Consider the following 44,037-nt stretch of genomic DNA (forward strand, 5'->3'; position numbering starts at 1 on the left):
CAGACGCTTGCCCAGCCACTGCTGTGCGAAGGCTTTAGCGTCTTCTTTGCTGCGAACCAGCTTAACGCCGCCCGCTTTACCGCGACCACCAGCGTGGACCTGGGCTTTGACAACCCACTCGGTCCCACCGATCTTGTCGCAAGCTTCTGCTGCTGCTTCCGGGGTATCTACCGCAAAACCCTGGGATACTGGCAGGCCGTACTCAGCGAACAGCTGCTTACCCTGATACTCGTGAAGATTCATGCTTTTTACCGTCTTCGTTAGGTACTGCGCATTCGGTGCTGCACTGATTGCAGTGCCGCACCACCTGTGACTGCTGCTTGCGTCGTTTTCCGGTTGCCCGGCCCGACGACGCAAGACTGCGTCCAGCGGACGTTCCGCGGTGAGTCTTGCGCACAAGGCTCACGACGGGCAGACCGCCGTGGTTTCTTATTATCTACTCAGCGTTTTTTCTTGTTGGCAATGTGGATGGCGCCGCCATTCACTGCCAACGCCGCTTCGTGCAACGCTTCGGACAGGGTCGGATGGGAGAAAACCATCATGCCGATGTCTTCGGCGCTGGTGCCGAATTCCATACCGATCGCGCCTTGCTGTACCAGCTCGGCAGCGCTTGGGCCAATCACGTGGACGCCCAGGATGCGGTCGGTCTTGGCATCAGCGATGACCTTGACGAAACCGCCGGTATCGTTGGCTGCCATGGCACGGCCACTGGCGGCGAACGGGAAGGTGCCGATGTTAACTTCAACGCCTTCGGCTTTCAAAGCCTGTTCGGTTTTACCGACCCATGCAATTTCCGGGTGGGTGTAGATAACCGACGGGATCAGGTCGTAGTTCATCTGGGCTTTGTGGCCCTTGATGCGCTCGACAACCATGATGCCCTCTTCCGAGGCCTTGTGTGCCAGCATCATGCCGCGAACCACGTCACCGATGGCGTAGACGCCTGGCACGGTGGTGGCGCAGTGATCGTCAACGTGGACGAAACCGCGCTCGTCGAGGGTCACGCCGCAATCAGCGGACAGCAGGTCGGTGGTCACTGGGCGACGGCCAACGGCCACGATCAGTTTGTCGAAAGTAATGGTCTGTTCGCCTTCGGAGTTGGTGTAGGTCACCACCACTTCCTTGCCCTTGTTGACCTTGGAACCGGTCACGCGAGCGCCCAGCTTGATGTCCAGACCCTGTTTGGTCAGGGTTTTCAGCGCTTCCTTGGAGACGGCGGTGTCGGCAGCCATCAGGAAAGTATCCAGGGCTTCCAGCACGGTCACTTCAGAACCCAGACGGGACCAGACGGAACCCAGTTCCAGACCGATCACGCCCGCGCCGATCACGCCGAGGCGCTTCGGTACGGATTGGAATTCCAGGGCGCCGGTCGAATCGACGATCACGTTCTGGTCAACCGGGGCAGGTGGAATGTCGATCGGACGCGAACCTGGAGCCAGGATCACGTTCTCGGCTTCGATCACTTCAACCGTGCCATCAGGCTTGGTCACTTCGACTTTCTTGCCGGCCAGCAGCTTGCCGTGGCCTTCGATCGAAGTCACGCCATTGGCCTTGAACAGCATGGCCACGCCGCCGGTCAGGTTCTTCACGATACCGGCCTTGCGGCCAACCATCGCGGCGACGTCCATTTTCACGGCGCCGGTGGAGATACCGTGGATGGCGAACCCATCCTTGGCTTCATGGTACTTCCAGGAGCTGTCCAGCAGCGCCTTGGATGGAATGCAGCCAACGTTCAGGCAAGTACCGCCGAGGGCCAGCTTGCCCTCTTTATCCTGGTACTTCTCGATGCAGGCAGTCTTGAGACCAAGTTGCGCTGCCTTGATGGCGGCTACATAGCCGCCAGGGCCCGCGCCAATCACTACCACGTCGAATTTCTGAGTCATGTGTCATTCCTTATCGAATCAAACCGGACGGCCCCGCGTGGGGACCGTCGTGGGACGAAGCTGATCGTTCAAGCGGGCAAGGCGCCAGCGCCCTGCCCCCCCTGGGCGCAATCAGATATCCAGCAGCAGACGAGCCGGGTCTTCCAGCAGGTTCTTGATAGTCACCAGGAAAGACACCGCTTCCTTACCGTCGATCAGGCGGTGATCGTAGGACAGCGCCAGGTACATCATCGGCAGGATCACCACTTCACCTTTGACCGCCATCGGGCGCTCGTTGATGTTGTGCATGCCCAGGATGGCGGCTTGTGGCGGGTTGACGATCGGCGTCGACAGCAGGGAACCGAATGTACCACCGTTGGTGATGGTGAACGTACCACCGGTCATCTCGTCGATGGACAGCTTGCCGTCACGGGCTTTCTTGCCGTAGGTGGCGATGCCGTTTTCGATCTCGGCCAGGCTCATCAGCTCGGCGTTGCGCAGGACCGGGACCACCAGGCCACGATCGCTGGACACCGCGACACCGACGTCGGAGTAGCCGTGGTAGACGATATCGGCGCCGTCGATGGAAGCGTTGACTGCCGGGAAGCGTTTCAGCGCTTCGGTGGCCGCTTTCACGAAGAACGACATGAAGCCCAGGCGCACGCCGTTGTGGGTCTTCTCGAACAGGTCCTTGTACTTCGAACGCAGGTCCATGATCGGCTTCATGTTCACTTCGTTGAACGTGGTCAGCATCGCCATGTTCGACTGTGCTTCAACCAGGCGCTTGGCCACGGTGGCGCGAACGCGGGTCATCGGCACACGCTTCTCGACGCGATCGCCGGCAGCGAACACCGGGGCGGCGGCCGCTGGAGCGGCAGCCTTGGCTGGAGCGGCAGCAGGCGCGGCTTTCTTGGCGGCAACCGCAGCCACCACGTCTTCCTTGGTCACACGACCGCCTTTGCCGGTGCCGGCAACGGAAGCGATGTTGATGCCATTTTCCTCAGCCAGCTTGCGAGCCGCCGGTGCGGCCACGGGATCGTCTTCGCCAGCAGCGGCCGGAGCAGCAGCCTGGGCAGCCGCAGGAGCAGCGGCGGCGGCAGGAGCGGCAGCAGCAGCGCCGCCTTCAACGATGGAGCCCAGGACTTCGTCGGACAGAACGGTGTCGCCTTCGTTCTTGACGATAGCGCCCAGCACGCCGTCGGCGGTTGCGAGTACTTCCAAGACCACTTTGTCGGTTTCGATGTCGACGATCAGGTCGTCACGCTTGACAGCTTCGCCCGGTTTTTTGTGCCAGGTGGCAACGGTGCCATCGGCAACCGATTCCGGGAAAGTGGGGGCTTTGATCTCGATAGCCATTATCTGTGGTTCCTTAAATTCGGTTTCAGGTGCGCGAAGGCGTTAAACAGTAAAGGCATCTTGCAGCAGTTTTTCCTGCTGCTCAGCGTGCATCGATGCATAACCACAAGCCGGTGCGGCAGAGGCGTCACGGCCGGCGTACTCAAGTACCAGCGACTTGTTGTGTCCGCCAACGATGCGACGCATGTGATGCTGACTGCTGTACCAGGCGCCCTGGTTCATCGGCTCTTCCTGACACCAGACGATGTGCTTGAGGTGTTTGTACGGCGCCAGGATTTCGATCAGGTCGTCTTCCGGGAACGGATACAGTTGCTCGATACGCACGACAGCGATGTCGTCACGGCCTTCGGCACGGCGTTTTTCCAGCAGGTCGTAGTAGACCTTGCCGCTGCACAGAATCAGACGGCTGACCTTTTTCGGGTCGAGGGCGTCGATTTCCGGGATAACGGTCTGGAACGAACCTTCGGCCAGATCTTCCAGCGTGGAGATTGCCAGCTTGTGACGCAGCAGCGACTTCGGAGTCAGCACGATCAGCGGCTTGCGCAGCGGACGGATGACCTGACGACGCAGCAGGTGGTAAATCTGTGCCGGGGTAGTCGGCACGCAGACCTGGACGTTGTGCTCGGCGCACAGCTGCAGGTAGCGTTCCAGACGGGCCGAGGAGTGCTCCGGACCCTGGCCTTCATAACCGTGCGGCAGCAGCATGGTCAGACCGCACAGACGGCCCCACTTGTGCTCGCCACTGGTGATGAACTGGTCGACAACCACCTGGGCACCGTTGGCGAAGTCGCCGAACTGGGCTTCCCAGATCACCAGCGCCTCAGGCGTGGTGGTCGAGTAACCGTATTCGAACGCCAGCACGGCTTCTTCCGACAGGAACGAGTCGTACAGGTCGAAGCGTGGCTGACCTTCGTACAGGTTCTGCAGCGGAATGTAGGTGCCCGCGTCTTTCTGGTTGTGCAGCACGGCATGACGGTGCGAGAACGTACCGCGGCCGATGTCCTGGCCGGTCATGCGGATCGGGTGACCTTCGAACGCCAGGGTCGCGTACGCCATGGTTTCGGCGTAACCCCAGTTGATCGGCAGGCCGCCGGCTTGCATCTTCTGACGGTCTTCGTAGATCTTCGCGACCTGGCGCTGGACCACGAAGCCTTCCGGAATTTCCAGCAGCTTGGCGGACAGTTCCTGCAAGGTCTTCAGATCGAAGCGGGTGTCGTGACGTGCGGTCCATGCGTGACCCAGGTATGGGCGCCAGTCGACGAACAACTCCTTGTTCGGTTCCTTGACCAGGCTTTTTACCACGTGCAGACCGTTGTCCAGGGCGTTGCGGTACTCGTCGATCTTCGCCTGGACACGCTCTTCGTCCAGCACCTTGGCCTGAACCAGGCGCTCGGCGTACAGCTCACGGGTGGTGCGCTGCTTGGTGATCTGCTGATACATCAACGGCTGGGTGCCGCTAGGCTCATCCGCTTCGTTGTGACCACGACGACGGTAGCAGACCAGGTCGATCACCACGTCGCGCTTGTACTGCATGCGGTAGTCGATGGCCAACTGGGTCACGAACAGGACGGCTTCCGGATCATCGCCATTCACATGGAGGATCGGCGCCTGGATCATCTTCGCAACGTCGGTGGCGTACTCGGTGGAACGCGAGTCCAGCGGGTTGCTGATGGTGAAACCGACCTGGTTGTTGATCACGATGTGCACGGTGCCGCCGGTCTTGAAACCGCGGGTCTGCGACATCTGGAAGGTTTCCATGACCACGCCTTGACCGGCGAACGCCGCGTCACCGTGGAGGGAAATCGGCAGAACCTTGTCACCGGCCGCATCGTTGCGACGGTCCTGACGGGCGCGAACCGAACCTTCGACCACCGGGGAAACGATTTCCAGGTGGGACGGGTTGAACGCCATCGCCAGGTGAACTTCACCGCCGGTGGTCATCACGTTGGACGAGAAGCCCTGGTGGTATTTCACGTCACCGGAACCCAGCTCGACCTTCTTCTTGCCTTCGAACTCGTCGAACAGCTCGCGCGGGTTCTTGCCGAAGGTGTTGACCAGCACGTTCAAACGGCCACGGTGGGCCATGCCGATGACGATTTCCTTGGTGCCGTAGGAACCGGAACGCTGGATCAGCTCGTCGAGCATCGGAATCAGGCTCTCGCCGCCTTCCAGACCGAAACGCTTGGTGCCCGGGTACTTGGTGCCCAGGTACTTTTCCAGGCCTTCGGCAGCGGTGACGCGCTCAAGCAGGTGGCTCTTGATTTCCGCGGAGAAGATCGGACGGCCGCGCACGCTTTCCAGACGCTGCTGGAACCAGTGGCGTTGCTCGGTATCGACGATGTGCGTGAATTCAGCGCCGATGGTGCGGCAATATGTCTGCTGCAACGCTTCGTGAATTTCGCGTAGGCTCGCTTCCTCTTTGCCGATGAACAGGTCGCCGGCACGGAAGGTCGTATCAAGATCGGCATTGGTCAAGCCGTAATGATTGATCGACAGGTCTGCGGGTGCAGGACGCTGCCACAGTCCCAGCGGGTCGAGCTGGGCTGCCTGGTGGCCACGCATCCTGTAGGCCTGGATCAATCGCAGCACTTCAACCTGCTTCTTCTCGTGCTCACTGCTCACGCTGCCGGCGGAAACCGGTTGGGCGCGGCGCTGGTTCTTTGCCAGCAAGACGAAATGGTCGCGGATTGTAGAGTGCGAAACATCGGTGGCAGCGTTGCCGTCAGCGGGCAACGTCTGAAATTTGGTGCGCCACTCTTCTGGCACAGCGTTAGGGTCGTGCAGGTAGAGCTCGTAGAGCTCTTCCACATAGGCAGCGTTACCACCTGAAAGATAGCCGCTGTTCCACATGCGCTGCATCACGCTTTCTTGCATGCTTGGTCACCCTCGGTTAGGGGACACCACCGGCGAAAACACCATGCACGCTTGCAACAGTCCGAATGCCGAGACCAGAACAAGCCACTTGGGATCACGCTGATAGTCCGGGTACCAGCCCGGATGCCCCTGCTGGTCTCATTTCTTCAAAAATAAGAGCCACAGCTTTATGAGCCGTTGCTCTGGTTATAGCCGGGGCGCGGGTTGAAGCCCGCGCCCTGGCCTTTCTACGGTTACAGCGGTGCCACTATTTACAACTGCCGTTTTACAACAGCCAGGTTACAGCCGCTGAATCACACGCCGCTTTGCAGCAACATGTTACGGATGTGACCGATGGCCTTGGTCGGATTCAGGCCTTTCGGACAGACGTTGACGCAGTTCATGATCCCGCGGCAGCGGAATACGCTGAACGGGTCATCCAGCGAAGCCAGACGCTCGGTGGTCTTGGTGTCGCGGCTGTCTGCCAGGAAGCGGTACGCTTGCAGCAGGGCGGCCGGGCCCAGGAACTTGTCGGGGTTCCACCAGAAGGACGGGCAGGAAGTCGAGCAGCAAGCGCACAGGATGCACTCGTACAGACCGTCCAGCTTCTCGCGCTCTTCCGGCGTCTGCAGACGTTCGATGGCCGGAGCCGGCGTGTCGTTCTGCAGGAATGGCTTCACCTTCTCGTATTGCTTGTAGAAGATGCTCATATCGACGACCAAGTCACGGATCACCGGCAAACCAGGCAGCGGACGCACCACCAGCTTGTTGCCCTTGACCACGGCGGACAGCGGTGTGATGCACGCCAGGCCGTTCTTGCCGTTGATATTCATGCCGTCGGAACCGCACACGCCTTCACGGCACGAGCGACGATAGGAGAAACCTTCGTCCTGTTCCTTGATCAGGGCCAGTACGTCCAGCACCATCAAGTCCTTGCCACCGGTGTCGACCTGGAAAACCTGGGTTTTCGGCGCGGCGTCGGTGTCAGGGTTGTAACGATAAACTTCGACTTGCAACATATCGATCACCCTTTAGTAAGTCCGGACTTTTGGTTCGAAAGTCGGAACGGTCTTCGGCGAGAAGTTAACGGCACGCTTGGTCACACGCTTCTCACCCGGGAAGAACAGGGTATGGCACAGCCAGTTTTCGTCGTCGCGCTCTTCAAAGTCTTCACGGGCGTGGGCGCCGCGGGACTCTTTGCGATGCTCAGCGGCAATCGCCGTGGCTTCGGCCACTTCCAGCAGGTTTTGCAGCTCGAGGGCTTCGATACGCGCGGTGTTGAAGGCCTGGGACTTGTCGTTGATCTTGACGTTGGCAATACGAGTGCGCAGGTCAGCCAACTGGGCGATGCCCTTCTGCATGTATTCGCCGGTACGGAATACACCGAAGTAGTTCTGCATGCAGCTTTGCAGCTCGCGACGCAGAGTCGCCACGTCTTCACCGTCGGTACGCTCGTTCAGAGCGGACAGACGTGCCAGTGCCGCCGTGATGTTGGCGTCGGTGGCGTCGTCGTAGTCGATACCGTCGGTCAGGGCTTTTTCCAGGTGCAGGCCGGCCGCACGGCCGAAGACCACCAGGTCGAGCAGCGAGTTGCCGCCCAGGCGGTTGGCACCGTGAACCGATACGCACGCCACTTCACCGACCGCGAACAGGCCCGGGATGATGGTGTCGACGCCTTCGGCGTCCTGGGTGATCGCCTGGCCATGGATGTTGGTGGCAACGCCGCCCATCATGTAGTGGCAGGTTGGAACGACCGGAACCGGGGCAACGACCGGGTCGACGTGGGCGAAGGTCTTGGACAGTTCGCAGATACCTGGCAGGCGGCTGTGCAGCACTTCCTCGCCGAGGTGGTCGAGCTTGAGCAGCACGTGGTCGCCATTCGGGCCACAGCCGTTGCCGGCGATGATTTCCTTGACCATCGAACGTGCTACCACGTCACGACCGGCCAGGTCTTTCGCGTTCGGAGCATAACGCTCCATGAAACGCTCGCCGTGCTTGTTGATCAGGTAACCGCCTTCACCGCGGCAACCTTCGGTGACCAGTACACCGGCGCCGGCGATGCCGGTCGGGTGGAACTGCCACATTTCGATATCTTGTACCGGCACGCCAGCACGCAGGGCCATGCCGACGCCGTCACCGGTGTTGATCAGGGCATTGGTGGTGGACGAGTAGATACGACCGGCACCGCCGGTGGCCAGGACGGTGGCCTTGGCGCGGATGTAGCTGGTTTCGCCGGTTTCGATGCAGATCGCGATCACACCGACAAACGCGCCGTCCTGGTTCTTCACCAGATCGACAGCGTAGTACTCGTTCAGGAACACGGTCCCGGCTTTCAGGTTGCCCTGATAAAGGGTGTGCAGCAGCGCGTGACCGGTACGGTCGGAAGCGGCGCAAGTCCGTGCGGCCTGACCGCCCTTACCGTAATCCTTCGACTGACCGCCGAATGGACGCTGGTAGATACGACCCTGCTCGGTACGCGAGAACGGCATGCCCATGTGGTCCAGCTCGTAAACGGCAGCCGGGCCTTCCTGACACATGTATTCGATAGCGTCCTGGTCACCGATATAGTCGGAACCCTTGACGGTATCGTACATGTGCCAGCGCCAGTCATCGTTCGGGTCGGCGGACGCGATGGCGCAGGTGATGCCACCCTGGGCCGATACGGTGTGCGAACGGGTCGGGAACACCTTGGTGATCACGGCCGTCTTGTGACCACCCTGGGCCAGTTGCAGCGCGGCACGCATGCCCGCACCGCCGCCGCCAATGATGATGGCGTCGAAAGAAATCGTTGGAATGTTAGCCATGAATCAGATACCCCAGAGAATCTGCACACCCCAGACGAAGTAGGCGAACATCGCAACGCCGCATACTGCCTGGAAAAGGAAACGCACTGCTGTCGCGGACTTGCCCAGCGCCATCGGCGTCAGGTAGTCGGTCGAAATGGTCCACATGCCGACCCAGGCGTGAGCGCCCAGGGCCACCAGGGCCAACAGACTGAAGATGCGCATCCCGTTGTGGGCGAACAGCCCGTGCCACTGGGCGTAGCCCAGGCCCGGATTCGCAACGACGTATCCGATCAGGAAGATGAAGTAAGCCGCGAGAACGACAGCAGATACGCGCTGCGCCATCCAGTCGTAGAGGCCCGAACGCGATAGGTTCGTAACGCTGGTTACCATATCCAAACTCCCGCCAGAACGATCAGCACCACGGAAATGGCGATGACGATTTTAGAGCCCAGTTTGCCGCCTTCCAGCGTTTCACCGATGCCCATATCCATGATCAGATGGCGCACACCAGCCACCATGTGATACAGCAAGGCGGACAGAAGCCCCCATCCAATGAACTTGGCCAGCGGGCTGGTCAAGCACGCCTTCACCTCGGCGAAACCTTCCTCCGAACCCAGGGATTTGCCCAATGCATACAGCATGAAGCCAAGGCCCAGGAAGAGAATGATGCCGGATACACGGTGAAGAAACGACGTAACGCCGGTTATGGGGAGTTTGATGGTCCTTAGGTCTAGGTTTACAGGTCGTTGGCTTTTCACGGCTTTTTTTTCACTGATGAGCCCTAACGATCAGGGCAAAGTTGTTGGGCAAGTGCACTGGTCAGGTACCCACCACCCAGGGAGTGACGACCCCCAGTAAAACAGGCCCAAAAGCCCCTGGCGGTCGGGTGCCGAGTATAGACAGTTAGGCTACTAATGACAACGCAAAGGACTACCCCTAATAGCGCATTGCGTTAGCCGGATAAAAGGCGTAAATAGCCGTCAATTTCGAGGAAAAGGTCCGCCCAAAGCCGCCTACGACAAGACTTTTGGCAAATTGACATTCGAATTTATCTCACTATAGTGGTGCGGGCCCTGCGTGGGGGGCCTGTCTGATGATTTCAAGCATAAATAGGAGGCCACATGGCTGACAAAAAAGCGCAGTTGATCATCGAGGGCGCAGCCCCCGTCGAGCTGCCCATTTTAACCGGCACCGTTGGTCCCGATGTAATCGACGTGCGGGGCCTGACGGCCACGGGCCGGTTCACATTCGACCCTGGCTTCATGTCGACCGCTTCCTGCGAGTCGAAGATCACCTATATCGACGGCGATAACGGCATCCTGCTGCACCGCGGCTACCCGATCGAGCAACTCGCCGAGAAATCCGACTACCTGGAAACCTGCTACCTGCTGCTCAACGGCGAACTGCCGACAGTCGAGCAGAAGGCCCAGTTCGTCAGCACCGTGAAGAATCACACCATGGTGCACGAGCAGTTGAAGACCTTCTTCAACGGTTTCCGTCGCGACGCCCACCCGATGGCCGTGATGTGCGGCGTGGTTGGCGCCCTGTCGGCCTTCTACCACGACTCGCTGGACATCAATAACGCCCAGCACCGCGAGATTTCCGCCATTCGCCTGGTCGCCAAGATGCCGACCCTGGCCGCGATGGTGTACAAGTACTCCATGGGTCAACCCATGATGTACCCGCGCAACGACCTGTCGTATGCGGAAAACTTCCTGCACATGATGTTCAACACCCCGTGCGAGATCAAACCGATCAGCCCGGTGCTCGCCAAGGCCATGGACCGGATCTTCATCCTCCATGCCGACCACGAGCAGAATGCTTCGACCTCCACCGTGCGCCTGGCGGGCTCTTCGGGTGCCAACCCGTTCGCCTGTATCGCCGCCGGTATCGCCGCACTCTGGGGCCCTGCCCACGGCGGCGCGAACGAAGCGGTCCTGACCATGCTCGATGAAATCGGCGATGTCTCGAACATCGACAAGTTCATCGCCAAGGCCAAGGACAAGAACGATCCGTTCAAGCTGATGGGCTTCGGTCACCGGGTCTACAAGAACCGCGACCCACGCGCCACCGTGATGAAGCAGACCTGCGACGAAGTCCTGAAAGAGCTGGGCATCAACAACGATCCGCAGCTGGAACTGGCCATGCGTCTCGAAGAGATCGCCCTGACCGACCCGTACTTCATCGAGCGTTCGCTGTACCCGAACGTCGACTTCTACTCGGGGATCATCCTCAAGGCGATCGGCATTCCAACCAGCATGTTCACCGTGATCTTCGCCCTGGCGCGGACCGTGGGCTGGATCTCCCACTGGAAGGAAATGCTCTCCAGCCCGTACAAGATTGGCCGTCCGCGCCAGCTGTACACCGGCTACGAGTCGCGTGACATCACCAAGCTGGAAGACCGCAAGTAAGGTTTGCCTCGCGCTGACACCTTAGCTGCACCGGAAACGGCCTCTTGATAGAGGCCGTTTCTGTTTGTGGACATCCGGTTGCCCAATGCCGGCTGCTCCTACAATGACCGAGACAGCCAACAAAAATGCCCCGATCTCTCGACCAGGGCATTTCGTTGCAACACAGCTTATATAGAGAAGCCTATACAACCCTTAGTGGGAAACCGCCCCACTCGCCCCCAGACCGGTCTGCGAACGCACGAACTGCGGGAAGAACAGCGCCCGTTCCTTCTCCGCCGCCACCGACTTGTCGGTAATGGAGAAGAACCAGATCCCGACGAATGCAATGGCCATCGAGAACAGCGCCGGGTACTCATACGGGAAGATCGCCTTCTCGTGATGCATGATCTGCACCCAGATGGTCGGGCCGAGGATCATCAGCCCTACCGCACTGACCAGGCCCATCCAGCCGCCGATCATCGCGCCACGGGTGGTCAGCTTCTTCCAGTACATGGAAAGCAGCAGCACCGGGAAGTTGCAACTGGCGGCAATCGAGAACGCCAGGCCGACCATGAACGCGATGTTCTGGCTTTCGAACAGGATGCCCAGGCCGATCGCCAGCACGCCAAGGGCGATGGTGGTGATCTTCGAGACGCGGATCTCATCCTTTTCGTTGGCCTTGCCCTTCTTGATCACGCTGGCATACAGGTCATGGGACACCGCCGAGGCACCGGCCAGGGTCAGACCGGCCACCACCGCGAGGATGGTGGCAAAGGCCACGGCCGAGATAAAGCCGAGGAAGATGTTGCCACCCACCGCGTTGGCCAGGTGCACCGCCGCCATGTTGTTGCCACCGAGCAGCGCGCCCGCCGCATCCTTGAACGCCGGATTGGTGCTGACCAGCAGGATCGCGCCAAAACCGATGATAAAGGTCAGGATATAGAAGTAGCCGATGAACCCGGTGGCGTACAACACGCTCTTGCGCGCTTCCTTCGCATCACTCACGGTGAAGAACCGCATCAGGATGTGGGGCAGCCCGGCAGTACCGAACATCAGCGCCAGGCCCAGCGAGAAGGCCGAGACCGGATCCTTCACCAGGCCGCCGGGGCTCATGATCGCCTCACCCTTGGGGTGAACCTTGATCGCTTCGGAAAACAGCATGTTGAAGTCGAAGTTGACGTGCTTCATCACCATCAGCGCCATGAACGAGGCACCGGACAGCAACAGCACCGCCTTGATGATCTGCACCCAGGTGGTGGCCAGCATGCCGCCGAACAGCACATAGAGGCACATCAGGATCCCCACCAGGATCACCGCCACGTAGTAGTCCAGGCCGAACAGCAACTGGATCAGCTTGCCGGCACCGACCATCTGGGCGATCAGGTAGAAGGACACCACCACCAGCGAACCGCAGGCCGACAGCGAACGGATCTGGGTTTGCCCCAGGCGGTAGGACGCCACATCGGCAAAGGTGTACTTGCCCAGGTTGCGCAGGCGCTCGGCGATCAGGAACAGGATGATCGGCCAGCCCACCAGGAAGCCGATGGAGTAGATCAGGCCGTCATAACCCGAGGCATAGACCAGCGCGGAAATCCCCAGGAAGGACGCCGCCGACATATAGTCGCCGGCAATCGCCAGGCCATTCTGCAAACCGGTGATCTTGCCGCCCGCCGCGTAGTAGTCGGCAGCCGACTTGTTGCGCTTGGAGGCCCAGTAGGTGATGCACAGGGTGGCGCCGACGAACACCACGAACATCGCGATGGCCGCCACATTGAGAGGTTGCTTGTGCACTTCGCCGGTCAGGGCGTCAGCCGCCAGGACCAGGGGCGCGAAGGCCGAGCCGGCCAATACTGCCAATAGACGCCGGATCATTGTTGGGCCTCCTTGAGAATCGCGTTGTTCAGGTCGTCGAACTCGCCATTGGCGCGACGCACATAGATGGCCGTCAGGACGAACGCCGAAACGATCAGTCCGACACCCAACGGGATGCCCCAGGTGATGGAAGAGCCGGGACTGAGTTTAGCGCCCAGGATCTGTGGCCCATAGGCGATCAACAGAATGAAACCCGAGTAAAGTCCGAGCATGATCGCCGACAGTGTCCAGGCGAAGCGTTCCCGTTTCCTGACCAGCTCCTTGAAGCGGGGGCTGTTTTGAATCGAGAGGTAAATGCTGTCGTTCATTGTTTTTATCCTCGCAGCACAGATGAGATGAAACCTTTTTCACTTTAGGCGGCTGGGGAAGCGAAACCAGACGACCTTAGTATTAGAACGACATTACGGTTTCGCCAGTTTTCAGGCGAAGACGCTCTGACTCAGTGTAGGCGGTGATGACAGACACCCAGACGCAAAAAGGCCGCATGACGGAATATCATGCGGCCTTTTCGGGGTACTACGCGGGCAGGTGGGTTACTGGGTCCACTCGGCTACGCGGTCCGGGTGCTTGGCGACCCAGTCCTTGGCCGCGGCTTCCGGCTTGGCGCCGTCCTGGATCGCCAGCATGACTTCGCCGATCTCATCCTTGGAGGCCCACTGGAACTTCTTCAGGAACGCCGCCACTTCCGGCGCCTTGGCTTCCAGCTTCAAGCTGCCGATGCTGTTCACGGTTTCAGCGGCGCCATAGACGCCCTTCGGATCGTCCAGGAAGCGCAGTTTCCACTTGGCGAACATCCAGTGCGGCACCCAGCCGGTGACGACAATGGACTCGTTCTTCTTCTCGGCACGGGTCAGTTCGGCGATCATCCCCGCCCCCGAGCTGGCTTGCAGCTTGTAGTCCAGACCGTAGTCCTTGATGGCCTGGTCGGTCTTGAGCATCACACCTGAACCGGCGTCGATGCCGACGATCTTGTTCTTGTAGGTGGTGTCAGTCTTCAGGTCGGCGATGGACTTGGCCGTGACGTACTCCGGCACGATCAGGCCGATCTTGGCGTCCTTGAAGTTGGGGCCGTAGTCGACCACCTTGTCCTTGTTCTTGGCCCAGTACTCGCCGTGGGTCACGGGCAACCAGGCCGAGAGCATGGCATCGAGCTTGCCGGTAGCAACCCCTTCCCACATGATCCCGGTCGCGACGGCTTGCAGCTTGACGTCATAACCCAGTTTCTGCCGGATGACCTCGGCCGCCACGTTGGTAGTGGCCACGCTGTCCGACCAACCATCGACATAACCGATGGATACTTCCTTGGCCGCCGCACCGGCCAGGTTGGAACTGATCGCCAGTACCAGAGCGGCACCTGCGCCTAAGAGTCGTCGCATCTTCATCGTTACTTCCCCGAAATGCTGCACCCGACGACTGCCGGGCGACGTCAACGTATTGTTATAGTGCATGGCGCCCCCATCACGCCTCACCCTTGAACCCGTCCGATCATCAGCGGAGTTCTGACGCCCTGATCATCAACCCGCCTCGCCCATCGACCTGCTCTGACAGCGACCTCAAGGCAACGAGAAACGACATCAGAACGCCAGCAATCGGGGACCCAAGAAATCCCCTCATTTATTGCGCTCGAACTTTGCATGACAAAATACTGCACAGGCCCAAGGCCGGTGGAAATCCGGGTAATATGCGCGGCTTTGTTCCCATACGGCCCGACCATGTCCGCCACTGCCCGTTTCCCGCTCCTCCCGTTGTTGTTCGCCAGCCTGCTCGGACTTCTTGCACTTTGCGGCTTCTGGTATGGCCTCGGCCAGCCGGTGATCCTGCCCGATGCGGCGACCCCGACCCACAAGCTGCAATGCGCCTCCTATACGCCGTTCGCCAAGGACCAATCGCCGTTCGACCAGCCGTTCAAGCCTCGTGTCGAACGCATGGATGCCGACCTGGCGCTGCTGGCCACCCGCTTCGAGTGCATCCGCACCTATTCCATGACCGGCCTCGAAGCCTTGCCGGACCTGGCGCGCAAACATGGCCTGAAAATGATGATCGGCGCCTGGGTCAACAGCAACCCGGTGGACACCGAGAAGGAAGTCGATGCCCTGATCGCCTCGGCCAACGCCAACGCCGATGTGGTCAGCGCGGTGATCGTCGGCAACGAAACCCTGCTGCGCAAGGAAGTCACCGGCGACCAACTGGTCAAGCTGATCCACAAGGTCAAGGCCAACGTGAAGCAGCCGGTGACCTATGCCGACGTCTGGGAATTCTGGCTCAAGCATCCGCAGGTCGCCCCGGCCGTGGACTTCCTGACCATTCACCTGCTGCCGTACTGGGAAGATGACCCTGCCGGGATCGACCGCGCGATCGAACATGTCGCCCAGGTCCGCGAGGTATTCGGCAAGCGGTTCGCCCCCAAGGACATCCTGATCGGTGAAACCGGCTGGCCGAGCGAAGGCCGCCAGCGCGAAACCGCCCTGCCGAGCCGGGTCAACGAAGCCAAGTTCATTCGCGGTTTTGTCACCCTGGCCGAGCAGAACGGCTGGCACTACAACCTGATCGAGGCCTTCGACCAACCGTGGAAACGCGGCAGCGAAGGTGCGGTCGGCGGTTACTGGGGGCTGTTCGATGCCGACCGCCAGGACAAGGGCGTGTTGGCCGGGCCAGTTTCGAACCTGCCGCAATGGCCGCTGTGGTTGGGCTTCGGTGGGGTGATATTCCTCGGTACCTTGCTGCTGGCCGGGCGAGTGCGCAATACCCGGGCGGCGCTGTTGTTGCCGCTGCTGGGGGCGCTGGCAGGTTGCTCCATAGGTGCCTGGGGCGAATTGGCGTGGGTCACCAGCCGGTTTACCAGCGAGTGGGTCTGGGCCGGCCTGCTGGTACTGTTGAACCTGCTGGTGCTGGCCCATGCGGCACTGACCCTGGGTAGCCAGGCCGGCTGGCGCGCCGGCCTGTTCAAATCCCTGGAGCAACGCGCCGGCTGGCTGCTGGCAGGCGCGGGCTTTGCAGCAGCGGTGATGATGCTGGAGTTGGTATTCGATCCACGCTACCGCAGCTTCCCGAGCGCGGCCTTGCTGTTGCCGGCGCTGGTGTTCCTGGTACGTCCGGTGCGCGGCCCGCGTCGGGAGATGGGGCTGCTGGCTTTGATAATCGGCGCCGGTATTGCCCCGCAGCTGTACCGTGAAGGCCTGGCCAACCAGCAGGCCTGGGGCTGGGCGCTGGTCAGCGTGCTAATGGTGGCTGCGCTGTGGCGCAGTGTGCGGGTTCGTCAATAACAACACCGCAGGAGCGCAATATTACGCATAACTTGTGGGAGCGGTGCTTGCCCGCGAAGCTTTTAGCGGTATCAAGGTCCTCTTCGCGGGCAAGCACCGCTCCCACAAAAGCGTCCGTAAGCTCCACCGTTATCTCAAGCCGCCCGCACCAACCGCAACCCCGCGATCACCAGCGCAAACACCGCCAGACTGGTGTTGTACAACGCCAGCGCCGGAAACCCGGCCAGCAGCGCCAATACCGCCAAGGCCCGCCCCAAACGCCCCGGCGCGACAAAAGCCAATAGCGCCGCGACCAACGCCGTCCAGCCCAGCGCCTTGAAGTGGATCAACCAGCCCAGGTTGGAGCGCGCCTGGCACTGCCAGCGCGACGCCTCGTCCAGGCACAGCCCGACCCACTGCCCGTCCTCCATCAATCCATAACGCACGCCATAACTGGCAGCCAGCCACAACGGCAGGACAATAAGCAGCAGAACCAGCGGCAAACGGCGAGACATGGACAACTCCGATAAGCGAAAACGGCGCCCAGCATAATCGCCAGAACCACCTATGCAAGCGCTCACCACATATAACTGTTCGGCAAACTGCGGCAAAGTGTATCGTTGCCAGGCAATTACCCGTCGCCCCCCCATCTAAAATGCTTTTTTAGCGTCGGGACATGGCACTTCGGCAGTACCCCGATGGTCATAGCCTGCGAACCTCATTCAGTGCTTTCCTTCAAAGGGATGTAGTCATGCTCCGTTCTCTGCGCCTCGCTGCCTTTATCGGCGGTCTCATCTTGAGTGCGTCCGCCCTGGCAGTCGATGTCGACGCCGCCAGTTATGGCTACCCGCTGACCAACCCGTTCGAAGCGACCATCGCCACCACGCCACCGGCGCTGCGGCCGAAACTGCCCGACGACGACAGCATCCACCAGGCCGACTACAGCCTCAAGTTGCGCCCCGAGCGCGACTTCATCCTTCCGGACAATTTCTGGGCGGTGAAGAAACTCACCTACCGCCTGGCCCAGCAGGATCACCCGGCACCGCTGATCTTCCTGATCTCCGGCACCGGCGCACGTTATGACAGCAGCATCAACGAGTACCTGAAAAAGCTCTATTACCAGGCCGGCTACCACGTCGTACAGCTGTCATCGCCCACCAGCTTCGACTTCATGAGTGCCGCCTCGCGCTTCGCCACCCCCGGTATCAGCCAGGAAGACGCCGAGGACATGTACCGGGTCATGCAGGCGGTACGCGCCCAACAACCGAAACTGCCGGTGACCGAGTACTACCTCACCGGCTACAGCCTCGGCGCCCTGGATGCCGCCTTTGTCAGCAAGCTGGATGAAACCCGGCGCAGCTTCAACTTCAAGAAAGTCCTGCTGCTCAACCCGCCGGTCAACCTCTACACCTCGGTCACCAACCTCGACAAGCTGGTCCAGACCGAGGTCAAGGGCATCAAGAACACCACCACCTTCTATGAGCTGGTGCTGGGCAAGCTGACCCGCTACTTCCAGCAGAAGGGCTACATCGACCTCAACGACGCCCTGGTCTACGACTTCCAGCATTCCAAGCAACACCTGACCAATGAACAGATGGCCATGTTGATCGGCACCACCTTCCGCTTTTCGGCGGCGGACATCGCCTTTACCTCGGACCTGATCAACCGCCGCGGCCTGATCACGCCGCCCAGGTACCCGATCAGCGAAGGCACCAGCCTCACGCCGATGTTCAAGCGCGCCCTGCAGTGTGATTTCGACTGCTACCTGACCGAACAGGTGATCCCTATGTGGCGCGCCCGCAGCGACGGCGGCAGCCTGCTGCAACTGATCGACCAGGTCAGCCTCTACGCCCTCAAGGACTACCTGCACGACAGCCCGAAAATCGCCGTGATGCACAACGCCGACGACGTCATCCTCGGCCCTGGCGACCTGGGTTTCCTGCGCAGCACCTTTGGCAATCGTCTGACGGTCTACCCCCATGGCGGCCACTGCGGCAACCTCAATTACCGCGTCAACGCCGACGCCATGCTGGAGTTCTTCCGTGGCTAAATCTCTTTTGTTGATCGCAGCCCTGCTCTGCGCAACCCCTGCCCTGGCCGACAACAGCAAGGCCCACGATCCCGTGATACATGACTCGGACGGTTTCACCGAGCCATTGACCAAGCTCAAGTTCAACCCGGGCCTGGACCAGCGTGAGTTCGAACGTTCGACCCTCAACGCCCTGAGCGTCTACGACCCGTTGGAGTCCTGGAACCGCCACGTCTATCACTTCAACTACCGCTTCGACGAGTGGGTGTTCCTGCCGGCGGTCGATGGCTACCGCTATGTCACGCCGACCTTCCTGCGCGAGGGGGTGAGCCACTTCTTCAGTAACCTGGGGGACGTTTCCAACCTGCTCAACAGCCTGTTCCAGTTCAAGGGTAAGCGCGCGCTGGAAACCACCGGGCGCCTGCTGCTCAACACCACCATCGGCGTCGCCGGCCTGTGGGACCCGGCGACCAAGATGGGCCTGCCACGCCAGACCGAAGACTTCGGCCAGACCCTGGGCTTCTATGGTGTACCGGGCGGGGCGTACCTGGTGCTGCCGTTCTTCGGGCCGTCGAACCTGCGCGATACCACGGGGCTGGTGTTCGACTTCGCCGCCGAATCACAGATCAACTTCCTCAACGTTTCCCAGGTCAGTTCCGACCACCCGGAGATCTATCTGCTGGAGGCCATCGACAAGCGCTACACCACCAGCTTCCGTTATGGTCAGTTGAACTCGCCGTTCGAATACGAGAAAGTCCGCTACGTCTACACCGAGGCGCGCAAGTTGCAGATTGCTGAATAAACCCGGACCTTGCAGGGCCTGTTCGGGATATTAAAGACCCACAGGCCTGACAAGGACATAAGCATGTACCACCTGATCGCAACTGACCTGGACGGCACCCTGCTGCTACCGGATGACCGCATCGGCGACTATTCCCATGGGGTGCTCAAGCGCCTGTTGGAGGCCGGCAAGCATGTGGTTATCGCCACCGGGCGCAGCCAGCCCGATGTCGAGGCGATCCTGCGGCCCTACAACCTGAAGGTTCACCTGATCACCGCCAACGGCGCACGGGTCAGCAGTGCCTGCAAGACCCTGGACGCCAGCGAGCATCTGTCGCCGCAGGCGGTGCGAGCGCTGCTGGATGCCACCCGGCAAGACCCGAACCTGGTGACCAACCTGTATGGCCAGTCCCAATGGTTCACCAATGCCGATAGCCAGTTGCTGAAGAGATTCATGCAGAACGAAGGCTTTCCTCCCACGGTAGTGACTGGCGATGAGTTCCCCATCGAGGCGGTGGAGAAAGTCTTCTTTATCCACAAGGACAAGGACCATGAAGCCCTGGCGATCCTGGATGAACAGCTCAAGCGCCTGGTGGGCGATCAGGTGCACAGCACCTTTTCCTCGCCCTTCTGCCTGGAAATGATGGCCAGCAGCGTGTCCAAGGGCAGTGCCCTGAAGAAACTCGCGGACTTCCTGCAAGTGCCGCTGAGCCAGTGCATCGCATTTGGCGACGGGATGAACGACGTGGAAATGCTCTCGAGCATCGGCAAGGGGCTGGTGATGGGCACAGCTCACGCCAAGGTGTTCCAGGCCCTGCCCGGGCATGAAACCCTGGGCAGTTGCAGCGAGGAATCAGTGGCCCGTTATCTGGCGGCGAACCTGCTGACAGCTTAATCAACAGACTGTACACAGTCCCTGTAGGAGCATGGCTTGCCAGCGAAGCCTTTGGCGGTCTTACGGGCCCCTTCGCGGGCAAGCCCTGCTCCTACAAACTCCACGGTGCTTTCAAGATCGACATAAGACTGACTGGCCTCGAAGCAGGTCTGGGGCCTACAGCGCCGATGCCGTCTGCGCCACCAGCGAAACCTGCGGCAACCCGAGGAACCGGCACAGCTCATCGCGCTTGGCCAGCGCATCACGACGCCCCAGCTCGATCAACTCGCTGCAATAAGACGCCTCGAACAGCAGGTAGCTCAGCACCCCGGCACCGCTGGTCCGGGTCGCCCCCGGCCCGCGCAGGAAAAAGCGCAATGCCGCCGGCAGCTCATGGCGATGGCGCGCGGCGATTTCATCGATCGGCTGGCTCGGTGCGATCACCAGCACATCCACCGGCGCCAGGCCCAGGCTGCGCGGTTGTGTCGGCAACATCCGACTGAACTGATTCAAGCGCTGCAGCAACTCGATATCGCTTTCCAGGCTGTCGATAAACGTACTGTTGAGCATATGCCCGCCAATCTGCGCCAGGCTCGGTTGCTGTCCGCTATACGTCCGCTCGGTGGCCGTGTCGACACCCCGCGGGTTGCCACTGACCCCCACCACCAACACCCGGGTCGCCCCCAGATGCAGCGCCGGACTGATGGGCGCCGACTGACGCACCGCACCGTCACCGAAGTACTCCTGGTCCAGCTTGACCGGGGCAAACAGCAGCGGGATCGCCGAACTCGCCAGCAAGTGCTCCACCGTCAGCCGGGTCGGCACGCCAACCCGGCGATGGCGCAACCAGGAGTCGATAGCGCCCTTGCCCTGATAAAAGGTCACCGCCTGGCCGGACTCATAACCAAACGCGGTCACCGCCACGGCGTGCAACTGCTGTTGCTCGATGGCGTGGTCGATACCCGGCAGGTGCAGTTTGTCATTGAGCAGGTCGCGCAAGGGCGAACTGTCGAGCAACGCCACCGGTACTTGCGCGCCCATGCCCAGCAGGCTGTGACCGACAAAGCGGCTGGCCTGGCGTATCACACCCGGCCAATCGCTACGCAGCACCAGATGGCTGCGAAACCCTTGCCAGAACGCGGTCAGGCGCTCGATCGAGGCGGTGAAATCCATCGCCCCGCTGGCCAGGCTGACCGCATTGATCGCCCCGGCCGAAGTGCCGACGATCACCGGAAAGGGATTAGGCGCCCCCTCGGGCAAGAGCTCGGCAATCGCCGCCAGCACCCCCACCTGATAGGCCGCGCGCGCGCCCCCTCCAGAGAGAATCAGGCCGGTGACCGGTTCAGCTGGGCTCATCGCGACACTCCATTAATCAGTAACATCCTGATACACCACGCCTGCCCCCCGCCGCAACACCCGGATGGTTTTATCGGCGTTTTGGATAGAGTTTGGGCTCCCCCGGCGGCCGGCTCTTGAAACGGCGATGGGCCCAGAGGTACTGCTCCGGGCATTCGCGCAGCGCCACCTCGACCCATTGATTGATCCGCAGGCAGTCAGCCTCTTCGGTTTCCCCTGGGAAGTCCGTCAGCGGCGGATGAATCACCAGCCGATAACCACTGCCGTCGGCCAGGCGCTGCTGGGTGAACGGCACCACCAGCGCCTTGCCCAGGCGGGCGAACTTGCTGGTGGCGGTGACGGTGGCCGCCTGGATACCGAACAGCGGCACGAACACACTCTGCTTGATCCCGTAGTCCTGGTCCGGCGCATACCAGATCGCCCGACCGGCGCGCAGCAACTTGAGCATGCCGCGCACATCGTCGCGCTCGACCGCCAGGGAATCGAGGTTGTGCCGCTCACGGCCACGGCGCTGGATAAAATCGAACAGCGCATTGCTGTGCTCGCGGTACATGCCGTCGATGGTATGGCGCTGGCCGAGCAAGGCCGCGCCGATCTCCAGGGTGGTGAAATGCAGGGCCATCAGGATCACGCCCTTGCCCTCACGCTGAGCGTTCTGCAGATGTTCGAGGCCTTCGATATGAGCCAGCCGTGCCAGGCGCGGCTTGGACCACCACCAGCTCATGGCCATTTCGAAAAAGGCGATCCCGGTGGACGCGAGATTTTTCCGCAGCAGTTGGTCGCGCTCGGCGTCGGACAACGCCGGAAAACACAATTGCAGATTACGCGCGGCAATGGTCCGTCGGTCGGCGGACACCCGATACATCACCGCCCCGAGAAAACGTCCCAGCCACAACAGGAGCCCATAGGGCAACTGGACAATCAGCCACAGCAAGCCCAACCCCAGCCATAGCAGCCAGTAGCGGGGATGAAGAAAAGCAGCTCGAAAACGCGGGCGATCCATGGGTGATTCCGGACAGACAACAAGGCCGCGCATTCTACAACGGTTCGCGGCGGCTTGCGGCCCGAGGGCGTTCTCGTTATAAGTCTCGGCACTTTTAGTGACAAGCTGCGTTATCCCGACCATGAGCCAAACCGAACTGCTAGACCAGGATCCCGTGTTCCAGCTGAAGGGCAGTATGCTCGCCATCACGGTGCTGGAGCTGGCGCAGAACAACCTCGACGCCCTCGATCGGCAACTGGCGGCCAAGGTCGCCCAGGCCCCGAACTTCTTCAGCAATACCCCACTGGTGCTGGCGCTGGACAAACTGCCGGACGGCCAGGGCCCCATCGACCTGCCCGGGCTGATGCGCGTCTGCCGCCAGCATGGCCTGCGCACCCTGGCGATCCGCGCCAACCGCATCGAAGACATTGCCGCCGCGATTGCCATTGACCTGCCGGTGCTGCCGCCGTCCGGCGCCCGCGAACGGCCGGTCGACCCGACTGAAGGCCTGGAAAAGAAAAAACCGGAAAAGCCACCCGAGCCGACCATCAAACCGACGAAGATCATCACCTCGCCGGTACGCGGCGGCCAGCAGGTCTACGCCCAGGGCGGCGACCTGGTGGTGATCTCTTCCGTCAGCCCCGGCGCGGAACTTCTCGCCGATGGCAACATCCATGTTTATGGCCCCATGCGCGGTCGCGCCCTGGCCGGCATCAAGGGCGATACCAAGGCGCGGATTTTCTGCCAGCAACTGAGTGCCGAACTGATCTCCATCGCCGGCCAGTACAAGGTTTCCGAGGATTTGCGCCGCGATCCCTTGTGGGGCACCGCTGTTCAGGTCAGCTTGTCGGGCGACGTGTTGAACATCATCCGGCTTTAACGGATACTTGCCGCCATTTCCAAAATGTCACCTTCTCGTAGCGAAAACAGCTCGAACGGTGTGGGAAATCGCGAAAGGTAAGAATAACCCGAGGCTCTTCAGACTTTTCCTCGATTTCCAACCGACGCTACACGACTACAGTTATTTTTTAGTGACGTTCTTCAGGGGCTGAAAGTCCTTTTTTCCTTTAGGGGTGATACACCTTGGCCAAGATTCTCGTGGTTACATCCGGCAAGGGTGGTGTGGGTAAGACCACCACCAGCGCCGCCATCGGTACCGGCCTCGCGCTGCGGGGCCACAAGACAGTGATCGTCGACTTCGACGTCGGCCTGCGTAACCTCGACCTGATCATGGGCTGCGAGCGTCGCGTGGTGTATGACTTCGTCAACGTCGTCCAGGGCGAAGCCAACCTGCAGCAAGCCCTGATCAAGGACAAGCGCCTGGAAAACCTCTACGTGCTGGCCGCCAGCCAGACCCGGGACAAGGACGCGCTGACCAAGGAAGGCGTGGAAAAGGTCCTGATGGCCCTCAAGGAGGATTTCGAGTTCGTCGTCTGCGACTCCCCGGCCGGTATCGAGACCGGTGCCCACCTGGCCATGTACTTCGCCGACGAAGCCATCGTCGTGACCAACCCCGAAGTGTCCTCGGTGCGTGACTCCGACCGCATGCTCGGCCTGCTGGCGAGCAAATCGCGCCGCGCCGAGAACAACGAAGAGCCGATCAAGGAACACCTGCTGCTGACCCGCTACAACCCCGAGCGCGTCAGCAACGGCGAGATGCTCGGCGTCGAAGACGTCAAGGACATCCTCGCGGTGACCCTGCTGGGCGTGATCCCCGAATCCCAGGCGGTGCTCAAGGCCTCCAACCAGGGCGTGCCGGTGATTCTCGACGACCAGAGCGATGCGGGCCAGGCCTACAGCGACGCGGTCGACCGCCTGCTGGGCAAGACCGTGGAACATCGCTTCCTCGATGTGAAGAAGAAAGGACTCTTCGAGCGCCTGTTTGGAGGCAACTAAGCAATGAACCTTTTTGACTTCTTTCGTGCCAGCAAAAAAGTAAGCACCGCGTCGGTCGCGAAAGAGCGTCTGCAGATCATCGTGGCGCACGAACGCGGCCAACGCAGCACCCCGGATTACCTGCCGGCCTTGCAGAAGGAACTGGTGGAGGTCATCCGCAAGTACGTCAATATCGGGTCCGACGACGTGCACGTGGCGCTGGAAAACCAGGGCAGCTGCTCGATCCTGGAACTCAATATCACCCTGCCCGATCGTTGATCGATCCGGCCGGAGCCACGGCGGCCCGGGACCTGGCCTTTCTGTAGGAGCGAGCTTGCTCGCGATGGACGTCAACGATAACGCGGGGCAGCTGATGCCCAGCGGTGTCCTGGCTACCATCGCGAGCAAGCTCGCTCCTACAGGAGGCTGGGCCTCGGGCCGCCGTTGGCGTTTGTTACGAGACTGTTTTAATGCCGCTGTCCAATATCCATATCCTCCATCAGGATGCCGCCGTACTGGTGGTGAACAAGCCGACCCTGTTGCTCTCCGTCCCTGGCCGGGCCGATGACAACAAGGACTGCCTGATTACCCGCTTGCAGGAAAACGGCTACCCCGAAGCCCGTATCGTCCATCGCCTGGACTGGGAAACCTCGGGGATCATCCTGCTGGCCCGCGACCCGGACAGCCACCGCGAACTGTCGCGACAGTTCCACGACCGGGAAACCGAAAAAGCCTACACCGCACTCTGCTGGGGTCAACCGGAGCTGGACAGCGGCAGCATCGACCTGCCCCTGCGCTACGATCCGCCGACCAAGCCACGCCATGTGGTCGACCACGAGTTCGGCAAGCACGCGCTGACCTTCTGGAAAGTCCTGGAGCGTTGCGGCGACTGGTGCCGGGTGGAACTGACCCCGATCACCGGGCGCTCACACCAACTGCGGGTGCATATGCTGTCCATCGGTCACCCATTGCTCGGTGATGGTTTGTACGCCCATCCACAGGCCCTGGCCGCCTGGCCACGACTGTGCCTGCACGCCAGCATGCTGAGCTTCACCCACCCGCAAAGCGGCGAACGCCTGCGCTTCGAGTGCCCGGCCCCGTTCTGAGAGACTGGGAGCGGCATCGGGGCAAGTCCTGCTTGGGCGACCCGGCATTACCCCGCCCCCTGTAGGAGCTGGCTTGCCGGCGATAGGGCCCGTGAGAACGCTGCAAACCTCAAGGCCCTCATCGCCAGCAAGCCGGCTCCTACAAGATACGGTAAACTCTCGGCACTGCTGTCTGGAGCTACTTATGCGCGAAGAGTTGAACCAAGGCCTGATCGACTTCCTCAAGGCCTCCCCTACCCCGTTCCATGCCACTTCCAGCCTGGTTCAGCGCCTGGAAGCGGCGGGCTACCAGCGTCTCGACGAGCGCGAGACCTGGCACACCGAGGCCAACGGTCGCTACTACGTCACCCGCAATGACTCTTCGATTGTCGCCATCAAGCTCGGCCGTGCCTCGCCGCTGCTGGGCGGCATCCGCTTGGTCGGCGCCCACACCGACAGCCCGTGCCTGCGGGTCAAGCCGCAGCCGGAACTGCAACGCCAGGGCTTCTGGCAACTGGGTGTCGAAGTCTACGGCGGCGCCCTGCTCGCCCCCTGGTTCGACCGCGACCTGTCCCTGGCCGGACGCGTGACCTTCCGCCGCGACGGCAAGGTCGAGAGCCAGTTGATCGACTTCAAGCTGCCCATCGCCATCATCCCCAACCTGGCGATCCACCTCAATCGCGAGGCCAACCAGGGCTGGGCGATCAACGCGCAGAACGAGCTGCCGCCGATCCTCGCGCAGTTCGCCGGTGACGAGCGGGTCGACTTCCGCGCCGTGCTCACCGAGCAGCTGGCCCGCGAACACGGCCTCAATGCCGACGTGGTGCTCGATTACGAGCTGAGTTTCTACGACACCCAGGCCGCCGCGGTCATCGGCCTGAACGGCGACTTTATCGCCGGTGCGCGCCTGGACAACCTGCTGTCCTGCTACGCCGGCCTGCAAGCGCTGCTCACCGCCGACAGCGAGGAAACCTGTGTGCTGGTCTGCAACGACCATGAGGAAGTCGGCTCCTGCTCCGCCTGCGGCGCCGACGGCCCGATGCTGGAACAGACCCTGCGCCGCCTGCTGCCGGAAGGCGATGAATTCGTACGAACCATCCAGAAATCCCTGCTGGTCTCGGCGGACAATGCCCACGGCGTGCACCCCAACTATGCCGACAAACACGACGCCAACCATGGTCCCAAGCTCAATGCCGGGCCGGTGATCAAGGTCAACAGCAACCAGCGCTACGCCACCAACAGCGAAACCGCCGGGTTCTTCCGTCATCTGTGCATGGCCGAGGAAGTGCCGGTGCAAAGCTTCGTGGTGCGCAGCGACATGGGTTGCGGCTCGACCATCGGCCCGATCACCGCCAGCCACCTGGGGGTGCGTACGGTGGACATCGGCCTGCCGACCTTCGCCATGCACTCGATCCGCGAACTGGCCGGCAGCCATGACCTGGCGCACCTGGTGAAAGTGTTGAGCGCGTTCTACGCCAGCCGCGAGTTGCCATAGAACCCGAGAGCGACACAAAACCTGTAGGAGCAGGGCTTGCCCGCGAAGAACGATAACGCGGTTACCCTGATACACCGCGGCGTCCTTGCGATTCGCGGGCAAGCCCTGCTCCTACAGTTCAGCGTTATCCTCCAGGTCTGATACACACCCGCCAAACCGACCTAGACTCAAGGTATCCCCCTCGACCAGGTCGTTGTCATGATCACGCCCTTCGCTTTCCACACCATGCTGATTCCCATCCTGGGCGGCATGCTGATGTTGGCCGTCGGTTTCAACTTTCGCGAGCGCAACGCCGGGGTCCTGCTGATCTGGGTCGGGATGCTGTTCATCCTTGGCACCGTGGTCTACAAGATCCTCGCCCAGTTGACCGATTAAATGCATTGGCCCCACGGCTGACGTACACTTCGTCGACCCGTATCGTCCATGGTTGACTGCCCAGTGTTTGCCCGCCTTCTCGCCTTGCCCGCCGCTTTATTCATCTGCCTGCTGACCCTCCTGCCATTGGTCAGCGCCGACGCAGCCGGCCTGCCGAGCCTGCTGGCCAGCGCGGAAAAAACCCAGCCGGTCCCCAGCGAGCCCCTGGCGCAATCCCTGGATGAGGTGATCAAGAACCTGGAGAACGACCAGCAACGCGCCAAGCTACTGAGCGACCTGAAGAAGCTGCGCGACAGCACCAGGAAAGCCCAACCGGCCACCGAAGAAGGCGTGCTGGGGCTGATCGGCAGCACCCTCGCCGGCTTCGAAAAACAGTTTTCCGGTGACGACAGCCCCCTCAGTCGCTGGTCGGAAGAATTCGACCTGGCCAAGGGTGAACTGATGGACCTGACGCTGCCGGCCAGCGAGTGGGTACCGATGGTCTTCGCCTTCGCCCTGATCCTCGCGCTCTGGAGTTTCCTCGCCTGGGCCATGATCTGGCTCGGGCGCCAGGTGCGCCTGCGCTTCGGCCTCAGCGAGGAATTGCCGCAACACCCGCGCACCGTCGACCTGCTGCGTTTCGCCCTGCGCAAGCTCGGGCCCTGGCTGATCGCCCTGCTCATCACCGTGTACATGAGCTACGCCCTGCCCTCGTCCCTGGGCAAGAACCTGGCGATGGTGCTGGCCTACGCCCTGGTGGTCGGCACCTTGTTCTCGGCCATCTGCGTGATCGCCTTCTCCGTGCTCGACGGCCAGCATCGCCATCAGGCCCTGTACATCCTCCGCCGCCGGGCCTTCCGGCCGCTGTGGCTGATCGGCAGCTTCGCCGCCTTTGGCGAGGCCCTCAGCGACCCACGGATGATCGCCAGCCTCGGCAGCCACCTGGCCCACACCGCCGCGACCTTCGCCAATGTCATGGCGGCGCTGTCCACTGGACTGTTCATCGTGCGGTTCCGCCGCCCCATCGCCCACCTGATCCGCAACCAGCCGCTGTCCCGGCGCCTGAACCGCCGCGCCCTGAGCGACACCCTGGCGATCCTCGGCACCTTCTGGTTCGTCCCGGCGCTGATCCTGGTGGCGATCTCGCTGTTCGCCACCTTCATCTCCGCCGGCGACACCAGCACGGCCCTGCGCCAGTCGCTGATCTGCACCGTGCTGGTGGTGTTGTGCATGGTGATCAACGGGTTGGTGCGCCGCCACGCCCTCAAGCCCCATCGCGGCCACAAGCGCCATGCCCTGTACTCCGAGCGCCTGAACAACTTCGGCTACACCCTGGTGCACCTGGCGGTGTGGCTGGTGTTTATCGAACTGGGCCTGCGGGTCTGGGGCATGTCGCTGATCGGCTTCACCGAGGGCGAGGGGCATGAGGTCAGCGTCAGGCTGTTCAGCCTCGGCGGCACACTGATCTTCGCCTGGCTGGTGTGGATTCTCAGCGACACCGCCGTGCACCACGCCCTGACCCGCTCGCGCAAAGGCCTGGCCAATGCCCGGGCGCAGACCATGATGCCGCTGATCCGCAACGTGCTGTTCGTGGCGATCTTCATCATTGCGCTGATCGTCGCCCTGGCGAACATGGGCATGAACGTCACGCCGCTGCTGGCCGGTGCCGGTGTGATCGGTTTGGCGATCGGCTTTGGTGCGCAGTCGCTGGTGGCGGACCTGATCACCGGCCTGTTCATCATTATCGAGGACTCCCTGGCCATCGACGACTACGTCGACGTCGGCGGCCACCTCGGCACGGTGGAGGGGCTGACCATCCGCACGGTGCGGCTGCGGGATATCGACGGGATCGTCCACACCATTCCGTTCAGCGAGATCAAGAGCATCAAGAACTACTCGCGGGAGTTCGGCTACGCGATCTTCCGGGTGGCGATCCCGTACAACATGCCCATCGACAACGCGATCAAGCTGATGCGCGATGTCGGCCAGAAGATGCGCAGCGATCCGTTGCAACGGCGCAATATCTGGTCGCCGCTGGAGATCCAGGGGGTAGAGAGTTTCGAGTCCGGCAGCGCGATCCTGCGCGCTCGGTTCAAGACCGCGCCGATCCGGCAGTGGGAAGTTTCCCGGGCCTTCAACCTGGCGCTCAAGCGCACCATGGACGAGGCCGGACTGGACCTGGCGACGCCACGCTTGAGTGTGCAGGTGGTTACAGCGGGCGGTGGTCCGGAAACGGAAGCCACACCCAAATCCTGAGACGGCCACAGCAATCTTGAGTGCTCAGCTGAAATCCTGAGCCCACAATTGAACCTGTGGGAGCGGAGCTTGCCCGCGAAGCTTTTAGCGATATTGAGGACCCCTTCGCGGGCAAGCTCCACTCCCACATAAGCCCGCTCGCCACAAGACCCTACTCAACTTCAAGCCCCCTCGGATCCAACTGCGGGTTAAACCACATCCACCCCGACATGAATCGCATCATGTCGCCAGAACTCCAGATCGCAATCGATCAGCCGTTCGTGCTGGTCATAGTTGACCCGGGCAATCCGCAAGCCCGGGCTCCCCACCGACACCCGCAACGCCGCGGCCGCCTCGACCTGCAGTGACGTCGGCACAATCTCGAACCTGACCCGCCCGTAATGCAGGTCGTAATGCCGGGCATACAGCTCGGTGATCGACTGGTTCAAATCAAACTCCAGAATCCCCGGGAAATACTGTGGATTGAGGTAATGCTCGACATACAGCACCAGCCGCTCATCGATCCGCCGCGCCCGGCAGATCTGGATCACGCTGGACAAGGCCGGCAACTGCAACCAGTCACACACCGCCGCCGACGCCGGCTGCAAACGCGCCGAAATCACCTGGGTCGACGGCACCCGCCCCTGGGCACTGACCATTGCGTGAAAGTGGCTACGCTGCATCAGGTTATAGGCCAGGCGCGGCGGCGAAATAAACCAGCCCCGACGCTCCTCGCGATAGATCAGCCCCTGGGCCTCCAGTTGCAACAAGGCCTCACGCACGGTGATCCGGGTGGTACCGAACAACTCACTGAGTTTGCGCTCGGCGGGCAATTTGCTACCCGGTGGCAACAAGCCGTGTCCGATCTGCTCATGCAGGGCCTGACCGATGGCTGTCACCGCCTTTGGAGCCTCTTCACGCATCAACGTTACCTATCTGGACTAGACCAGCACTGTTTTAGGGCACAACCGCACGGGATCGCGGTCTCCAGTTGTAATGCCCAGCCTAGGCAATACAGATGACTGATATGTGACAAAGCGACGAAACGGTGCATGTGCACGGTCGTTCCATAATGATCAATCCCTTTAATATCAGCTAGTTAACTATGGTCTACGCTTAACGGGGTGTTCATGAACACCACCGATAAAAAACCTTGCAGGACTGATGCCGACATCAAAGTGTCATCCAGCAAGCTTAAATTGGCTCAGGTATTGCTGACCTAGACCAAACGATTCAAACCACCGCACTACTTTTTATAAAAATCGCCGCGTTGAAAACGCCCAAAGGAGCTTCGGATGAAACAGCTTTTCCTGGCATCACTGTTAGGCTCGACCATTGCCCTGTGCACCTCGGCCATGGCTGCTGGCACCGATTTGAAAGCACTGGAAACCGCCGCCAAGCAAGAAGGCGCCGTCAACAGCGTCGGCATGCCCGATGACTGGGCGAACTGGGCCGGCACCTGGAAAGACCTGAGCGACAAGTACGGCCTCAAGCACATCGACACCGACATGAGCTCGGCCCAGGAAGTGGCCAAGTTCGCCGCCGAGAAAGACAACGCCAGCGCCGATATCGGCGACGTCGGTGCCGCCTTCGGCCCGATCGCGGTCAAGCAGGGCGTGACCCAACCGTACAAGCCAAGCACCTGGGAACAGGTTCCGGCCTGGGCGAAGGACAAGGACGGCAACTGGGCACTGGCCTACACCGGCACCATCGCGTTCATCGTCAACAAGAAGCTGCTGCACGGCTCCGAAGCGCCGAAAAGCTGGTCTGACCTCAAGACCGGTAAATACAAGGTTTCCATCGGTGACGTGAGCACCGCTGCCCAGGCCGCCAACGGCGTACTGGCCGCTGCCCTGGCCAACGGTGGTGACGAGAAGAACATCCAGCCCGCACTGCTGATGTTCGCCGAGATCGCCAAGCAGGGTCGCCTGTCGCTCGCCAACCCGACCATCGCCACCATGGAAAAGGGTGAAGTCGAAGTCGGCGTGGTCTGGGACTTCAACGGCCTGAGCTACAAGGCCAAGATGGCCAACCCGGATGACTACGTGGTGCTGATTCCATCGGACGGTTCGGTGATCTCCGGCTACACCACCATCATCAACAAATACGCCAAGCACCCGAACGCGGCCAAGCTGGCGCGTGAGTACATCTTCAGCGACGCCGGCCAGGTCAACCTGGCACGCGGCAACGCCCGTCCCATCCGTGCCGAGCACCTGACCCTGCCGGAAGACGTGAAGGCCAAGCTGCTGCCTAACGAGCAGTACAAGAAAGTCACGCCGATCAAAGATGCCGATGCATGGGAAAAAACTTCCAAGGCACTGCCGCAGAAGTGGCAGGAAGAAGTCATCATCAACATGCAATAACCCACAACCATTGTTCCCGCACGGTAGCGGGAACAATGGGCTCCCCTGTAGGAGCGAGCTTGCTCGCGAGGGTCGCCGGTACACCGCGGGGCATCAGGTTTCCCGCGTTATCGTTGACGTCCATCGCGAGCAAGCTCGCTCCTACCGGGGGAGGTTGATATTCCCCTTCATGACGAGGCCCGGTCTATGCCGCACAACGTTATCCTGGTCGTGCTCGATGGCCTGAACTATGAGGTCGCCCGCCATGCCATGGGCCATCTCCAGGCTTACGCAGGCGCAGGACGCGCGGCGCTGTACAAACTGGAATGCGAGTTGCCCTCGCTCTCAAGACCGCTCTACGAATGCATTCTGACCGGTGTGGCTCCGATCCGGAGCGGCATCGTGCACAACCACGTCTCGCGCCTGTCCAACCAGCGCAGCGTGTTCCATTACGCCCGCGACGCCGGCCTGAGCACCGCCGCGGCGGCCTATCACTGGGTCAGCGAGCTGTACAACCGCACGCCCTTCGTCGCCGCCCGTGACCGGCACACCCGGGATGAAAACCTGGCGATCCAGCACGGCCATTTCTACTGGGTCGACCACTACCCCGATTCCCATCTGTTCGCCGATGCTGAAAGCCTGCGCCTGCAACACGCGCCGAACTTCCTGCTGGTGCACCCGATGAACATCGACGACGCCGGCCACAAGCACGGCCTCGACACCGCGCAATACCGCAACAGCGCGCGCTCGGCCGACATCATCCTCGCCGACTACCTGCAAGGCTGGCTCGACGCCGGCTACCAGGTGCTGGTGACCGCCGACCACGGCATGAACAACGACCGCTCGCACAACGGCCTGCTGGCCGAAGAGCGCGAAGTGCCGCTGTTCGTCCTCGGCGAAGCCTTCAGTTTCAACCCCGACGCCACGCCCCTACAGACGCAGCTCTGCGGCACCATCTGCGAGCTGCTGGGCGTCCCCCATGACAAACCTGTATGCCGGGAGTTGTTGAAGTGAATTCACTCACCCGTGGCAAATGGCTCGCCGTGCTCTGCCTGGTGCCCTTTGCCCTGTTCTTTATCGTGTTCGAGATCGCGCCGCTGGTGTGGGTGCTGATCAACAGCGTGCAGTCGGAAGACGACGGCTGGGGCCTGGCCAACTTCAGCAAGATCTTCAGCTCGAAGTTCTACCTGCAGGCGATCCAGTACAGCCTGGAAATCAGCTTCTGGTCCAGCGTGTTCGGCATGCTGATCGCCGTGCTCGGCGCCTACTCCCTGCGCCGGGTCGACTCGCGCCTGCGGGACTTCGTCAACTCATTCGCCAACATGACCAGCAACTTCGCCGGCGTGCCGCTGGCCTTTGCGTTCATCATCCTGCTGGGCTTCAACGGCACCTTCACCATCATGCTGAAACAGGCCGGGATCATTCAGGATTTCAACCTGTACTCGAAAACCGGCCTGATCATTCTCTACACCTACTTCCAGATTCCCCTCGGCGTGCTGTTGCTCTACCCGGCCTTCGACGCCCTGCGCGAAGACTGGCGCGAGTCCGCCGCGCTGCTCGGCGCCGACGGCTGGCAGTTCTGGCGGCATATCGGCCTGCCGGTGCTGACCCCGGCACTGCTGGGCACCTTCGTCATCCTGCTGGCCAACGCCCTCGGCGCCTACGCCACGGTGTATGCCCTGACCACCGGCAACTTCAACGTGTTGCCGATCCGTATTGCCGCCATGGTTTCCGGCGACATCAGCCTCGACCCGAACATGGCCAGTGCGCTGGCGGTGGTGCTGGTGGGCCTGATGACCTTCGTGACCGTGATCCACCAGTGGCTGTTGAAAAGGAGCTACCATGTCGCGCGCTGAACCCGGCTCCGCCGCCCTGTACCACCGCGGGGTGGTCTACCTGCTGTTCCTGATCCTGCTGCTGCCCCTGGCCGGCACCCTGATCTACTCCCTGGCCAGCAGTTGGTCGGCGACCATCCTGCCCGCCGGTTTCACCTTCAAGTGGTACCTGCAACTGTGGAGCGACCCGCGCTTCCTCAATGCCTTCGGCCAGTCGCTGATCGTCTGCGTCGGCTCCCTGGTGTTGTCGGTGGTGCTGATCCTGCCGCTGCTGTTCGTGGTGCACTACCACTTCCCCAAGCTCGACGCGCTGATGAACATCCTCATCCTGCTGCCCTTCGCGGTGCCGCCGGTGGTGTCCTCGGTGGGCCTGTTGCAGCTCTACGGTTCCGGACCGTTCGCCATGGTCGGCACGCCGTGGATCCTGATCGGTTGCTACTTCACCGTGGCCTTGCCGTTCATGTACCGGGCGATCACCAACAACCTGCAGGCGATCAACCTGCGCGACCTGATGGACGCCGCCCACCTGCTCGGTGCCAGCACCTGGCAGGCAGCGTTCCTGGTGGTGCTGCCGAATCTGCGCAAGGGCCTGATGGTCGCGCTGCTGCTGTCGTTCTCCTTCCTGTTCGGCGAGTTCGTGTTCGCCAACATCCTGGTCGGTACCCGCTATGAAACCCTGCAGGTGTACCTGAACAACATGCGCAACAGCAGCGGCCATTTCACCAGCGCCCTCGTGATTTCCTATTTCCTCTTCGTGCTGGTGCTCACCTGGGTCGCCAACCGTTTGAACAAGGACAAAAGCCAATGAGCTTCATCAGTGTCCAGAACCTGAAAAAAACCTACGCCGGCACCACGGTGTTCAGCGACATCAACTGCGAAATCGCCAAGGGTGAATTCGTCACCCTGCTCGGCCCGTCCGGTTGCGGCAAGTCCACCCTGCTGCGTTGCATCGCCGGCCTGACCTCGGTGGACGGCGGCAAGATCCTCCTCGACGGCCAGGACATCGTCCCGTTGAGCCCGCAGAAACGCGCGATCGGCATGGTGTTCCAGAGCTACGCGTTGTTCCCCAACATGACCGTGGAACAGAACGTCGCTTTCGGCCTGAAGATGCAGAAGGTCAATGCCGACGACAGCCACAAGCGCGTCATGGAAGCCCTCAGGCTGGTGGAACTGCACGACTTCGCCGCGCGCTACCCGCACCAGTTGTCCGGCGGCCAATGCCAGCGCGTGGCCCTGGCCCGCTCCCTGGTCACCCGCCCGCGCCTGCTGTTGCTCGATGAGCCGCTGTCGGCCCTCGATGCACGGATTCGCAAACACCTGCGCGAGCAGATCCGGGCGATCCAGCGCGAGCTGGGCCTGACCACCATTTTCGTCACCCATGACCAGGAAGAAGCCCTGACCATGAGTGACCGGATCTTCCTGATGAACCAGGGCAAGATCGTCCAGAGCGGCGACGCCGAATCCCTCTACACCGCGCCGGTGGACGTGTTTGCCGCCGGCTTTATCGGCAACTACAACCTGCTCGACGCCGACGCGGCCAGCCGCCTGCTGCAACGGCCGATCAACAGCCGCATCGCCATTCGCCCGGAAGCCATCGAACTGCGTGCCGAGGGTGAACTGGACGCGCTGATTCGCGGTCACAGCTTGCTGGGCAACGTGATTCGTTACCGGGTCGAGGCCCGGGGCGTGGAACTGGTGGTGGACGTGCTCAACCGCTCGGCCGCCGACCTGCACCCCGAAGGCCGGCGTTTGTCGCTGTCTATCGATCCGAGTGCCCTATGTGAGGTAGCCTGATGTCCTTAGCGCGTTTGAAGAGAGAGCAGTACTGATGGCCCTGGCAATTTTTGATCTGGACGACACCCTGATCCACGGCGACTGCGCCACCCTCTGGAGCGAGCAGATGGTGCGCCTGGGTTGGGTCGACCCGGAGACGTTCATGCAGCGCAACAACGAGCTGATGGACGCCTACGGCAAGGGTGAACTGGCCATGGAAGACTACATGCTGTTCAGCCTGGAGCCGATAGCCGGGCGCACCCCGGAAGAAATCGCCCACCTGGTCGGGCCCTGGGTCGAAGACGTGATCGAGCCCTTGATCTACAGCGACGCCTGCAAGGCGATTGCCGCCCACCGCGCGGCGGGTGACCGGATCCTGGTGATCTCGGCGTCGGGCATCCACCTGGTCAAGGCAATTGCCGAGCGCGTCGGCATCGACGAAGTGCTGGGCATCGACCTCGATATCCTGCACGGCGTCTACACCGGCCACACCGTCGGCACCCTCACCTACCGCGAAGGCAAGATCGTGCGCTTGATGGAATGGCTGGATGCCGAAGGCGAGAACCTGGAAGGCGCTAGTTTCTATTCGGATTCGCGTAATGATCTGCCGTTGTTGCTCAAGGTGGATCACCCGCAGGTGGTCAATCCCGATCCGGTGCTGCGTGAGCAGGCGGAGAAGGCCGGGTGGCCGGTTCACGTCTGGAGCTGAGACAGGGCAAGGGTTGATGCCCGTCAGTTAAACACGATCCCAAGCCCGGCAGACGTGTGGCGAGCGGGCAAGCCCTACGGCATCAGGGCAAGCCCGCACGATGAAAAACTGCGTCTACTATCAGACATGACAACCCGAACAGACCATCAGACCAACGGTACGCATTTCCCTCCTTGACCTGTCATTTCTGACAGTAGACACAGCACCTCATCCGCGGGTTAATAAATCCCCTGCCCACTGCGCAGCATCCCTTACCACAGCAATACGGCATTGAAGAGTGGACTTGCTGTGGGTTTCTGAATAACGGCTGGGTATGCGGAACTGCGCCCGCCGTTAACAAGCCCCTCGACGCGGGGTGAAATTCGGTAGGGTTTGTTTTCAGAAAACCCCTTTCGGGAGTTTGATGAACATGATGCGTGTCGAATATTATCTGGGACACGTCATGAAAATGACATCACTTATAATCCTCGCACTCGCTTTGTTATCGGGCTGTACAATTCAGTCGCCGACGTTACCCGCGAATATTCAGAGCTATAACGCCAATGAGCGCGCGGGCGCGGAAACCGCCCGACAGCTGACTGAGCGCTATAACGACAGAGCCGCTAATTGCGGTTCCGCCAGCTTGGCGGCCTTTCTATGCTCAGGCATTATTTTCCGAGCGACCAAAGCAGGTAGTTACCACGTCTGGGATCCATATCGACCCTCAAGCGATTCATCCGCTTCCAGCCCCCACGTACGCCGCCTCGACCTATAAGGTGGCCGTGAATTATGGCGGACAGACCGGCTATAGCGTCAGGGTTCGCTGGACAGGCACCACCACTCGCGACACTGAAACACAGGATGTGACCACCGGCCGATCCAACACCTTTGATATCCCCAGCGCCTGGATTACCGAGAACAGCGGAAAAACCGTGCTGATCAATTATTCGATCGTCCGTACGAACAGTAGCGAGCAGCGGATATTCTCTCAGGTGCTCAGGGTCAATTTTTGAATCACCTCACTCATCAAGCCCCCACTGCGTACACGCGATGGGGCCCCATGATGTTTAGAGACGTGAGCCTCAGAGCGGGACCCGAAGCACCCAGGAAAACATCCGATCCCCTGTATTGTCCGAGCGTTTTATCGAATAGTTGACCAGCACGGTTTTTCCGCGATTTTCGGTGATCCAGGCATTGTCGATGGCAAAGGTATTGACTTGACCGACCACGACATTTTGTACAGCGGTGTCATGAGTGGTTACGCCCACCCAACGAACACCAACCGTATAACCGGCTTGTCCGACATTAACGAGCACGGTTGAACCCGAATAAGTAGGCGGCGGTAATGTCACGGCCTGAGGGTCGACATGCAGTGTCAATTTTTCAGACTCTATCGTATCGCCGGTCCCCTTCTCCTTGACGGAATATCCGACGTCAACCGTTCGGCCAATATTGTCGATGACCTCCATCCGCGGAATAGGGATCAGTCTTTTTCCTGGTGGGTTGCCCACAGTGGTAACCGCCCCGCTGTAGTTGACTCGACCCTCCCAACGCGGCTTGAGGGTGTCGTCTTTGTCCATCCCGGTATAGTGCGGAACTTCGACATTAACTACGTCATCCGTGTAGATATCCGCCATCCTGAGCCATTGCTCATTTCCGGTTGTTTTATAGGCCTTGAGGACTAAAGGCCGGGGCTTGGTCGGAGTGGGTAATACGGCCTGATCCGCAGCGTTATAACTGAACGTTGCATTATCTGCCTGTATCGCCGGGAGCGTCAGACGGATGATCGGTACCACCAGACCGTTAGTGCGGTCATGGTATTTTTGCTGATCAATTCGGGCATTGGCCAAGCCGCTGGTCGAACCGACCACGGTGTAGAAAAATGCTTCGATCGGCAGGACGGCAGGTTGATTCTCAGGCCAGGCCTTGATCCGAAGCTCATTGTGATCAGCAAAGGCTGTCGCCCCCAACAATCCTCTTACGCGAATGGCTTGATTGAATGCCTGCACAGCCTCTGCATTCAACTCATTTCTGACCATGAAAGAACACGAATACGCGTTCGGCCTGGCGCTTCCCGCAGGGTTTCGATAATGCGCGATCCATTCTTCGGCCGTGGTGATATTTTGCTCGCGACAAGGTCGACTGACGCCAGGGAAGGGGTAGGTAATGATACTGTCACGGCAACCGAATTGCCCCGGCGCGGTTCGATAGAAAGTTGCACCGTCCAAGGGAAAATAACAGATGACTTCAGGTCTGATTTTGTCGCTGGGCGCAGAAAAATAAGGGTAGAAAACAAGGCCATTAGTCCCTCCCCAAGGCGTGCGCACAAACTTCGTATCCGCCCTCAAAAACGAAAACGATACCGCATCCGTTTCCCTCGAAAAGTCGCTATGCTCCCAAGGATCATAATTCGGGCTGGTTTTCGTTATTCTCAAGGTCACACCCGAACACAGAAAAGCGGGCGTGGTCGACGATCCGCAATTGGCAGCGGTGTTATTGTACTGCCTTGTCAAGTTTGCAGCCGTTTCCTCACCACTCCGTTGATTAATATTCGCCGTCGTAACGTTCGTCGCCTGAAACGTAGAAGACGTGCAGCCGACGAGGAAGGCGATCATCAGACCGGCCAAGTGTATTTTTCTCATTGTGAACACCCTTGTCTTCGAACAGAAGATCTGTAATGACAGAGGTCAACAACCGAGACAGGGAGAGCCCGAAGGCCCTCCCACGCTCGACAAGCGCTATTGATTGCTCGTTTAAAAGTGCAACCTCAACACCTGCGAAAACATCAGGAGATCAGTTGTACCGGTACGGTGGACCGTATAGTTAACCAGCACCGTTGTGCCCTGGTTCTCGCTGATCCAGCCAGCCGGCACATCAAACTGATAGGCCTGCCCCGTTGTCAGATCGACTTCAGGTCCGTCGTGAACGACAACACCCGTCCATCGAATCCTGATTTTGTAACCGGTCCTTATATCGGCATGGCTCACGGTGATTCTTCTGTTCGCACTGGAGTATACCGGCGCCGGTAAATTCAAAGCCTGCGCATCGATATGCAGCGTCGTGCGCACCGATTCCAATGTCTCGCTGGTGGCGGTTTCCTTCACGCTGTAACCCACCTGGACCGAGCGACCGATATTGTCGACCACTTCCAACCTGGGCACCCGCAGCCGCCTGGGTCCCGGATTAGGTCCCACCGGGACAATCGCGCCGTCGTGATAGTCGACCCGACCTTCCCAACGGACCTTGAGCGTATGGATAGGGTCCATGCCGGTGTAATGCGGGACTTCGACCTCCAGGTAATCGTCATAGTAGATATCACTCATGCGGATGCGATCATTCGCCGGCGGGTTATAGGCCTTGGGTATCGACGGTCTGCGCAGATTCAGCCGTACCGTGAAACTGCGGGTGGCCGAAGGCGGAAGTCCACTGCCATAAAGCGCCTCGACATGCAGACTATGGGGGCCTGACAACAATCGATTCACCGGGTATTGCCAATTGCCATTGGCGGGAACATTAACGACACCCAGCAATTGACGGCCATCAAACACGTTGAGTCTCTCGTTACCCTGGGCCTTGCCATGCAAGGTCACGTTCGGCCATTCCGTGGTTGTGTTATTCGCAATCTCGGCCCCATTCCCGTCCTTAACGTTGTCCAGGGTCGGTGCGACACTCGCCCGAACGGTAAAACGCCGTTCGGACGACTCCGCGCCGGTGCCGTAAAGCGCCTTGGCCTTGAGGATATAGAGCTTGTAGGCAAGCCCGCTGATCACCACGCGCCAGATACCGGTAGTGGGATCCGCCGTGGCCGGTATGCTGATGGGAACGGGGTTGCCGGTATCGTAGAGTTGGATCTGCTCGCCCTTGATCGCCGTACCGATGACGGTGACGCTCGTTTCACTCGTGCTCCCGCCCGGTGCAATGCTGCCCTTGGAGTCACGGATATCGCTGATGATCGGTTCACCCCCAGAGGTCGCACCGATGGTCAGCTCACGTACCAGCGAGCGTTGAATCGGAGAGCCCGTACGCTTGATGTAATAGTCGGTGTTTACCGTGCCGTTCAAGTTACCGATCACATACTGAAACGGTACGATAAAGGGGTAGGGTCTACCGGCCGAGCCTGAGCTGAGCGGAGGTGTCTCTTGATCCGGTGCACTGATGAGCGAACCCCTCCAGCGCAACCCGATAATGTCATTCACCAGCGTGCCCGTATAAGGCGCCTCGACATCGGCCCCGATGCTCGGATTCACATCGTCCGGATTCAGGACATCGTTATTGGCCTGGATAACGTCGGGTTTGTCCAGGTCGGGCTGACCGCTACCGACGGACAAGGTCAACTCCTGTGATTTACGTTGGCTATTGATCCAGTAGTAGACGGTGAGTGAACCGCCATCGAGTCGCTTGATTTCATTCTTGTCCACATTACGCAGGACCGGATCGCCATTCGGTTCATTACTCACATAGGCGTTAATGTCGAAACCAGTGGGGTTGTTGCTGGCGTCAAGTCCTTCAAACACGATGTAGAGGTGATCCCCGGGCTGGCGCCCTGGGTAATAGGGCACTGAAATGGTGTAGAAATTCAGGTCCGGGTCCAGCACGCTGCCACTCGCTTCCACAAAACTCGGGCGTTCGGGCAAGGCAATATCACCCACCACCGTGACGTTGGCGCTTTTCGACGGGTGATCCGCCGTACCGCTCCTGATCCGTACGTAAGACACCGACGCCCGTCCCTTGGCAATCGCCTCCACGTATTCGTAGGGGATGGGAAAGTCGTACTGGAAAGGGATGAATTCGACGGTCCTGTCGAGAGGGCCGACGATCACCGGCGTATTGCCCTGGGCCGGTGTGCCGACCCAGGTCAGGCGCAGGGTATCGCCGACGGCATGATCGGTTGCATTGACGTACACCCGGCAAATGACATCGGCCCCCGCCAACTGTTCGAGGTCAATCTCTCGGACGGGACGATCGTTGACCAGCACCTGCGGCGCATCGAGCCAGTCTCCGCCCAGGTCGACCTGCACGGTGGTAATCGCGGACCAGGGTTCACGCTCATCGGGATAGTTGTTGCAGACATCCACCACCTGATAAGCGATGTCGATCTGACCGTCTTGAGCGGCCTCGATGACCGTTCTGTCGATATGGATCGGGATGTCCGTGTCCACCTCGTCCGGTTGGACGGTGTGCTCCACGATCACTCGCCCCCAGGCCAGGCGGATACGGTCATTTTTACGCATGAATTCGTAATGGATAATGGTGATATCCACCCCGGCATCGGCTTCAATCGGCCCGACGCCATTGTCGATAATCTCCTGTGGCACCACATAGCGCAGGCCCGAATGGCCGGGAATCGACGGGGTATCGTCGTAGCCGCCGGGGCGGTCAAGCTTGACGAACAACCTCAGCCGCCTTGAGTCCTCGTGAGTTTGCCCTGGGACGGTCACCCGGTAGAACACCGGGTCGGCATCGCCCCTGACGATAAAACCCTTGCTGATTGTAAAGAACAGTTGCTCGTTGGCATTGCCGTCGATCACGTCCGTCCAGACCGGGGCTTGTTCATTACCCCAGTAGAAGCCGATCGCGTCACCGTTCTCCATGGGCTCCCAAGGGTCGACGATGCATTTCAAACCACCTTCGACCAATGCGGCGCCGATACCGCCCTGGTAGTCTTCGAAGGGCGGGGCCATATTGGGGATGATCGGCGCGTAAAGGTCCCGCAATGGATTGCCATTGCCTGGCCTGGCAGAGGGGGATGGCTTTTTCATGAAAGCATTCCTGCGTAGTGTGTTTCGCCGAAGAGGCGGCGAGACCTACAGCCCTGATGTCATTCGTAGTCGTTCAGGCGAGGGGGAGTTTGCCAATCAACAACTCCAGCAACTTGGAGTAACTGTACTGCCCGGTGGCTTTGCGCTTGAGCGTGTAGCGAATCTTGACGATGCGGTTGATATTGGCGTCGACCAGTTGCCGTTTGATCCTGAACTCCACCGGCTGGCCGGCGCTCGGGACGGTGATCGGCACCCAATCGCTGGACGTGCCGTCGACGGGATTGCCGATCCAGTAGTACCTCAGCACATCCCCCGCGGCCGTGCCCGGATAGTCCACGTACAAGGTCACCGCACCGGTGACCGCCTCATAATCCAGTACATCGTCCGGCGCTTCGATAACCCTGGGTTTCGGCAAGTCGGCCTGTATCGCCCGCACCTTGACCGCCAGGTGGTCGGACTCCTTCACGCCGTACAGCATCACATCGTCCCGGGAAACCCGGTAGAACAGATCGAGACTGCCGTTGTTCAGCGCCGTGATGTGTTCAGCCGAGACCGGCATATCGATAACCGTCCCGACTTCATCCCGCGTCACCGGATGTACGTCTTCATAGGGGTAAGGGTTGTTGTTGGCGTCGATGCCCAGCCAGACCATATCAATCCAGTCGCCATAGTCCATCCCCGGGTACGCCGGAATCTGCACGATGGCCCAGGGCTGGTCGGGTTCCAGGGTATCGCCAATCAACTCCTTGATCGTTGGCGCGGGCAGCAGGATCGGGTCGCCCGCTACGGTGGCAAAGGCATGTTTGGACGACTGGGGCAGGTCACCGTTGATCTTCTCCAGCTTGTACCAGCCATCGCCGGAGCCCCCGGCGATGGCGCGGATCTCGGCATTGGGAATCTTGAACTCGACAATCCCCGGTACGCTGCTGATCACCTTGCTCTGACTATTGATCAGCGGGCTACCAATGGAAGGCGTGCCGGTCCAGGTCAGGGTCAGGGTGTCATTCAAGGCAAAAACAGGCCTTGAAACGAAGACATAGAGGGTCACATCCTCTTTGCCCAGCAGTTCCAGGTCGATCACGCCATTGTCAGCGTCCTGGATGATCGGCGGATCCAGAAACGAGGCGCCGGCCTCGACCACGACCGTGGTTTTTTTAGAGTAGCGACTGGAGAAATTCCAGACTTCGTCGAACACTTCGTAGTGCACCAGCAAGTCGTTGCTGTCACCCGCGGCGAGGATGGTGTCCTGCTCGATCCGCAAGGTAACGGGCGCGGTGCCGAGGGCTTCGTCCTCGGTGATTTGTCGACGGACAAAGACACTGCCCCACTTCAGTTGGATCGTGTCACGGGCGCTCCGATTCGGATAATGCTCGATCACCAGCGGCACGCCCCTGGCGGCCCAGTCGGCATCGACGGTGCCCAGATCCGGCGGTAAGCCGGGTTTTTGCAGCCCCGAGTGGCCATCGGGGTCGCTCGGATTCCGGTCGGGCCCGCCCGGCCGGTCGATCTTGACCCTTATGCTCAACCCGATTGATTTCTCGGGGGTCGTCGAATCGACCCGGGTCAATTCATAGAACAGCTCGCCCCATTCGGGAACGATCGGATCGGTCGACACAAAGAGGTTCACGCGCTGATTGATATTCCCCAGTTGAACCGTGGCATTCCCGATCGCGGTGGTGTCCCAATACACTTCGAGCTTGTCGCCTTCCTTCATGTCATCGTCGGGATCGCCGGGAGTGCCGTAGGGATCGATCACACACAGCAGGCCCAGGGGGTTTTCATCCTTGTCCAGCATCCTCTGATTGACCCCACCGTCATGCCCTACGACCGGATCGACCATGCCCGACAAAAACAGCGGAAGCAACGTCAGGGGGCGGTTCTCAAGATCGAGGGGCGGGAACAGCAAGCGGCTGAAAGCGTTCAAAGCGTTCATGGTTGTATCCTTGCCAGACTGGCAGTTGGACTGAGGGCGGAGGCCTCGCATGCGCGCTTCGAATCGACGACTTGACCTGAAGGTGGCGAGCACCAGGGCTTGGGCTGATGGGGGTTATTTGATCCCTTGGACCTGGTCTTGGCTACTGTCAGAAATGACAGGTCAACGGGCTGGACAGGCGCCATTGGTCGGATAACCTGCCCGACCTGTCATTTCTGACAGTAGCCAGCCCCCCGTTTGCGGCGCCCAATAAACTCCACCGTCAACCTTGACTGGAGTTACGT

At 60.6% G+C, this 44,037-nt stretch carries 37 protein-coding genes (1 of these 37 cut by a window edge); 19 read left to right on the forward strand and 18 right to left on the reverse strand.

The genetic code is table 11. The features are described 5' to 3' along the window. From sucC to sdhC, 8 genes are all read right to left on the reverse strand, one after another. Nucleotides 1-243: the 5' end (the start) of an ADP-forming succinate--CoA ligase subunit beta gene (sucC, locus tag M5C71_RS22580; protein WP_103498765.1), read on the reverse strand. It extends 924 nt beyond the left edge of the window; the window shows 243 of its 1,167 coding nt (coding positions 1-243); it begins with the start codon at nucleotides 241-243; its stop codon lies off the left edge, out of view. Between the two features lie 197 nt (nucleotides 244-440). Further along, the gene (lpdA, locus tag M5C71_RS22585) at nucleotides 441-1,880 is read right to left on the reverse strand and encodes a dihydrolipoyl dehydrogenase (RefSeq protein WP_103498764.1); all 1,440 of its coding nucleotides are present in this window, start codon (nucleotides 1,878-1,880) and stop codon (nucleotides 441-443) included. Nucleotides 1,881-1,991: 111 nt separating this feature from the next. Continuing rightward, entirely contained in the window at nucleotides 1,992-3,215 is a 1,224-nt protein-coding gene (gene odhB / locus M5C71_RS22590) for a 2-oxoglutarate dehydrogenase complex dihydrolipoyllysine-residue succinyltransferase (RefSeq protein WP_100940870.1), read from the reverse strand. A 42-nt stretch (nucleotides 3,216-3,257) separates the two neighbouring features. Further along, nucleotides 3,258-6,089, reverse strand: coding sequence for a 2-oxoglutarate dehydrogenase E1 component (locus M5C71_RS22595; protein ID WP_103498763.1), 2,832 nt, complete (start codon nucleotides 6,087-6,089; stop codon nucleotides 3,258-3,260). Between the two features lie 293 nt (nucleotides 6,090-6,382). Further along, on the reverse strand, nucleotides 6,383-7,087 hold the full coding sequence (locus M5C71_RS22600) for a succinate dehydrogenase iron-sulfur subunit (RefSeq protein WP_100940979.1): 705 nt from the start codon (nucleotides 7,085-7,087) through the stop codon (nucleotides 6,383-6,385). A gap of 12 nt (nucleotides 7,088-7,099) precedes the next feature. Continuing rightward, nucleotides 7,100-8,872 (reverse strand): succinate dehydrogenase flavoprotein subunit, encoded by a 1,773-nt coding sequence (gene sdhA, locus M5C71_RS22605; protein WP_100940872.1) that lies wholly within the window; start codon nucleotides 8,870-8,872, stop codon nucleotides 7,100-7,102. Between the two features lie 3 nt (nucleotides 8,873-8,875). Next, entirely contained in the window at nucleotides 8,876-9,244 is a 369-nt protein-coding gene (sdhD, locus tag M5C71_RS22610) for a succinate dehydrogenase, hydrophobic membrane anchor protein (RefSeq protein ID WP_103498762.1), read from the reverse strand. Beyond that, entirely contained in the window at nucleotides 9,238-9,612 is a 375-nt protein-coding gene (sdhC, locus tag M5C71_RS22615) for a succinate dehydrogenase, cytochrome b556 subunit (RefSeq protein ID WP_103498761.1), read from the reverse strand. The genes sdhD and sdhC overlap by 7 nt, the downstream gene beginning before the upstream one ends. A gap of 363 nt (nucleotides 9,613-9,975) precedes the next feature. On the opposite strand from sdhC, the gene gltA reads away from it, so the two are divergent. Next, nucleotides 9,976-11,265, forward strand: coding sequence for a citrate synthase (gltA, locus tag M5C71_RS22620; protein ID WP_103498760.1), 1,290 nt, complete (start codon nucleotides 9,976-9,978; stop codon nucleotides 11,263-11,265). Between the two features lie 192 nt (nucleotides 11,266-11,457). Here gltA and M5C71_RS22625 read toward each other — a convergent pair whose 3' ends face one another. The 3 genes from M5C71_RS22625 to M5C71_RS22635 form a co-directional block, all read right to left on the reverse strand. Next, nucleotides 11,458-13,116, reverse strand: coding sequence for a cation acetate symporter (locus M5C71_RS22625; RefSeq protein WP_103498759.1), 1,659 nt, complete (start codon nucleotides 13,114-13,116; stop codon nucleotides 11,458-11,460). Then, nucleotides 13,113-13,424: a DUF485 domain-containing protein gene (locus tag M5C71_RS22630; RefSeq protein ID WP_103498758.1), complete on the reverse strand. Its 312-nt coding sequence runs from the start codon at nucleotides 13,422-13,424 to the stop codon at nucleotides 13,113-13,115. Before M5C71_RS22630 ends, M5C71_RS22625 begins: the two co-directional genes overlap by 4 nt. Nucleotides 13,425-13,649: 225 nt before the next feature. Then, complete coding sequence (locus M5C71_RS22635; protein ID WP_152737186.1) at nucleotides 13,650-14,498, reverse strand: glycine betaine ABC transporter substrate-binding protein; 849 nt, start codon at nucleotides 14,496-14,498, stop codon at nucleotides 13,650-13,652. A gap of 330 nt (nucleotides 14,499-14,828) precedes the next feature. Here M5C71_RS22635 and M5C71_RS22640 point away from each other — a divergent pair, with 330 nt between their 5' ends. Continuing rightward, nucleotides 14,829-16,379: a beta (1-6) glucans synthase gene (locus tag M5C71_RS22640; protein ID WP_103498756.1), complete on the forward strand. Its 1,551-nt coding sequence runs from the start codon at nucleotides 14,829-14,831 to the stop codon at nucleotides 16,377-16,379. Nucleotides 16,380-16,513: 134 nt separating this feature from the next. Here M5C71_RS22640 and M5C71_RS22645 read toward each other — a convergent pair whose 3' ends face one another. Beyond that, on the reverse strand, nucleotides 16,514-16,873 hold the full coding sequence (locus M5C71_RS22645; RefSeq protein ID WP_103498755.1) for a hypothetical protein: 360 nt from the start codon (nucleotides 16,871-16,873) through the stop codon (nucleotides 16,514-16,516). A 236-nt stretch (nucleotides 16,874-17,109) separates the two neighbouring features. Between M5C71_RS22645 and M5C71_RS22650 the strand changes: the two genes are divergently transcribed. The 3 genes from M5C71_RS22650 to M5C71_RS22660 all read left to right on the forward strand — a co-directional run bounded on the left by M5C71_RS22650 (nucleotide 17,110) and on the right by M5C71_RS22660 (nucleotide 20,062). Then, nucleotides 17,110-18,408, forward strand: a complete 1,299-nt coding sequence (locus M5C71_RS22650; RefSeq protein WP_248768752.1) for a serine/threonine protein kinase — start codon at nucleotides 17,110-17,112, stop codon at nucleotides 18,406-18,408. After that, the gene (locus M5C71_RS22655) at nucleotides 18,401-19,189 is read left to right on the forward strand and encodes a VacJ family lipoprotein (protein ID WP_248768753.1); all 789 of its coding nucleotides are present in this window, start codon (nucleotides 18,401-18,403) and stop codon (nucleotides 19,187-19,189) included. Before M5C71_RS22650 ends, M5C71_RS22655 begins: the two co-directional genes overlap by 8 nt. Before the next feature lie 63 nt (nucleotides 19,190-19,252). Continuing rightward, a complete protein-coding gene (locus M5C71_RS22660; RefSeq protein ID WP_248768754.1) occupies nucleotides 19,253-20,062 on the forward strand; it encodes a Cof-type HAD-IIB family hydrolase in 810 nt (269 codons plus the stop codon). Nucleotides 20,063-20,218: 156 nt separating this feature from the next. Here the strand turns inward: M5C71_RS22660 and M5C71_RS22665 are convergent, their stop codons facing one another. Beyond that, entirely contained in the window at nucleotides 20,219-21,397 is a 1,179-nt protein-coding gene (locus M5C71_RS22665; RefSeq protein ID WP_103498751.1) for a patatin-like phospholipase family protein, read from the reverse strand. Between the two features lie 70 nt (nucleotides 21,398-21,467). Beyond that, the gene (locus tag M5C71_RS22670; RefSeq protein WP_152737193.1) at nucleotides 21,468-22,400 is read right to left on the reverse strand and encodes a lipid A biosynthesis lauroyl acyltransferase; all 933 of its coding nucleotides are present in this window, start codon (nucleotides 22,398-22,400) and stop codon (nucleotides 21,468-21,470) included. Between the two features lie 121 nt (nucleotides 22,401-22,521). Here M5C71_RS22670 and minC point away from each other — a divergent pair, with 121 nt between their 5' ends. From minC to M5C71_RS22705, 7 genes are all read left to right on the forward strand, one after another. Further along, nucleotides 22,522-23,259, forward strand: coding sequence for a septum site-determining protein MinC (gene minC, locus M5C71_RS22675; RefSeq protein ID WP_103498749.1), 738 nt, complete (start codon nucleotides 22,522-22,524; stop codon nucleotides 23,257-23,259). 203 nt (nucleotides 23,260-23,462) lie between these two features. Further along, nucleotides 23,463-24,275, forward strand: coding sequence for a septum site-determining protein MinD (minD, locus tag M5C71_RS22680; RefSeq protein ID WP_100940886.1), 813 nt, complete (start codon nucleotides 23,463-23,465; stop codon nucleotides 24,273-24,275). 3 nt (nucleotides 24,276-24,278) lie between these two features. Further along, nucleotides 24,279-24,533 carry a cell division topological specificity factor MinE gene (minE, locus tag M5C71_RS22685; RefSeq protein ID WP_007898843.1) on the forward strand — a complete coding sequence of 85 codons (255 nt, stop codon included), beginning with the start codon at nucleotides 24,279-24,281 and terminating at the stop codon, nucleotides 24,531-24,533. 191 nt (nucleotides 24,534-24,724) lie between these two features. After that, a complete protein-coding gene (locus M5C71_RS22690; protein WP_100940887.1) occupies nucleotides 24,725-25,360 on the forward strand; it encodes an RluA family pseudouridine synthase in 636 nt (211 codons plus the stop codon). A gap of 184 nt (nucleotides 25,361-25,544) precedes the next feature. Then, nucleotides 25,545-26,834, forward strand: coding sequence for a M18 family aminopeptidase (locus M5C71_RS22695; protein ID WP_100940888.1), 1,290 nt, complete (start codon nucleotides 25,545-25,547; stop codon nucleotides 26,832-26,834). 198 nt (nucleotides 26,835-27,032) lie between these two features. Beyond that, the gene (locus M5C71_RS22700; RefSeq protein ID WP_178129737.1) at nucleotides 27,033-27,209 is read left to right on the forward strand and encodes a hypothetical protein; all 177 of its coding nucleotides are present in this window, start codon (nucleotides 27,033-27,035) and stop codon (nucleotides 27,207-27,209) included. Nucleotides 27,210-27,272: 63 nt separating this feature from the next. Then, nucleotides 27,273-29,444 (forward strand): mechanosensitive ion channel domain-containing protein, encoded by a 2,172-nt coding sequence (locus M5C71_RS22705; RefSeq protein WP_248768768.1) that lies wholly within the window; start codon nucleotides 27,273-27,275, stop codon nucleotides 29,442-29,444. A gap of 188 nt (nucleotides 29,445-29,632) precedes the next feature. Here the strand turns inward: M5C71_RS22705 and M5C71_RS22710 are convergent, their stop codons facing one another. Continuing rightward, nucleotides 29,633-30,346, reverse strand: a complete 714-nt coding sequence (locus M5C71_RS22710) for a UTRA domain-containing protein (RefSeq protein WP_103499359.1) — start codon at nucleotides 30,344-30,346, stop codon at nucleotides 29,633-29,635. Between the two features lie 372 nt (nucleotides 30,347-30,718). Between M5C71_RS22710 and M5C71_RS22715 the strand changes: the two genes are divergently transcribed. From M5C71_RS22715 to M5C71_RS22745, 7 genes are all read left to right on the forward strand, one after another. Next, entirely contained in the window at nucleotides 30,719-31,786 is a 1,068-nt protein-coding gene (locus tag M5C71_RS22715; RefSeq protein WP_248768755.1) for an ABC transporter substrate-binding protein, read from the forward strand. A gap of 186 nt (nucleotides 31,787-31,972) precedes the next feature. Beyond that, on the forward strand, nucleotides 31,973-32,779 hold the full coding sequence (locus M5C71_RS22720; RefSeq protein ID WP_248768756.1) for an alkaline phosphatase family protein: 807 nt from the start codon (nucleotides 31,973-31,975) through the stop codon (nucleotides 32,777-32,779). Beyond that, nucleotides 32,758-33,621 (forward strand): ABC transporter permease subunit, encoded by an 864-nt coding sequence (locus M5C71_RS22725; RefSeq protein WP_248747574.1) that lies wholly within the window; start codon nucleotides 32,758-32,760, stop codon nucleotides 33,619-33,621. The genes M5C71_RS22720 and M5C71_RS22725 overlap by 22 nt, the downstream gene beginning before the upstream one ends. Further along, the gene (locus M5C71_RS22730; RefSeq protein WP_103499152.1) at nucleotides 33,608-34,408 is read left to right on the forward strand and encodes an ABC transporter permease; all 801 of its coding nucleotides are present in this window, start codon (nucleotides 33,608-33,610) and stop codon (nucleotides 34,406-34,408) included. Before M5C71_RS22725 ends, M5C71_RS22730 begins: the two co-directional genes overlap by 14 nt. Further along, entirely contained in the window at nucleotides 34,405-35,394 is a 990-nt protein-coding gene (locus M5C71_RS22735) for an ABC transporter ATP-binding protein (RefSeq protein ID WP_103499153.1), read from the forward strand. Before M5C71_RS22730 ends, M5C71_RS22735 begins: the two co-directional genes overlap by 4 nt. Nucleotides 35,395-35,428: 34 nt before the next feature. Then, the gene (locus tag M5C71_RS22740) at nucleotides 35,429-36,082 is read left to right on the forward strand and encodes an HAD family hydrolase (protein WP_248768757.1); all 654 of its coding nucleotides are present in this window, start codon (nucleotides 35,429-35,431) and stop codon (nucleotides 36,080-36,082) included. Between the two features lie 755 nt (nucleotides 36,083-36,837). Further along, entirely contained in the window at nucleotides 36,838-37,074 is a 237-nt protein-coding gene (locus M5C71_RS22745) for a hypothetical protein (RefSeq protein WP_248768758.1), read from the forward strand. Between the two features lie 69 nt (nucleotides 37,075-37,143). Here the strand turns inward: M5C71_RS22745 and M5C71_RS22750 are convergent, their stop codons facing one another. From M5C71_RS22750 to M5C71_RS22760, 3 genes are all read right to left on the reverse strand, one after another. Further along, nucleotides 37,144-38,703: a hypothetical protein gene (locus M5C71_RS22750; RefSeq protein WP_248768759.1), complete on the reverse strand. Its 1,560-nt coding sequence runs from the start codon at nucleotides 38,701-38,703 to the stop codon at nucleotides 37,144-37,146. Between the two features lie 111 nt (nucleotides 38,704-38,814). Then, the gene (locus M5C71_RS22755; RefSeq protein ID WP_248768760.1) at nucleotides 38,815-41,820 is read right to left on the reverse strand and encodes a hypothetical protein; all 3,006 of its coding nucleotides are present in this window, start codon (nucleotides 41,818-41,820) and stop codon (nucleotides 38,815-38,817) included. 73 nt (nucleotides 41,821-41,893) lie between these two features. Continuing rightward, entirely contained in the window at nucleotides 41,894-43,753 is a 1,860-nt protein-coding gene (locus M5C71_RS22760) for a hypothetical protein (RefSeq protein WP_248768761.1), read from the reverse strand. Nucleotides 43,754-44,037 lie beyond the last annotated feature (284 nt).

Source organism: Pseudomonas sp. MWU12-2345, assembly GCF_023242385.1.
Classification (GTDB): Bacteria; Pseudomonadota; Gammaproteobacteria; order Pseudomonadales; family Pseudomonadaceae; genus Aquipseudomonas; species Aquipseudomonas gingeri_D.

Bases quoted from the DNA above. Each gene is read 5' to 3' on its own strand.
- lpdA (WP_103498764.1), bottom strand. From the start codon at position 1,880: ATGACTCAGAAATTCGACGTGGTAGTGATTGGCGCGGGCCCTGGCGGC.
- odhB (WP_100940870.1), bottom strand. From the start codon at position 3,215: ATGGCTATCGAGATCAAAGCCCCCACTTTCCCGGAATCGGTTGCCGAT.
- M5C71_RS22595 (WP_103498763.1), bottom strand. From the start codon at position 6,089: ATGCAAGAAAGCGTGATGCAGCGCATGTGGAACAGCGGCTATCTTTCA.
- M5C71_RS22600 (WP_100940979.1), bottom strand. From the start codon at position 7,087: ATGTTGCAAGTCGAAGTTTATCGTTACAACCCTGACACCGACGCCGCG.
- sdhA (WP_100940872.1), bottom strand. From the start codon at position 8,872: ATGGCTAACATTCCAACGATTTCTTTCGACGCCATCATCATTGGCGGC.
- sdhD (WP_103498762.1), bottom strand. From the start codon at position 9,244: ATGGTAACCAGCGTTACGAACCTATCGCGTTCGGGCCTCTACGACTGG.
- gltA (WP_103498760.1), top strand. From the start codon at position 9,976: ATGGCTGACAAAAAAGCGCAGTTGATCATCGAGGGCGCAGCCCCCGTC.
- M5C71_RS22625 (WP_103498759.1), bottom strand. From the start codon at position 13,116: ATGATCCGGCGTCTATTGGCAGTATTGGCCGGCTCGGCCTTCGCGCCC.
- M5C71_RS22630 (WP_103498758.1), bottom strand. From the start codon at position 13,424: ATGAACGACAGCATTTACCTCTCGATTCAAAACAGCCCCCGCTTCAAG.
- M5C71_RS22635 (WP_152737186.1), bottom strand. From the start codon at position 14,498: ATGAAGATGCGACGACTCTTAGGCGCAGGTGCCGCTCTGGTACTGGCG.
- M5C71_RS22640 (WP_103498756.1), top strand. From the start codon at position 14,829: ATGTCCGCCACTGCCCGTTTCCCGCTCCTCCCGTTGTTGTTCGCCAGC.
- M5C71_RS22645 (WP_103498755.1), bottom strand. From the start codon at position 16,873: ATGTCTCGCCGTTTGCCGCTGGTTCTGCTGCTTATTGTCCTGCCGTTG.
- M5C71_RS22650 (WP_248768752.1), top strand. From the start codon at position 17,110: ATGCTCCGTTCTCTGCGCCTCGCTGCCTTTATCGGCGGTCTCATCTTG.
- M5C71_RS22660 (WP_248768754.1), top strand. From the start codon at position 19,253: ATGTACCACCTGATCGCAACTGACCTGGACGGCACCCTGCTGCTACCG.
- M5C71_RS22665 (WP_103498751.1), bottom strand. From the start codon at position 21,397: ATGAGCCCAGCTGAACCGGTCACCGGCCTGATTCTCTCTGGAGGGGGC.
- M5C71_RS22670 (WP_152737193.1), bottom strand. From the start codon at position 22,400: ATGGATCGCCCGCGTTTTCGAGCTGCTTTTCTTCATCCCCGCTACTGG.
- minC (WP_103498749.1), top strand. From the start codon at position 22,522: ATGAGCCAAACCGAACTGCTAGACCAGGATCCCGTGTTCCAGCTGAAG.
- minE (WP_007898843.1), top strand. From the start codon at position 24,279: ATGAACCTTTTTGACTTCTTTCGTGCCAGCAAAAAAGTAAGCACCGCG.
- M5C71_RS22690 (WP_100940887.1), top strand. From the start codon at position 24,725: ATGCCGCTGTCCAATATCCATATCCTCCATCAGGATGCCGCCGTACTG.
- M5C71_RS22695 (WP_100940888.1), top strand. From the start codon at position 25,545: ATGCGCGAAGAGTTGAACCAAGGCCTGATCGACTTCCTCAAGGCCTCC.
- M5C71_RS22700 (WP_178129737.1), top strand. From the start codon at position 27,033: ATGATCACGCCCTTCGCTTTCCACACCATGCTGATTCCCATCCTGGGC.
- M5C71_RS22710 (WP_103499359.1), bottom strand. From the start codon at position 30,346: ATGCGTGAAGAGGCTCCAAAGGCGGTGACAGCCATCGGTCAGGCCCTG.
- M5C71_RS22715 (WP_248768755.1), top strand. From the start codon at position 30,719: ATGAAACAGCTTTTCCTGGCATCACTGTTAGGCTCGACCATTGCCCTG.
- M5C71_RS22720 (WP_248768756.1), top strand. From the start codon at position 31,973: ATGCCGCACAACGTTATCCTGGTCGTGCTCGATGGCCTGAACTATGAG.
- M5C71_RS22725 (WP_248747574.1), top strand. From the start codon at position 32,758: ATGCCGGGAGTTGTTGAAGTGAATTCACTCACCCGTGGCAAATGGCTC.
- M5C71_RS22730 (WP_103499152.1), top strand. From the start codon at position 33,608: ATGTCGCGCGCTGAACCCGGCTCCGCCGCCCTGTACCACCGCGGGGTG.
- M5C71_RS22735 (WP_103499153.1), top strand. From the start codon at position 34,405: ATGAGCTTCATCAGTGTCCAGAACCTGAAAAAAACCTACGCCGGCACC.
- M5C71_RS22740 (WP_248768757.1), top strand. From the start codon at position 35,429: ATGGCCCTGGCAATTTTTGATCTGGACGACACCCTGATCCACGGCGAC.
- M5C71_RS22750 (WP_248768759.1), bottom strand. From the start codon at position 38,703: ATGAGAAAAATACACTTGGCCGGTCTGATGATCGCCTTCCTCGTCGGC.
- M5C71_RS22755 (WP_248768760.1), bottom strand. From the start codon at position 41,820: ATGAAAAAGCCATCCCCCTCTGCCAGGCCAGGCAATGGCAATCCATTG.
- M5C71_RS22760 (WP_248768761.1), bottom strand. From the start codon at position 43,753: ATGAACGCTTTGAACGCTTTCAGCCGCTTGCTGTTCCCGCCCCTCGAT.